The organism is Kitasatospora sp. NPDC048239, from assembly GCF_043202015.1.
In the GTDB taxonomy this organism is placed as follows: Bacteria; Actinomycetota; Actinomycetes; order Streptomycetales; family Streptomycetaceae; genus Kitasatospora.
In genome coordinates this window covers 596,339-654,009 of the sequence record NZ_JBICZP010000002.1, presented here as the reverse complement: position 1 = coordinate 654,009, position 57,671 = coordinate 596,339, and the positions used below count along the sequence as shown (strand labels likewise).

The following is a 57,671-nucleotide window of genomic DNA, read 5'->3' as shown; positions in this document are numbered from 1 at the left end:
TCACCGATCCTCGCGCGTGCACCCTCGCGGCCCCAAATCAGCGCGGTGCCCCGGCTCCTGCCCGGGTGCGCGAACCCGGCCCCGACACGGTGCGGGGCGGGGTGCCAGCGCCGTGTGTGCCCCGTGTGAGCGGACCGGGTCAGCCTCTGAGTGCCTGACAAGTCCAGCGGCGGCCGGCCGGATCCCACCGGACGGTCCCGATCCCGGGAGGGACACCACCATGAACAGCCCTGTCACGCATGACGTAGCGATCGTGGGCGCCGGCCCGGTCGGCCTGTTCCTCGCCTGCGAGCTCGGCCTCGCGGGCTGCTCCGTCCTGGTGCTGGAGCGGGAGCGGGAGCCCCGCTCCCCGTGGAAGGCGGAACCGCTCGGGATGCGGGGCCTGTCCGCCGCTTCGGTCGGGGCGTTCCACCGCCGCGGTCTGCTGCACCCGCTGCTGACGGCCTCGGGCGTCCGCGACGATCCCGGGGCGGACCTCACTGCGGACTCCGACGCGGACCAGCCGTCGCCCCCTCGCAGCGCGGGCCACTTCGCCGGCATGATGCTCGATCCGGCCAGGGTCGACCCCGCCGCCCTGCCGTTCCGGCTTCCCGGCCCGGCCGCGGAGGGCGTGATGACGAACCTCGAGGCGATCGAGACGGTGCTGACCGAGCGGGCGTCCAGGCTCGGCGTGGAGATCAGGCGCGGTGTCACGGTGTCGGCCGTCACCCAGGACGGCGACGGCGTGGTCGCGCGAGCCGGCGGGCAGGAGTACGCGGCGCGCTGGCTCGTCGGCTGCGACGGCGGACGCAGCACGGTGCGCCGGCTCGCGGGCTTCGACTTCGTCGGCACCGAGCCGCAGTTCACCGGCTACGCCGTGCTCGCGACCGTCGCCGATCCCGAGAAGCTGCGCCCCGGCTTCAACCTGACGCCGACGGGCATGTACCTCCGGACGCACCTGGCCGGGCACCTCGGCATGACGGATTTCGACGGCGGCGCGTTCGACCGCTCGCAGCCGCCGACCCGGGACCATCTCCAGGCGGTTCTGCGCCGGGTGTCGGGCACCGACGCGACCTTGAGCGACGTCCGTCTCGCCTCGACCTTCACCGATCGGGCGATGCAGGCGACGACCTACCGGCAGGGGCGGGTGCTGCTCGCGGGCGACGCCGCCCACATCCACTCCCCGCTCGGAGGCCAGGGGCTGAACCTCGGCCTCGGCGACGCCGTGAACCTGGGCTGGAAGCTCGCGGCGTCCTTGCACGGGTACGCGCCGAGCGGTCTTCTCGACACCTACACCCAGGAGCGCCATCCGATCGGCGCGGGCGTGCTCGACTGGTCGCGCGCCCAGGTGGCGGTCATGAGGCCGGGCCCGCATGCCCGGGCGATCCAGGGAGTGGTGCGGGACCTGCTCGGGACCGCGGACGGAACGACCTACGTGTTCGAGCGGACATCAGGATCGTCGGACCGCTACGACCTCGGCGGCGAACACCCGCTGACCGGCCGCAGCGCCCCGGACTTCCGTCTGGCGGACGGCACCCGCCTCGGTGACCTGATGCACGACGGACGGGGCGTCGTCCTCGACTTCAGCGTCGACCGGGCCCTGCACGGTTCGGCGACGGGCTGGGAGGGCCGGACGAAGTACGCGGCCGGGCCGGCGGTGGACGACCTCGGCCTGGGCGCCGTGCTCGTCCGGCCCGACGGCACGGTCGCCTGGGCGGGTGACCGCGACCCCGACCGTGCGGCGTTCGAGCGGGCCGCCCGCCGATGGTTCGGCAGTCCGGAGCTCTGAGGCCGCCGCCCCGTTCCCGATCGTCGGCGCGGCCGGTCGCAGGAGCCGGGGGCGGGCGGCCGGACCAACCCGGCCGCCCGCCCCCGGCGCGTTCAGCGCAGCAGCCCCGCGTCCATCCCCGCGGACTCGGCCGGCAGGGCCACCAGCCCCAGCTCGGCCGGGGAGGCCAGCCGCGGGTGGGCCGGCAGCACCCGGACGGTGTACCCGAACGGGCCGGTGCGGCAGAGCTCCAGCGAGCCCTCGTAGCGCGTCCGCCCGTCCAGGTCGGAGCCGCCGACCGGCTTGAGGGCCAGCAGACAGGCATCGGAGATGCCGTCCGACTCGTCCACCCGCCCGGACACCACCTGCACCTCGACGTCACCCGGATCCAGCGCCCCGAGCGCGACCTGCACCCGCAGCGCCAGCGAGCTGCCGAGCTCCTGCGCCTCGTCCGGGCACTCCGCCTCGACGTGCTCGACCCGGACGGCCGGCCAGGCCTCCCGGACCTTCGCCTTCCAGGCGGCCAGCTCCCGCGCCCCGGCGTGCGGGGCGGTGGCCGGCCCGCCCGCCTGGGCCTCGCCGGGCCCGGCCGCCGCCAGCTCCCGCTGGGCCAGCGCCGCCGGGGCGTACAGCCGCTCGACGTACTCGCGGACCATCCGCCCCGCCAGCACCTTGGGGCCGAGGGTGACCAGGGTGTGCCGGACCATGGCGATCCAGCGGTGCGGCAGGCCGTCCGCACCGCGGTCGTAGAACCGGGCCGCCACCTGGTGCTCGATCAGGTCGTACAGCGCGGCCGCCTCGATGTCGTCCCGGCGCTCGGCCTCCCGGCTGTCCGGGTCGAGGGGCCCGCCGGTGCCGTCGGCGGTGGGGATCGCCCAGCCGTTCTGGCCGTCGTACCACTCGTCCCACCAGCCGTCCAGGACGGACAGGTTGAGGCAGCCGTTGAGCGCGGCCTTCATCCCCGAGGTGCCGCAGGCCTCCAGCGGGCGCAGCGGGTTGTTCAGCCAGACGTCGCAGCCCGGGTAGAGGTGCTGGGCCATCGCCATGTCGTAGTCCGGCAGGAAGACGATCCGGTGCCGGACGGCCGGGTCGTCGGCGAAGGCGATCATCTGCTGGATCAGCCGTTTGCCGCCGTCGTCCGCCGGGTGGGCCTTGCCGGCGACCACGATCTGCACCGGCCTGGCCGGGTCCAGCAGCAGGGCGCGCAGCCGCTGCTGGTCGCGCAGCATCAGGGTGAGCCGCTTGTAGGAGGGCACCCGGCGGGCGAAGCCGATGGTGAGGACGTCCGGGTCGAGGACGGAGGAGACCCAGCCGAGCTCGGCGTCCCCGGCGCCGCGCTGGCGCCAGGAGGTGCGCAGCCGGCGGCGGGCCTCGTCGACCAGCTGGGCGCGCAGACTGCGGCGCAGCTCCCAGATCTCGGTGTTGCCGATCCGCTCCAGGCCGGTCCAGCGCTTGGCGTCGCCGGTGGTCATGGCGGACTCGGCGCGGTCGGTGCCGATCTCGGCGGCGCCCAGTCGGACGACGGCCGGGTCGATCCAGGTGGCGGCGTGGACGCCGTTGGTGACGGAGGTGATCGGGACGTCGGCGGCGTCGAAGCCGGGCCAGAGGCCGTTGAACATGGACCGGCTGACCTCGCCGTGCAGCGTGGAGACGCCGTTGGCGCGCTGGGCCAGCCGCAGGCCCATGGCGGCCATGTTGAACAGCTTGCCGTCCCCGCCGCGCCAGGTCTCGGCGCCGAGGGCGAGCACCTGCTCGACCGGGACGCCGGGCAGGGCCGCGTCGCCGCCGAAGTGCCGGGCGACCAGCTCGCGGTCGAAGCGGTCGATGCCGGCCGGCACGGGGGTGTGGGTGGTGAACAGGGTGCCGGCCCGGACGGACTCCAGGGCGGCGGCGAAGTCGAGGTCGCAGCCCCGGTCCGCGACCAGCTCGCGGATCCGCTCGACGCCGAGGAAGCCGGCGTGGCCCTCGTTGGTGTGGAAGACCTCGGGGGCGGGGTGGCCGGTGAGGCGGCAGTAGGTGCGCACCGCGCGGACGCCGCCGATGCCGAGCAGCATCTCCTGGAGCAGCCGGTGCTCGCTGCCGCCGCCGTAGAGGCGGTCGGTGACGTCCCGTTCGGCGGCCGAGTTGGCCTCGATGTCGGAGTCGAGCAGCAGCAGCGGGACGCGCCCGACCTGGGCCTTCCAGATGTGGGCGGCCAGGGTGCGGCCGGCGGGCAGCGCGAGATCGACCCGGCAGGGGGTGCCGTCACCCTCGCGGAGCAGGCTGACCGCGAGTTCGTCCGGGTCGAGCAGCGGGTAGCGCTCCTGCTGCCAGCCGTCCCGGTCGAGGGACTGCCGGAAGTAGCCGTGCCGGTAGAACAGCCCCACGCCGATGATCGGCACGCCGAGGTCGCTGGCGGCCTTGAGGTGGTCGCCGGCCAGGATGCCGAGCCCGCCGGAGTACTGCGGCAGCGCGGCGGCGATGCCGTACTCGGGCGAGAAGTACGCGACGGCCTCGGGCAGCGGCCCGGCTCCCGTCTGTTCGGCGCCCTGGTACCAGCGCGGGCCGGCCAGGTAGTCCCGCAGGTCGTCGGCGAGGTCGCCGAGTCTGCGCAGGAACCTCCGGTCGACGGCCAGCGCGGCGAGCCGGGCGGCCGGGACCTCGCCCAGCAGGCGCACCGGGTCCTCACCGGTGGCGGCCCAGACGTCCGGGTCCACGGACCGGAAGAGGTCCCTGGTCTCCGGGTGCCAGGACCAGCGCAGGTTGAGGGCCAGCTCGTGCAACGGCTGGAGTTGTTCGGGCAGGACGGTGCGGACGGTGAATCTGCGGATTGCCTTCACGGCGTGAAGCGTAGACCCGGCCACTGTCGTGATGGTGCGTCAAGTGGGCTATTGAGCCTCCGTTCGGCCTATTGATGAGATCGCATTCGGCGCATTGGACTGCACGGGGGGCGCGCGAGGCGCACTTTTCGGCGGAACGCGCTACCAATACGTGAACACTGCGGAACAGATCCATTTCCACCGACGGAGCCGCCCGGGACAAGACCCGAAACTACTGTCGTACCGCTGCAAAAGTCCGGTCGTCGATGCGACTATGAACCAAGGTCGTTGATGCTGTGGGGAGTGCGGCGACAGGTGGCGCCCCCCTTGAAGCAGCACGTCCGAATCCTTTTCGTGCTGATCGTTTCCCAACCTCCTTAGCCCATTCGGCGCTCACCGCGCACCTACGCGTGTCCTCGAACACGGCCCACTCGTTCACGGGTGGGTCGGGTCGCCCAGGGGCGTACCCCGAGAGGCGTGCGCCGGGACGCACACGGGCTCCCGGGCTCCCCGCCGCAGGCTCGGCGGGCGTCGGGCAGGTTGCCGGGGACGGTGGCGCGGGCAGGCTTCCGGTCGCACGTCCTCCCCACCCAGCAGTCCTCCCGGTACTCCCCTGGCCCGTCCGGCCCGCGGGAGCTGCCGCCGATCTCGGGCAGGAGTTTGGCATGCACGGCGACACGCGGGACCAGTCCACACCGGTGGCCGACGCCATCGACGCAGCGGTCGCGGAATCCGCCGGACGGATGGATTCTGACACTCGGACAGACGCGGCGATGCCGGGACCCCGGGGCGCCGGGGCCGTCCGTGCGGAGCACACCGAACCGGCCCGACAACCCGGGGCCGAGGAGAGCCGGACCGCGGCACCGCGCAAGCGCACCACCACCAGGCGCAGCGCGACCGCCACCACCACCCCGGAGGGCGGCGCCGCACCCCGCAGGGCGCCCGCCCGCCCGGCCGCCCGCAGCGCCGCCGAGGCCACCGCCGCAGCAACCCCCGCCGGCGGCCCCTCCGCCCACAAACCCGCCACCCGCAAACCTGCCGCCCGCAAGCCCGCCGCCCGCAAGACGACAGAGAGCGACACCGTGATCGGCCGCATCCCCGTCCTGGACGTCAGCCCACTCGTAGACGCCGGCCGCCGCCCGGCCAAGGCCGTGGTCGGCGAGACCTTCACGGTCACCGCCACCGTGTTCCGCGAGGGCCACGACGCGGTGAACGCCAACGTGGTCCTGCGCGATCCGCGCGGGCGCAGCGGCCCGTGGACGCCGATGCGCGAACTCTCCGAGGGCAGCGACCGCTGGGGCGCGTCCGTCACCCCGACCGGGCCCGGCCGCTGGTCCTACCTGGTGGAGGCCTGGAGCGACCCGCTCGCCACCTGGCGCAAGGTCGCCGCGGTCAAGCTGCCCGCCGGGATCGACACCGCGCTGGTCCTGGAGGAGGGCGCGCTGCTGCTGGAGCGGGCCGCGAACGGCGTGCCGAAGAAGGAGGGCCGGGCGCACGTGCTGGCCGCGGTGGACGCGCTGCGCGACACCGGCCTGCCGCCGCTGTCCCGGCTGGCCGCCGCGCTCGCCCCCGAGGTGCTGGACCTGCTGGCCCGCTACCCGCTGCGCGAGCTGGTCAGCGCCACCCGCCCGCTGCCGCTCCAGGTGGACCGGGAGCGGGCCCTCTACGGCTCCTGGTACGAGTTCTTCCCGCGCTCCGAGGGCGCGGTGGTGGACCCTTCGGGCGTCGAGCCGCCGCGCTCGGGCACCCTGCGCACCGCCGCCGAGCGGCTGCCCGCCGTCGCCGCGATGGGCTTCGACGTGGTCTACCTGCCACCGGTCCACCCGATCGGGCGGGCCTTCCGCAAGGGCCCGGACAACACCCTGACCGCCGGTCCGCACGACGTCGGCTCGCCCTGGGCGATCGGCTCGCCGGAGGGCGGCCACGACGCCGTCCACCCGGACCTCGGCACCATCGAGGACTTCGACCACTTCGTCGCCGAGGCCGGGGCGCTGCACCTGGAGGTGGCCCTGGACTTCGCGCTGCAGTGCTCCCCCGACCACCCCTGGGTGAACAAGCATCCGGAGTGGTTCAGCCACCGCGCCGACGGCACCATCGCCTACGCCGAGAACCCGCCGAAGAAGTACCAGGACATCTATCCGGTCAACTTCGATCAGGACATGGATGGAATCGTCAAGGAAACCCTGCGGATCCTTCGGTTCTGGATGGCCCACGGCGTACGGATCTTCCGGGTCGACAACCCGCACACCAAGCCGGTGCTGTTCTGGGAGAAGGTGCTCTCCGAGATCGCCCGCACCGACCCCGACGTGGTGTTCCTGGCGGAGGCGTTCACCCGGCCGGCCATGATGCACACCCTGGGGAAGATCGGTTTCCACCAGTCGTACACGTACTTCACCTGGCGCACCACCAAGCAGGAACTCACCGAGTACCTCACCGAGCTCTCCGGTGACGCGGCCTCGTACATGCGTCCCAACTTCTTCGCCAACACCCCGGACATCCTGCACGAGTACCTGCAGACCGGCGGCCGCGCCGCATTCGCCATCCGGGCCGTGCTGGCCGCCACCCTCTCCCCCAGCTACGGCGTCTACGCCGGCTACGAGCTGTACGAGGGCGAGCCGGCCCACCCGGGCTCCGAGGAGTACCTGCACTCGGAGAAGTACGAGCTGCGCCCGCGCGACTGGAGCCGTACCGACAGCCTCGCCCCGCTGCTCACCGTGCTGAACCGGCTGCGCCGCCGGCACCCCTGCCTGCAGCAGCTGCGCGGCCTGGCCTTCCACCCGACCGACAACGACCAGGTGCTCGCCTTCTCCAAGACCGCGACCACGCCCGAGGGCCTCACCGACCACGTCATCACCGTGGTGAACCTGGACCCGCACCACGCCCAGGAGGCCACCGTCACCCTCGACGGGGACGGGCCGTTCGCGGTGCACGACGAGCTCACCGGCGCCGCCTACACGTGGGGCCGGCACAACTACGTCCGGCTCGATCCCTCAGCCGAGCCGGCTCACCTCCTCACGGTTCGGAGGAACCCAGCGTGACAGTGAACGAGCCCGTCCCCGACACCTTCCCCGAGACCTCGAAGAAGAACCTGGACCCGGAGTGGTTCAAGCGTGCGGTCTTCTACGAGGTGCTGGTGCGGTCCTTCCAGGACAGCAACGGCGACGGGATCGGGGACCTCAAGGGGCTCACGTCCAAACTCGACTACCTGCAGTGGCTCGGCGTCGACTGCCTCTGGCTGCCGCCCTTCTTCGCCTCGCCGCTGCGCGACGGCGGGTACGACGTGGCCGACTACAAGTCGGTGCTGCCGGAGTTCGGCGACCTCGCCGACTTCATGGAGTTCGTGGACGCCGCGCACGCCCGCGGCATGCGCGTGGTCATCGACTTCGTCATGAACCACACCAGCGACCAGCACCCGTGGTTCCAGGCCTCCCGCGAGGACCCGGACGGCCCCTACGGCGACTTCTACATGTGGGCCGACGACGACAAGCAGTACCCGGACGCCCGGATCATCTTCGTCGACACCGAGACCTCCAACTGGACCTACGACCCGGTCCGCAAGCAGTACTTCTGGCACCGCTTCTTCTCCCACCAGCCGGACCTCAACTACGACAACCCCCGGGTCCAGGACGAGATGGTCGCCGGGCTGCGGTTCTGGCTCGACCTCGGCATCGACGGCTTCCGGCTGGACGCGGTGCCCTACCTGTTCGCCCGCGAGGGCACCAACTGCGAGAACCTGCCGGAGACCCACGAGTTCCTCCAGCGGGTCCGCAAGGAGATCGACGCGGACTACCCGGACACCGTGCTGCTCGCCGAGGCCAACCAGTGGCCGGAGGACGTGGTCGACTACTTCGGCGACTTCTCCTCCGGCGGCGACGAGTGCCACATGGCGTTCCACTTCCCGGTGATGCCGCGGATCTTCATGGCCGTCCGCCGGGAGTCCCGCTACCCGGTCTCGGAGATCCTCGCCAAGACCCCGAAGATCCCGCACGGCTGCCAGTGGGGCATCTTCCTGCGCAACCACGACGAGCTGACCCTGGAGATGGTCACCGACGAGGAGCGCGACTACATGTACGCGGAGTACGCCAAGGACCCCCGGATGCGCGCCAACGTGGGCATCCGCCGCCGGCTCGCCCCGCTGCTGGAGAACGACCACAACCAGATCGAACTGTTCACCGCCCTGCTGCTCTCCCTGCCCGGCTCCCCGGTGCTCTACTACGGGGACGAGATCGGCATGGGCGACAACATCTGGCTGGGCGACCGGGACGGTGTACGCACGCCGATGCAGTGGACCCCGGACCGCAACGCGGGTTTCTCCTCGGCCGACCCGGGCAGGCTCAGTCTGCCGCCCATCATGGACCCGGTGTACGGCTATCAGGTGACCAACGTCGAGGCTCAGCAGAGCAGTTCGAGCTCCCTGCTGCACTGGACGCGTCGCATGATCGAGATCCGCAAGCTCAATCCGGCGTTCGGCCTCGGCACGTACACCGAACTGCCCTCCAGCAACCCCGCGGTGCTGGCCTTCGTGCGGGAGCACGAGGGGGACCTGGTCATGTGCGTGAACAACTTCTCGCGGTTCGCGCAGCCGACCGAACTGGATCTGCGGCAGTACGGAGGGCGGTACCCGGTCGAGCTGATCGGCGGGGTGCGCTTCCCCTCGATCGGCGAGTGGCCGTACCTGCTCACCCTCGCCGGACACGGCTTCTACTGGTTCCAGCTCCGCCAACCCCCGCGGCTGAGCGGGACCAGGCGCTCGAAGTAACGATCCGTCAGAACCCGTCCGCACCAGACCCTCCGGGGGCGCGAGAGTTTCGACCCCGCGCCCCCGGAGGTCTCTGCACCACCGCGTACGGAGAACAGCCCAACGGCCACCCACACTAAGGCGTGACACCTGAGCACCGCTCGCGTGCCGTCGCCGCCGCGCCGCCGAAATCCGGAAGACTGACGGACCCGGCCAGACCCGTCGGGCAGTCCGCCCGCTTCCGGGGAAAGGGAGTCATGTCCGAAACCTCCCGTTCTCAAGCCCATGTACACCGCGACACCCCCGCCGGCGCCGCCGCGTCGGTGGGCACGCGCGGCACCGGGGCCCGGAGAACCGCCCTGGGGGTCAGCGAACTCGTCCAGGCGGCCCTGCCGCTGATCGCCGAGTGGCTCCCGACCCAGCGCTGGTACGCCGGAAAGGGCCGCGCCATCACCGGCCTGCACCCGGTGGTCGGCACCCCGCTCCAGGTCGGCGACCCCGCCCTGCTGCACCTGCTGCTGCGGGTCGAGCACGCCACCACCGCCGGCGCACCGCACGGGGACACCTACCAACTGCTGCTCGGCATCCGCTCACAGGGCCCGGCCGGCATCGAGCCGACCGCCGTGCTGGGCCGGCTCAGCCAGGGCCCGTACGACGGTGCGGCGCTCTACGACGCCGTCCACGATCCCGAGCTGACCGGACGGCTGCTGGAGCACCTGGCCACCGGCGACCGCTTCGGCTCGCTCTCGTTCCGCCGCACCCCCGGCTCCGGGCTGCCCGCCAACCTGCCCGGACGCGCCTCCACCGCCGAGCAGTCCAACAGCTCGGTCATCTACGGCACCTCCTACATCCTCAAGCTCTTCCGCCGCATCCACCCCGGCACCAACCCGGACCTGGAGCTCTCGCTCGCCCTCTCCCGGGCCGGCTCCACCCGCATCCCCCGGGTCGCCGCCTGGTTCGAGAGCCGGCTGGAGCGCGCCGAGCCGGCCACCCTCGGGCTGCTCCAGCGCTACCTGCCGGAGGCCGAGGACGGCTGGGAGCTGGCCCTGGACCAGGTCGGCCGGCTCAAGGGCGACCCGTCGCCCGGCAACTTCGCCATCGAGGCGCACCGGCTCGGGCGGGCCACCGCCGAGGTGCACCGGGTGCTCGCCCGCTCGATGCCGGTCGCCCGCCTCGACCACGCCCAGACCCGCCGGCTGGCCACCGCGATGGCCGACCGGCTCGACAGCGCGGTGGCCGCCGTCCCCGGCCTGCTGCGCTACCGGGCCGCGCTGCGCAGCGCCTTCCAGCAGCTCGCCGACGCGCACCCGGACGGCATGCCGGTCCAGCGCATCCACGGCGACCTGCACCTCGGCCAGGCGATGCGCACCCCGCACGGCTGGGTGCTGCTGGACTTCGAGGGGGAGCCCGCCAAGTCGGTCGCCGAGCGGCGCGAGCCGCAGACCGCCCTGCGCGACGTCGCCGCGATGCTGCGCTCCTTCGACTACGCCGCCGCCCACCTGCTGGCCGGGGGCCCGTCCGACCCGGAGCTGGCCCACCTCGCCGCCGCCTGGGCGCAGCGCAACCGCACCGCCTTCTGCGCCGGCTACACCGCCGGCGGCGGCACCGACCCGGCCGCCTCGCCGGAGCTGATGCGCGCCCTGGAGATCGACAAGGCGGTCTACGAGGTCGTGTACGAGGCCCGGCACCGGCCGAGCTGGCTGCCGATCCCGCTCGCCGCGATCAACCGCCTGGCCCTCACCGTCTGAGCTCCCCACCGCCCGACCCGTTCCGCCCTGCTCCGCGCCCGCCCGCTCCCGGAGAAAGCCCACCCCGCCGCCGACGTTCCCGCGGCCACCCCGATTCCGCAGGAGGACCCCGCCGTGACGCCGCTCGACCCGCCCGGCCGCACCACCCGCACCGTGCCCGCCACCTTCCTGTCGGGCACGGCCTCCCCTCCCCGCGAGCCCGTGGCGGCCCGGCGCTCCGAGCCGCGCCCCCCGGCGGCCGAGGCGCCGTACACCCCCGCCGCGGGCGGCGCGCTGCGACTGCCCGAGGCGCCGCTGCCGCCGGCCGAGGTGGACCGGCTGGTCGGCGGGCAGCACCACGACCCGCACGCCCTGCTCGGCGCGCACCCGGTGCACGGCGGCACCGCGATCCGGGTGCTGCGGCCGCTGGCCGAGCGGGTGGTGGTGGAGACCGCGCACGGCCCGGCCGAGCTCACCCACCAGCAGAACGGCCTGTTCACCGGCCTGCTGGCCGGTTCCGGGCTCTACCAGTCGGGCATGGCCGACTACCGGCTGCTGGTCAGCTACCCCGGTGGGGAGCCGATCGCCCAGTACGACGGCTACCGCACCCCGCCCACCCTCGGCGAGCTGGACCTGCACCTGATCTCCGAGGGGCGGCACGAGCAGCTCTGGCAGGCGCTCGGCTCGCACGTGCGCACCGTCGACGGGGTGTCCGGCACCGCCTTCGCGGTCTGGGCGCCGAACGCGGCCGGGGTCCGGCTGATCGGCGACTTCAACCACTGGGACGGCACCGGGCACCCGATGCGCTCGCTCGGCTCGTCCGGCGTCTGGGAGCTGTTCGTGCCGGGCCTGGCCGAGGGCACCCAGTACAAGTACGAGATCCGCACCCGCCAGGGGTGGGTGCTCGACAAGGCCGACCCGCTGGCCCGCGCCGCCCAGTGCCCGCCCGGCACCGCCTCGGTGGTCACCTCCTCCGCGTACCGCTGGCAGGACGGCGAGTGGATGGCGCGGCGGGCCCGTACCGCGCACCACCGGGCCCCGATGTCGGTGTACGAGCTGCACCTGCCGTCCTGGCGGCCGGACCTCACCGGCTACCGGGCGATCGCCGAGGAGCTCCCGCAGTACCTCAAGGACCTGAACTTCACCCATGTGGAGCTCATGCCGGTCATGGAGCACCCGTTCGGCGGCTCCTGGGGCTACCAGGTCTCCGGCTACTACGCCCCCACCGCGCGGCTCGGCGGCCCGGACGACTTCCGGTACCTGGTCGACACCCTGCACCGGCACGGCATCGGGGTGATCGTCGACTGGGTGCCCGCGCACTTCCCCAAGGACGACTTCGCGCTCGCCCGCTTCGACGGCGAGCCGCTGTACGAGCCGGCCGACCCGCTGCGCGCCGAGCACCCGGACTGGGGCACCCTGGAGTTCGACTACGGCCGCACCGAGGTGCGCAACTTCCTCGTCGCCAACGCGGTGTACTGGTGCGAGGAGTTCCACATCGACGGCCTGCGCGTGGACGCCGTCGCCTCGATGCTCTACCTCGACTACTCCCGCGAGGGCGGCGCCTGGACGCCCAACCAGCACGGCGGCCGGGAGAACCTCGACGCGGCGGCCTTCCTCCAGGAGATGAACGCCACCGTCTACCGCCGCTGCCCCGGCGTGGTCACCATCGCCGAGGAGTCCACCGCCTGGGACGGCGTCACCCGGCCCACCGACAGCGGCGGGCTCGGCTTCGGGCTGAAGTGGAACATGGGCTGGATGCACGACTCCCTGGTCTACATCTCCAAGGAGCCGGTGCACCGCAAGTACCACCACAACGAGATCACCTTCTCGATGGTGTACGCCTACTCGGAGAACTACATCCTGCCGATCTCGCACGACGAGGTGGTGCACGGCAAGCAGGCGCTGGTCTCCAAGATGCCCGGCGACTGGTGGCAGCAGCGCGCCAACCACCGCGCCTACCTGGGCTTCATGTGGGCCCACCCGGGCAAGCAACTCCTCTTCATGGGGCAGGAGTTCGCCCAGGGCGCGGAATGGGACCACGAGCAGGGCCCGCAGTGGTGGGTGCTCGACGAGCAGTGGCCGGCGGCGGCCGAGCACCTCGGGGTCCGCTCGCTGGTGCGCGACCTCAACCGCGTCTACCTCGACACCCCCGCCCTGTGGGAGCAGGACACCACCCCGGACGGCTTCCGCTGGCTCGACGGCGGCGCGGCCGAGGACAACCTGCTCTCCTTCGTCCGCTACGCGGCCGACGGCAGCCCGCTGGTCGCCGTCTGCAACTTCTCCCCCGTCGTGCGCCACGGCCACCGGGTCGGCCTGCCCGCCCTGGAAGGCCGCGAGCAGCTCTGGGAGGAGGTGCTGAACACCGACGACGCGGCCTTCGGCGGCAGCGGCACCGGCAACTCCCGCCCGGTCAAGGCCGAGGCCACCCCCTGGAACGACCAGCCCCGCAGCGCCGAACTCGTCCTCCCCCCACTCGCCACCATCTGGCTCCGCCCGGCCTGACGTCGGACCCCCCAGGGGCCGTCCGGAGCGACAACGCTCCGGACGGCCCCTGTTTGTTCGATTGTTCGAATGGGATGCGAACTACCGCACTAGAATCCCGAGCGATCCGAGACCCGATGTCAACAAGACCGGGTTCGGGGATAAGTGACGGTAGGTCATGTACGTATGAATATGACGGGATTACGAAGAAGCGGATCCTCGGCGATCGCGAGAGTCTGCACAGCGCTCCTCGCGGTCGCCCTGGTCCTGGGGGCGGCGGCTCCGGCGAACCCGGCCCCCACCTGGGACCTCGGCAACACCTCGCTCGCCGACGCCCGCAACCTCAACGCCAAGTCCAGTGGGGCCGTGCACAACCTCGGCCTCGACAAGTGCATGGACGACTACGCGTACAACATCCAGAACGGTGCGGCCGTGGTGTCGTACCGCTGCAACGGCGCAACCAACCAGAACTGGACATTCAACCCGAACCGCGAGTACTCGGGAGACCTCGGTTTCTCCGGTTCGCTCACGCTGGACAACTCCCCCGGAAAGTGCCTCGACATTCCCAACCCCAACGGCGACGGCACGGGTGTCACCAACGGGACGAAGCTCCAGATCTGGGACTGCAACGGCGGCCGGAACCAGCAGTGGCTGATGCAGTTCGCCACCAACGGCAGCACCCGGATCTACAACCCCATGAGCTACCGCTGCATCGACGTCCCGAACGCCGACACCACCGACGGCACCGCTCTCGCGCTCTTCACCTGCAACGGCACCCCCGCCCAGTGGTTCGCCCCGCCCGCGGGCGCCGTGCCCCCGTCCGGAGCGATATCCAACCCGGAGCTGGGCGGGAAGTGCGTGGACGACCCCTACAACAGCAGGACCGCCGGCACCCGGGTCCAGAGCACCCGCTGCAACGGGACGCCGGCTCAGCTCTGGTCGCTGAACCAGGACGGCTCGCTCACCCACGGAGGCCTCTGCCTCGACATCGTGGGCGGTGAGGGCGCCGTCGCCAACGGCACCCCGATCGAGCTCTGGCACTGCAACAGCGGCCTGAACCAGCAGTGGGTGGTCAGGTTCGACGCCGCCGGGCGCACCACGCTGCTCAACCCCGGCTCCGGACGCTGTCTCGACGTCCCCTGGGCCTCGACGGCCGACGGGACGAACCTGGAACTGGTGAACTGCAACGACAGCATCGCCCAGGTCTGGAACGCCCCCCGGCGCCCGCACCCGTCCGTCACCGGCCCGGTCGTCGCGGCGCCGGTGGTCTACCCGGCGGGCACCGGCGAGCTGTTCAAGCGGATCGACGCGATGAAGGACGCCGAGGCCAAGCGACAGGCCCGGGCCCACATGGCGACGGCGCTGCACGGCGGCGGCGCGCAGATGCGGACCGAGGCCGGCGCCGCGCTGGCGCGCAACGACGCGGACCTGAGTGCGGTCTGGGGCGTCTGGAACGACCGGAACTGGCCGACCGACCCGAGCGGCGCCCTGTCCAAGGACGTCGCCTCCGCCCTCGTCGCCGACCAGGCCCGGGGCCAGCGCGACGACGGGCGCCGGCGGTTCCTGGACGGCTTCTCGATGTACGACGCACAGCCCGACCTCGACGGCAGCGTGATCAACTACATGTCGTCCGACTCCACCTTCTGGCGCGCCCTGCACGCCACCGGGTTCACTCTGCCGATGCCGCAGGCCGACCAGGCGGCGAAGGACAGGGTGACCGCGATCGCCAAGGAGAACGGCGCCCGCAACCCGTCCGAGGCCTGGCTCTGGGACACCTACATCTACCCGACCACGCACGGGTCGGCCGACGACGTCCGCCGCTTCATCCAGTACAACGGCTATCCGACGACGGCACCGACCACGGGGACGCCCGAGTTCCGGATCGAGGTCGAGGCGATCAAGGCCCGCTGGGCCAGTGGTGATCCGACCAACCCGTTCGACCCGAAGTACGTCCTGATGGACGCCGAGGAGACCGCCTGGGCGGAGTACCAGGCGGAGCTCAACTCCCAGGCCCAGCAGCGCGCCGACATCACCACGGCGGAGACCCAGGCGCTTGAGGCGCTGAAGACCGGCTCGGAGGCGATGAACGACGCGCTGAGCTACGCCTGGTACGCCGACCGCCTGCTCTGGGCCCAGCAGTACCGGGCGACCCCGGACTGGCACGCGGACGTCGACCGGATCCCGCACGACCTCGGCGTGATCAAGGCCAAGGTGGCCGGGCTGGCCGAGGCCGCGAAGATGGCCGCCGGACAGGCCCAGGACGCGGCCGGCCGGGTCCAGGCCGCGCAGGAGGCCGCGGCGGCGGTCGCCAAGGCCGGCGGCACCCCGGAAGGCCGCGGGCTGACGTACGCGCTGCAGTCCGCCCAGGTGACCAAGGCCTCGGCTTCGGCCACCACCGCCGTCGCCAACGCCATCCAGACGGCGCTGGCCACCACCGACGCGACCCTCGCGGACAGTGCGACGCTGCTCGCCACCGCCAAGGCCCAGGCCCACGCCGCCCGCGCGCAGTTCCTCCGCGAGCTGGCCCAGGGAGACGCGCGGCTCGCCGCCTCGCTCGCCACCGAGAGCCAGAACCGGGCGAACGCGGCAGCCGAGGCGGCGCAGCAGGCCGCCACGGCGAAGGCCAAGGCCAAGGCGGCGGAGGCTGCTGCCTCCAACGCTGCTGCTGCCGCGCACGAGAGTGCCGCGACGGCGGCCAAGGAGCGGCAGAACGCGGCCACGGCAAAGGTCGCCGCCGACGCCCAGCGGGCCAAGGCCCAGCAGGCGGAGGCCAAGGCCCAGCAACAGGCAGCCACAGCCGTCAAACTGCGCAACGACGCCCAAGGTTCGGCGACGACCGCCGCAGCCAACGACAAGGCGGCCCAGCAGGCCGAAGCCACTGCAGCCGCTGCCCGCTCGACGGCCGACGGCGACGCGGCAGCAGGGAACCAGGCCGCTGCCAAGGCCGACGCCGCAGCGGCCGAAGCAGCCGCTGCTGTCGGCACGTCCAACGCCGAAGCCGCACGGGCGGCGGCCGACCGAGCCGCAGCCGACTACAAGGGGGCACGGAACGCGGCCTACCAGTCCGACGTCAACGCGGGCATAGCGGAGATCGACGCGCAGAAGGCCCGCACCGCGGCCAACGCTTCCTCCTCCGCCGCTGCACGTGCCAAGGCAGCGGCGGACCAGACAGACGCCGACACCGCCACAACCGCAGCAGCGGCACTGGACGCCCACGCGGCAGCTGCGGAGGCGATCGAGGCCTCGAACCAGGCCTCGATCAACTCCCAAGCCGCCCAGACCGCCGCCGACCAGGCCGCCCAGACCGCGGCCGACGCACAAACCAATGCCGCGGCGGCCCGATCCGAGGCTGACGGCGCGGTCGCCGAAAGCGCGGTCGCCGCAGGCAAGGCGGCAGCAGCGTCCGAAGCGGCCCAGCAGGCCTCGGCGGCGGCCGCCACGGTCGCCGCACCGGCCGACAAGGCGATCGACATGGCCTCTCCGTACGCCAGCAACGACTCGGCGGCCGGCCTGGCCACCCTGGCCTCCCAGGCTGCCAAGACCATGGCACAGCAACAGGCAGCGGTGGCCACGGCACGGGCGGCTCAAGCGGCCGAGGCTGCGCTGGCGGCCCAGCAGGCAGCCGACAAGGCGGACGGGGAGGCCAAACTCGCAGCTCAGGCCGCCGCCGACGCCGCCAAGTCCTCCGCGGCTGCGGCCAAGTCGGCCGCGGACGCCATGAAGTCAGCGGCTTCCGCAACTGCGGATTCGGCGGCCGCGGTCCAGGCCGCAACCCACAGCGACCAGCTGGTGCTTCAGGCGAAGGCCGATCAGAGTGCGGCTCATCAGTCCGCGAAGGATGCCAGCTCCGACGCGGCCGCGGCCGCCCAGTCGGCCACCGCGGCCGAGAAGAACGCGGCCGGAGCCCGGAAGGCCGCAACCACGGCCGGGTCGGCCGCAGCCGACGCGCAGCAGGCGGCCAATACGGCCAATGCCTCGGCCACTTCGGCCGAGAACGCGGTCGAGCGGGCGAAGCAGCAGGTTGCCGCCGCGCAGGAGGCCGTCAACCGGGCCGGGTACGAACCGGCCGGCGCCCAGGGGTGGTGCTCCCCCGGCTCGAACACGGTATGCGCCGGTTCGACGCAGACCGCCACGTCCACCGGCACGCCGGGTAGCCGTTCCTGCGTGTCCGAACAGGAGCAGTACGGCTGCGACATGACGGCGAAGCTTGCCCCGGACTGGACACAGGCGTTCTACCGCGCCTTCCCCAAGGAGAAGTTCGGCGACTGTCTCACCGCCGATTTCGGTAACGTGGACTGCCAGCCCGCCATGTTCTTGCAATCTGCTGTCATCGCTGCGGCCAAAGCCCAGGTCGACCCGCGAATGGTTCTCTCGATCGCCCTGGTCGAGAGCCGGAAGGAACGGGACAAGGTGCGCGCCAGCGGGCTCCCGTACTACCTGTCCTATGAGCTCGCCGTGATCTACACGTCCGCCATGGGCATCTGCCCCGGACACGCCAACGACGGTACCTGCACACTCGGCATCACCAACATCAAACCGGTCACCTGGAACTACCTGGCCGAGACCTACCCCAATAAGTTCCGGCCCGACGGCTGGGGCGAGGTCGGCTTGAGCACCGACAAGGCGATGGAGGCCGCGGCGTACTACGTCAAGTACCTGGAGGCCACGGAGATCCCGAAGCTACCCGAAGCCAGTCGGCAGAAGTACACGCCTTACCAGCTCCTTTATGGCTTCTACAACGGAGGGATCGACCCCACCAGCAAGTCGTATAAGGCGTTCTACGACCCGACGGGCCACTACGGATCCTTCGGCACGGACGTGACCGGGGCCATCGGAGCCTGGGAACCGTTCTGGGACCAGTCCAACCAACTCATCTGTGGCAGTGGAATTCTGACCTGTAATTTCTCCTGACCAAGTGGGGCCACCCGGACAGCATCCGGGTGGCCCCACTCGCCCTACAACCCTCAAGGCGTCAACTGTGCTGACGATCCTCCAGCTCCTGATTCTGACCGCGCCGTTGTTCTGCTGGTGCCTGCTCGTACGCACCAGAGCCGTGGGTGTGACCGTCGGCGCCGCGCTCCTCGCCCTCGCGACGGTGACGACCGCCGTCCACATGTCCTGGATATCCACCCGGGCCGAGGCGGAGGTCCTGGTCGGCTACGGACCGGCGGCCGCGCTCCTGGTAGTGGCCGGATCACTCGCCGAACGCTGGTGGCGCGGGCCCCAAACCGACCCGCAACGGCGACAACGGTCCGTCAGGGTGATGGTCGGGCTCGGCGCCTACCTCGTCGGGGTGGTCGGGCCGGCCACTCTGGTCTATCTGGGGTTCGTTCTCGGGACGGAGTTCTACCCGTCCGCCGATGCGCTACCCGTGCCGGCGCAGCTGACCGTCACCCGCAGCACCGCCGACGGGACGTGCGCCACCGACGCCTGCATTCGGTACATGACGGTGCGCGGGCCGGACGGCATGGCGGCGGGCGAGGTCGCCGTGCGGTTGCGAGCCGCCCTCGCCGAGGACGGCTGGCGGACCGCCGCGGACGGGTCGCTGTGGCGGCGCAACGGCTGGCTGGTCGACACCCGGCCCCTGCACGCCTACCTGGAGGAGGCCCCGGACGGCGTCCGGATCGAACTGGCAGGGCTGGCGTTCGAACCGGAGCCACCGCCCCGCTGACCGGGGCCCTGCGGGACGTCCGGCCCTTGCCCCGGGCGGCGGCGTCTGCTCGCGGACGGGTGTTCGTGGTGCGAAGGTATGGTCGAGGTGACCACTCTCTGAGACGACGGGACGGAGACACCCACGTGGCGCGCAGCGTGTACGTGACCGGTATCGACCGGGGGGACGGCCGGCAGGCGGTCGAACTCGGGGTCATGGAACTGCTCACCCGCCAGGTGGACCGGGTCGGGGTGTTCCGCCCGCTGGTGCACGCCCACGCGCCCGGCGAGCCCGGCTCCGACCACGTGGTCGAGCTGCTGCGCGGCCGCTACCGGCTCGACCTCCCCTCCGCCGAGCTGTACGGGCTCACCTACGAGGAGGCCGCCGCGCTGCAGGCCGCCCAGGGGCAGGACGAGCTCGTCTCCACCCTGGTCGACCGGTTCCGCGCGCTGGAGCGGCGCTGCCAGGCCGTGCTGGTGCTGGGCACCGACTTCGCCGACACCAACATCCCGGACGAGCTGGCCTTCAACGCCAGGCTGGCCAACGAGTTCGGCGCCGCCGTCCTGCCAGTGGTCGGCGGCCGCTCCGAGGACCCGCTGACCGTGATCGCCGAGGTCCGCAACGCCCACCGCGCGTACACCGACCTCGGCTGCGAGACCCTGGCGATGGTCGCCAACCGGGTCGTGCCCGGCAACAAGCAGCGGATCCAGCGCACGCTCACCGAGAAGCTGCCGATCCCCGCCTACGTCATCCCCGAGGAGCCGGCGCTGGCCGCGCCGACCGTCGCCCAGCTGGTCGAGGCCACCGGCGCCGAGGTGCTGCTCGGTGACGCGGCGGGCCTGGCCCGGGACATCCGCGGTTTCGTCTTCGGCGGCGCCATGCTGCCGACCTTCCTGGACGCGCTGACCGAGGGCGCCCTGGTGGTCACCCCCGGGGACCGCGCCGACCTGGTGATCGGCTCGCTGGCCGCGCACGCCGCCGGCGCCCCGCCGATCGCCGGCGTGCTGCTGACGCTCGGCCAGCACCCCGGGCCGAACGTGATGGCGCTGGCCGCCCGGCTCGCCCCCGGCACCCCGGTCGCCGTCGTCCCCGAGGGCAGCTGGCCCACCGCCGCCGCCCTCACCCACCTGGAGGGCCGGCTCTCCGCGGCCAGCCCCCGGAAGGCCGAGATCGCCCTCGGACTGTTCGAACTGCACGTCGACACCGCCGAGTTGACCAACCGGATCGAGGTCGGCCGGTCCGAGCGGGTCACCCCGATGATGTTCGAACACGCGCTGCTGGAGCGCGCCCGCTCGGACCGCCGGCACGTGGTGCTGCCCGAGGGCACCGAGGAGCGGGTGCTGCGGGCCGCCGAGGTCCTGCTGCGCCGCAACATCTGCGACCTCACCCTGCTCGGCGAGGTGGACGCCGTCCGCCGCCGGATCGCGGGGCTCGGCCTCGACCTGCCCGGCGAGAACCCGGCCGCCGACCGCGCCCGGGTCCGGATCGTCGACCCGGCCACCAGCCCGCTGCGCCGCCAGTTCGCCGAGCTGTACGCCAGGATGCGCGCCCACAAGGGCATGACCGTCGAACTGGCGCTGGACGTCGTCACCGACGTCAGCTACTTCGGCACCCTGATGGTCCAGGAGGGCATCGCCGACGGCATGGTCTCCGGCGCGGTGCACTCCACCGCCGCCACCATCCGGCCCGCCTTCGAGGTGATCAAGACCTCGCCGGGCGCCGCGATCGTCTCCTCGGTCTTCTTCATGTGCCTGGCCGACAAGGTCCTGGTCTACGGCGACTGCGCGGTCAACCCCGACCCGGACGCCCAGCAGCTCGCCGACATCGCGATCCAGTCGGCCGCCACCGCCGCCCAGTTCGGCGTCGAGCCGCGGGTCGCGATGCTCTCCTACTCCACCGGCACCTCGGGCTCCGGCGCCGACGTGGACAAGGTCCGCAAGGCCACCGAGCTGGTCCGCGCGCTGCGCCCGGACATCCTGGTCGAGGGCCCGATCCAGTACGACGCCGCGGTGGACGCCCATGTCGCGGCCACCAAGCTGCCGGGCTCGCCGGTGGCCGGCCGGGCGACCGTGCTGATCTTCCCGGACCTCAACACCGGCAACAACACCTACAAGGCGGTCCAGCGCTCGGCCGGCGCGGTCGCGGTCGGCCCGGTCCTGCAGGGCCTGCGCAAGCCCGTCAACGACCTCTCGCGCGGCGCGCTGGTCGAGGACATCGTCAACACGGTCGCGATCACGGCCATCCAGTCCCAGCGGCAGGCCGAAGGAGCCGACAAGTGAGTGAAGGTACCCGCGTCCTGGTGCTGAACGCCGGCTCCTCGTCGGTCAAGTACCAGCTGATCGACATGCTGGACGGCACCCGGCTCGCCGCCGGGCTGGTCGAGCGGATCGGCGAGGCCGGCGGCCGGCTGGTGCACACCCCGCGCAGCGCGGAGAAGCGGGAGTCCGCCCAGGTCTTCCCCGACCACGGCGCCGCCCTGAAGGCCGTCGCCGAGGAGCTCGCCGCCGACGGCGTCGGGCTGGACTCCCCCGAGCTGGCCGCGATCGGGCACCGGGTGGTGCACGGCGGGCTGCGGTTCACCGAGCCGACCGTGGTCACCGACGAGGTGCTCCGGGAGATCCGCCGGCTGATCCCGGTCGCCCCGCTGCACAACCCGGCGAACATCACCGGCATCGAGGTGGCCCGCGCACTGCGCCCGGACCTTCCCCAGGTGGCCGTCTTCGACACCGCCTTCCACGCCTCGATGCCGGAGTACGCGGCCCGGTACGCGGTGGACCAGGCCGTCGCGGACCGGCACCGGGTCCGCCGCTACGGCTTCCACGGCACCTCCCACCAGTACGTCTCGCGGGCCACCGCCCGGCTGCTCGGCAAGGACCCGGCCGAGGTGAACGTGATCGTGCTGCACCTGGGCAACGGCGCCTCCGCCTCGGCGGTCGCCGGCGGGCGCTGCGTGGACACCTCGATGGGCCTGACCCCGCTGGAGGGCCTGGTGATGGGCACTCGTTCGGGTGATATCGACGCGGGCGTGGTGTTCCACCTGCACCGGGTCGGCGGCCTGTCCATCGACGAGATCGACGACCTGCTCAACCGCCGCAGCGGCCTGCTGGGCCTGTGCGGCGACAACGACATGCGCGAGATCATGCGGCGGGCCCAGGAGGGGGACGCGGACGCCCGGCTGGCGTTCGACGCCTACATCCACCGGCTGCGCAAGTACATCGGGGGCTACTACGCGGTGCTCGGCCGGGTGGACGCGATCGCGTTCACGGCCGGTGTCGGCGAGAACGCGGCGCCGGTGCGCGCCGCCGCGACGTCCGGGCTGGAGGGGCTGGGCATCGCGGTGGACCCCGAGCTGAACTCGGTCCGCTCCGGTGAGCCGCGGATCATCTCACCGGCCATCCTTCCCTCGGGAGGCACCGCCCGGGTCGCCGTCGCCGTCGTCCCCACCGACGAGGAACTGGAGATCGCACGGCAGGCATTCGCCCTGGTGCACCGGGGCCCGGAGGACTGACAGACCGTCGTCTCGACCCTCGGAATCCTTCGTTGGCGATTCCTCACGATTCGTGCCGAATGCACCTATAACACGAACGGATAGACTGATCCATATGCGCCGAGCGAAAATTGTCTGCACCCTGGGTCCTGCCACGGACTCCTACGAACAGCTGAAGGCCATCGTCGAGGCGGGCATGAACGTCGCCCGACTGAACATGAGCCACGGCACCCACGCGGACCACGAGGAGCGGTACCGCAAGGTCCGCCAGGTCTCGGAGGACACCGGCAAGGCCATCGGCGTCCTGGCCGACCTCCAGGGTCCCAAGATCCGTCTGGCGACCTTCGCCAACGGCCCGGTGACCGTCGACAACGGCGACGAGTTCACCATCACCACCGAGGACGTCCCCGGTGACCAGCACATCTGCGGAACCACCTACAAGGGCCTGCCCGGCGATGTCAAGGCCGGCGACCCGATCCTGATCAACGACGGCGTCATCGCCCTGGAGGTCGTCAGCGTCGACGGCCCGCGGGTGAGGACCGTGGTCATCGAGGGCGGCGTGCTCTCGAACAACAAGGGCATCAACCTGCCCGGCGCGGCCGTGAACGTGCCCGCGCTGTCCGAGAAGGACAAGGACGACCTGCGCTTCGCCCTGGAGCTGGGCGTCGACATGGTCGCCCTCTCCTTCGTCCGCAACGCGGCCGACATCAAGGACGTCCACGAGGTCATGGACCAGGTCGGCATCCGGGTGCCGGTCATCGCCAAGATCGAGAAGCCCCAGGCCGTCGAGGCCATGGAGGAGATCGTCCTCGCCTTCGACGCCATCATGGTGGCCCGTGGCGACCTCGCCGTGGAGTACCCGCTGGAGCGGGTGCCGCTGGTGCAGAAGCGCCTGATCACGCTGGCCCGCCGGAACGCCAAGCCGGTCATCGTCGCCACCCAGATGATGGAGTCGATGATCCACGCCTCGCGGCCGACCCGCGCCGAGGTGTCCGACGTCGCCAACGCCATCCTGGACGGCACCGACGCGGTCATGCTGTCCGCCGAGTCCAGCGTCGGCAAGTACCCGGTCGAGACGGTCCGCACCATGAGCCGGATCGCCGAGAAGGCCGAGGAGGAGCTGCTCTCGCAGGGCCTCCAGCCGCTGAACCCGGGCCGCAAGCCGCGCACCCAGGGCGGCTCGATCGCCCGCGCCGCCTGCGAGCTGGGCGACTTCCTCAACGGCAAGGCTCTGGTCGCGTTCACCAAGTCCGGTGACACCGCCCGCCGTCTGTCCCGCTACCGCTCGCCGATCCCCGTGGTGGCGTTCACCCCGGACTCCGCGACCCGCAACCAGCTCTCGCTGAGCTGGGGCGTCGAGGCGTACGTGACCGAGCAGGTCGGTTCCACCGACGAGATGGTCGCCCAGGTCGACGGCGAGCTGCTGCGGATCGGAGAGCTGAACGAGGGCGACACCGTCATCGTCACGGCCGGCTCCCCGCCCGGTGTCCCCGGCAACACCAACATGGTCCAGGTGCACCACCTGGGCACCCGGAGCGAGTAGGGCCGGTAGGCCCGGCAAGAGCCCGGTACGAACGCCCGTGGGGCGGCCCCTCCGCAGTGGAGGGGCCGCCCCACGGGCGTTGTCGCTACTTGCTGCCGTCGCTACTTGTTGCCGGGGTAGGGCAGGTCGTCGTTGTAGAGCCGCATGCCGGGGATCTTCAGGGTGCCGCCGAACTGGCCGGCCTGGATCGCGGTGACGCCCTTCAGCTCCAGGTCCAGCGGGATCGGGATGGAGCCGATCAGGTCGTACAGCCAGCGCGGCAGGGTGTCCGGGGTGAGGGTGATCTCGCCCAGGTCGATCGGGATCGGCAGGCCGAGCACCTTCGAGAGGTGGCCGGAGAGCCGCTCGACGTACATCGTGACCGGGCCCTTGCGCATCGTCGAGGTCGAGCCCGGGGCCCCCTTGACGTGGAAGGTCTTGCCGTTCCCCTCCAGGGTCGACATGTCGAGGTTGTCGATGTCGACCGTGGAGACCACGAACTTCAGCACCCGCTTGGTGCCGGTGGGCGTCTTCACGTCGTACACGCCGTGGAAGGCCGCGCCGTACAGCGCGAGGCGGCTGGTCAGCAGCGTCCAGTTCTGCTCCGGCACGACGTGCTCGCCGACCGCCGCGCCCGCCGTCAGGCCGCGGGCGTCCACGGCGCAGTTCGGGTTGGCCGAGGGCGAGCCGGACGGCGTGCCCGAGGGCGTGGCGGCGGCCTTCGCGGAGGGCTTGGCCGAGGCGCCCGCCGACGGCGCCGTCTTCGGGCTCGCCTTGGGGCTCGCCTTGGCGGCGCCCGAGGCCTGTGCCCCGGGCTGGGGCTGGGTGCCGGCCGGGGCCTGGGTGCCGGGCTGGGCCGACGCGCCGGGCTGCGGACCGGACTGGGCCGCGGGCGGCTGCTGGGCGGTCGTCCCGCCTCCGCCCGACGGGGCCGGGGCCTGCGCGGACGCGCCGCCCGCCGCGGGCTGCACCGGGGCCGCCGCGCGGGCGTCCGGGGTGCTCGCACCGGCCGACGGCGAGGCGCCGGCGCTCGCCGACGGGCTGGGCGAGGCGTTCGGGTTGAGCAGCTTGCCGACGCCGCCGAGCAGGTCGTCGATCAGCCCGCTCTGGACGGCCCCGGTGCCGCCGCCCTGGTACACGGCGCTGACCGCGCCGGTGGTGGCGGGAGCGGTGGCCGCGGTCCGGGCGGGCGTGGGCGCGGCGGTCGGGGCCTGCGTCGGCGCCTGGGTCGGCGCGGCGGTCGGGGCCTGCGTCGGCGCCTGGGTCGGGGCGGCGGTGGGCGCCTGGGTGGGCGCCGCCGTCGGGGCCTGGGTGGGAACGGCCGTCGGACCGGTCGTCGGAGCGGTCGTCGGGACGGCGGTGGGACCGTCGGCCGGCGGGGTCAGCTCGCTCTTGGGAACGGGCGTCTCCTCCACCGGCGAGACGTCCGGGACGGACTCCGGCGCGGTGGCGCACGGCTTGCCGGCCGAGGTCTCGGCGATGGCCGAGCCGGGCGTGTAGGCGGCGGCCATCAGCAGCGCCGTGGGCACCGCGGCCATCGCCAGCGCGCGGCCTCTCAGCCGGACCCGGACGGGCGTCCTGGGCGCCGCGTGCCGGGCGGTGCGCTGCTCGGGCAGGGCCGGGCGGTCCTGCCGCTCGTCCGAGCCGGTCACCGTGCCTCCTTCTGGTCCCCGGACTGCTGCTGCGGGACGGTGCCCCCGGCGGCCGGGTCCGTGGCGGGGTGGGCGGGCTCGCCCTGGCCGGGGACGACCGGCAGCGGCGCGGTGGCGGGCTCGGTCGCGACGGCGGCGGCGGCAGTGGCGACGGTCGCGGGCTCGGTGGCCACCGACTGCGCGGTGCCCGTCTCGGCGGCCTTCGGCTCGGGCAGCGGCGCCCAGGCGACCATCAGGCCGCCGCCGATCAGGCCCGGCAGCAGCGCCATCCCGAAGCCGGCCAGGTTGGAGACCGGGATCGAGACCAGGGTGAGCAGGGTGGTGGCGACGCCGGAGAAGACCCGGACGGCCGGCTGGAACCAGGCGGTGAGGCCGAGCACGATCAGCAGGACGCCGATGATCAGCGATCCGGCGCCGGCCGTGGTCGCCATGGTCACCGTCATGCCGCTCAACGAGAGCTTGGCGTACGGGAAGTACATGACCGGGACGCCGGCCATCATGGCCAGCAGGCCCCCGTAGAAGGGACGGGACCGACGGAAGTTACGGAACACCCGACGCACCCACTGCGCGGGGTTCTCGTGCTCGGCGGGCCGCAGCCCGGCAAGGGCGCTGGACACGATGCAGCTCCTCGATGTCGTGAACGAGGGGGAAAAACGGGACGAGGAGGACCAGGGACGGCGCGCGCACCGCCCCCGGCCCCCCGGGTGCCGTGGTCGGTGACGGGCCGGACGGCCCGTCACCGGTCAACGGCCTAGTAGCACTCGTGGCCGCCGTCGGTGTGCAGCTGGAGCTTCAGGCCGTTCAGCTTGAAGGTGCCGGCCGAGGTGGCCCAGGCGGTCTGCTGCACGTGGTACAGGTCGGCCGTGTCGGCCGCCTGGGCGAAGCCGACGCCGCCGGAGGGCTTGCCGGAGCCGAGCGGCGACTTCCAGTTGGCGGTCGCGTCGCTCTTGACCGTCGAGGCGTCCTGGCCGATGTTGATGTTGCCGAACTCGGCGTCCGCGTTCAGCGAGTCCAGGTCGATCAGCAGGTTCTTGGCGCTGACCTGCTTGTCCTTGTCATCGGTGTTGCCGGCCTCCAGGCGGAGGGTGATCTTCGGCAGCTTCCAGGGCAGGCCCGGGATGATGTTGGGGTCCGTCACCACGGACTGGCAGAGGTTCTTGATCCGGGCCGTGTCGAACGCCGAGACGGCGATCGGGTGCGGCACGCCGCCGGCCTCGGCGTCGATCGAGCCGAACTGAACGAACTTGGTGCCGTGCAGTTCCTCGGCGGTGACCTTGAACTGCTGGCCGGAGACGCTGAACGACGCGGCGAGCGCGTTGTTCGCCAGGCTGACGCCCACCGCGGCGGTGGCCGCGAGGCTGGGCACCATCACCAGGGCGAAGCGCTTCCAACGGGTCTTGCCGTGGGTCTGGGACATACGAGTCCTCCTTCTAGGACGTACATCTCCGGCTCCCCGGCGGTGCGTCCCGCACCGGTGGGGGCCTGGGATGGGAGAGAGCTACGTCCTCGGTAGCGGAGAGCGCCTTGGGCGTCGTCGGACGCGGGAGCGGCCGGTATTCGGCTGCACTCCCGTCCCGGCACCGGCCACCCTTGCGGGGCGGCGGGCAGGACCGACGACATCGGCGATCACCCCCGAGCGACAACCAGCGACCGCGCGGGCCGCGCGGCCGGTTGAAGGACAGGAACCGCCGTGGGACCGCGGATACCCCCCTGCCCTCCCTGCCGACGGCCAGGGCCGGCGGCTCACCCGGTGGGGATCCCTCGCTCCGCTTCGCCGACGGGCTGTCGGCGGGGCTGGAGTCTCGGGACCGGGCGTCGCCGATCGTGCTTGAATCCCGGGCGAAGCACAAGGGGTTCATTACTGACGGGTAATCCAACAACAGATGCCGACGATCATGGAATCGGCCACTCACACACCCTGAGTGATGTCTTGAAGAAATCGTGACGGCGAAATCCCCCGGAAACGCCAGCGAAACACCCGTGGGTGGTCACATAAAGTGACCACCCACGGGTGTTGTCAAGATTTGGTAAACCTCTGCTCCGATGACCGGATTGTCGCCAAATCGTCAGCGACACCGCAGGTCATCAACCGTGCCGGAACGGACTCCGGCAGGCGGCCTCAGAACAGCACGCGGGCCAGTGCGCCACGCGCCGCCGTCACCCGCGGATCCTCGGGGCCGATCACCTCGAAAAGCTCCAACAGCCGTACCCGCGCGGCGTCCCGGTCCTCGCCGAAGGTCCGCCCGACGGTGTCCACCAGCCGGCCGAAGGCGTCCTCGACGTGACCGCCGACCAGGTCCAGATCGGCCGCCTCCAGCTGGGCGGCGACGTTCTTCGGGTCGGCCGCGGCCGCGGCGCGCACGGCCTGCGGGTCCAGCGCCTCCACCCGGCTCAGCAGCTGCGCCTGGGCCAGGCCCAGCTTGGCCTCGGTGTTGCCCGGCTGATCGGCCAGCACGTTCCGGTAGGCCTGGACGGCACCGCCCAGGTCCCCGCGGTCCAGCGCCTCGTGCGCCGCCGCCAGGGCCGGGTCCTCGGGCACGTACGGACCGGCCTCGCCCGCCTCCCCGGCGGGCGCCCCGGCGCCGCCGACGATGCCGAAGCGCTGCTCGGCGACCAGGATCAGCTGGTCCAGCACCTTGCGGACGTTGGCCTCGCTCTCGGCGCCCTGGAACAGCGGCACCAGCTGGCCGGCCACCACGGCCATCACGGCCGGGATGCCCTGGATGCCGAACTGCTGCGAGATCAGCGGGTTGGCCTCGACGTCGATCTTGGCGAGCACGATCCGGCCGGCGTACTCCTCGGCCAGGTGCTCCAGGATCGGGCTGAGCTGCTTGCAGGGCCCGCACCACTCGGCCCAGAAGTCGATGACCACCGGCACTTCGGTGGAGCGCTGGACGACCTCGGCCTCGAAGGTGTCCTCGGTGACGTCGATGACGAGCGGGTAGGCCGCCTCGACCGGGGCCACTCCGGCCGCTTCGGCGGCGGCCGCCTGGCGGGCCCGCTCGGCCTTGGCCTGCTCGGCCTTCTGGGCAGCCTCGCCGGCTGCCTTCACTGCGGCGAGGTCGACCGCACCGCGCAGGGCGGAGCTGTTGGGACGCGAATTCCGTGGCTGCATGGCACTATCCTCCCCCGTCTGCGCTGTCGGCGGGCACCAACCACCGGGAAAGTCGCTCCGCGGGGCCGCGCGCGCCTGGTTCCCGGGCGGGAGCCCCTCCCCCGATAGCCCGAACCGTTCGGCACGGATCCCCACCCGCGCCTGCGCCGCCCCCGTCCCACGGGTTGCGACGCCTGGTTGTCACTGCTTTCGCTACAGGTCGTAGCGTAACTGGACCCGGGCCCCCCGCCGCAACCCCCCGAGGCCATCCCGGGACGTGAGCTGCCCCACTTTCCCGCCCGGCCAGGCTGACCGGGACGCCGAACAGTCGCTACGGTTACCAGCCCCACCCAAGTTACTTACCGGTAGAACGCAAGGAGGCCCCGGTGTCGGCCGCCCAACCCCCCACGACCGCGCCGAGCCGGGACGCGGAGAGCACCGCGACCCGCGCCAAGGGGCGCCCGCGCAGCGCCGCCGCCGACCGCGCGATCCTGGACGCCACCCGGGAGACCCTGGCCGAGCTCGGCTGGGGCGGCCTGACCATGGGCCACGTCGCCACCCGCGCCAAGGTCGCCAAGACCACCCTGTACCGCCGCTGGCCCTCCAAGAACGAGCTGGTGGTCGACGCCGTCGCCAGCCTCTTCGACGAGCTGGTGATGCCGGACCTCGGCAGCCTGCGCGCCGACATCGAGGCCGTGGTGGCCCAGTTCGCCGACCTGCTGGCCCGCCCGGAGACCCAGGCCGCGCTGCTCGCGCTGTTCGCCGAGGGCACCCGCGACCCGCAGCTGCGCCGGCGGATCCGGGAGGCGATCGTCGACCCGCAGAAGCACCTGGTCCGCCAGGGCCGGGCCGCCGCCCAGACCCGCGGCGAACTCGCCCCGGACGCCGACGAGGCGACCGCCGACGAGGAGATCGACATCATCTTCGACACCATCGCCGGGACGGTCGAGCACCGGGTGCTGGTCAGCGGCGAGCCGATCACCGCCGACTGGACGCGGCGCTTCACCAACCTGCTGCTCGGGCCCTTCCCCAGCCTCTCGGCGGGCTGAGCGCACGCCGAACCGCCCCGCACGGTCCTCGTGCGGGGCGGTCCGGAGAAGCCCGGAGCGGACCTAGAACATTGCGGTCTCCCGGTAGATCCCCCACTCCTCGCGCAGCAGGTTGCAGATCTCGCCGAGCGTGGCCTCGGCCCGCACGGCGTCCAGCATCGGGGGGATCATCGACTCGCCCGAGCGCGCCGCCGCCAGCATCGCGTCCAGCCCGGCCCGCACCGCCGCCTCGTCCCGGGCCGCCCTGCGCTCGCCCAGCACCCGCACCTGCTCGCGCTCGACCTCGTGGCTGACGCGCAGGATCTCCAACTCGGGGGTGACGCTGCGCGGGTGGCAGTTGACGCCGACGACCCGCTTCTCGCCCTTCTCCACGCCCTGCTGGTACTGGAAGGCCGCCTCGGCGATCTCCCCGGTGAACCAGCCCTCCTCGATCCCGCGCAGGATGCCGGAGGTGATCGGCCCGATCGCGTGGTCCTCGCGGCCCTTGTCCAGACGGCTCTTGTCCAGGATCTGCTGGAAGATCGCCTCGGCCTGCTCCTCGATCCGGTCGGTGAGCGCCTCGACGTACCAGGAGCCGCCCAGCGGGTCGGCCACATTGGCCACGCCGGTCTCCTCCATCAGCACCTGCTGGGTGCGCAGGGCGATCTCGGCGGCCTGCTCCGAGGGCAGCGCCAGGGTCTCGTCCAGGGCGTTGGTGTGCAGCGAGTTGGTGCCGCCGAGGACGGCCGACAGCGCCTCCACCGCGGTGCGCACCACGTTGTTGTACGGCTGCTGCGCCGTCAGCGAGACGCCGGCGGTCTGGGTGTGGAAGCGCAGCCACTGCGCCTTGTCGGTCTTGGCGCCGAAGCGCTCGCGCATCCAGCGGGCCCAGATCCGGCGGGCGGCCCGGAACTTCGCGATCTCCTCGAAGAAGTCCAGGTGCGCGTCGAAGAAGAAGGACAGGCCGGGCGCGAAGACGTCCACGTCCAGGCCCCGGGAGAGGCCCAGCTCGACGTAGGCGAAGCCGTCCGCCAGGGTGTACGCCAGCTCCTGCGCGGCCGTCGCCCCGGCCTCGCGGATGTGGTAGCCGGAGACGGAGAGCGGCTTGTACGCGGGGATGCCCTCGGCGCAGTAGGCCATCAGGTCGCCGATCAGGCGCAGGTGCGGCTCGGGGGCGAAGAGCCACTCCTTCTGGGCGATGTACTCCTTGAAGATGTCCGTCTGGAGGGTGCCGTTCAGCACCGCCGGGTCGACGCCCTGGCGCTCGGCGGCGACCAGGTACATGCAGAAGATCGGCACGGCCGGGCCGCTGATCGTCATCGAGGTGGTGACCTCGCCGAGCGGGATGCCCTTGAACAGCACCTCCATGTCGGCGGCCGAGTCGATGGCCACACCGCAGTGGCCGACCTCGCCGAGCGACTTGCCGTCGTCCGAGTCGTAGCCCATCAGGGTCGGCATGTCGAAGGCGACCGAGAGGCCGCCGCCGCCCGAGTCCAGGATCATCCGGTAGCGCTCGTTGGTCTGCTCGGCGTTGCCGAAGCCGGCGAACTGGCGGATGGTCCAGGTCCGCCCCCGGTAGCCGGTGGCGTGCAGACCGCGGGTGTACGGGTACTCGCCCGGCCAGCCGATCCGCTCGAAGCCCTCGACGGCCTGCCCGGGGGCCGGTCCGTAGACCGGCTCGACCGTGTCGCCGGAGAGGGTGGTGAAGTCCGCGTCCCGCTTGCGGGCGCTGTCGTACCGCTGCTGCCAGCGCTGCCGGCCGCGCTCGATCTCCTCGGCGTCCATGGCTCCGAACTCCGCTCCGTACGGCCGCCACGGCACCGGGGCGACACAGTTGTTAGGACGTCCTACTAATTTACTCGGACGTCCTAGTAATTGTCGATGGCGACAGGCCGGAAGCGGGTGAACAGCGGTGGAACGACACGAAAGGCGCCCCTCCCGTCGGGAGGAGCGCCTCTGCGGCCGTGCGGGTCAGACGCCGGCCGACTGACGGGCGCCGGCGGCGGGCAGCTGCTCGGCGGCCTCGCGCACCACGCGCCGCTCGGCGACGAAGGACGCGAACGGGATGCAGCCGGCGGCGAGGGTGAAGACCAGCCGGCCCAGCGGCCACTTGAGCTTCTGGCCGAGCAGGAAGGTCACCACGAAGTACCCGATGTAGAGGTAGCCGTGCAGCATCGCCACGTAGGTGGTGACGTCCTCGGCCGTGTCGAAGCCGTACTTCGCGACCATGAAGCCGCAGAACACCAGCAGCGCGACACCGGTCGCGATCGCCAGGGCCCGGTACCAGCCCAGCAGGGGGGTCGCCTTCATACTCACATCGCCTCGCTTGGCAGGATCGGCAGGTACGTCCGGATCTGCGCACCGCTCCGAACGAGGGTAGCCGCCTTCACGGCCGCCGCCGCGCAGGCCCCCGGGGCGGCGGCTACGGCGCCTCGCCGGCCTCCGGCTCGGTGAAGTCCCCCGCCGCCACGCGCAGCGGCCTCAGCAGGTCGAACACCTGGCGGCACTGCTCGGGGCCGTACTCCTCCAGCCCGAACTCCATCGCCATCAGGTCCCGGGTGGCCCCCTCGACCACCTCGCGGCCCCGGTCGGTGATGGCCGCGAGCACGCCCCGGCCGTCCAGCGGGTTGGGGTGGCGGGCGACCAGGCCGGCCCGCTCCAGGCGGTCGACGGTGTTGGTGACGCTGGTCGGGTGGACCATCAGACGCTCGCCGACCTTGGAGAGCGACAGCTCGCCGGTCCGGCTGAAGGTGAGCAGCACCAGCGCCTCGTAGCGGGCGAAGGTCAGCCCGTACGGCTTGAGCACCGCGTCCACCCTGGCGAGCAGGATCTGGTGCGCGCGCATGATCGAGGTGATCGCCGCCATGGAGGGGACCGCGCCCCAACGGCGGGTCCACAGCTCGTCGGCGCGATCGATCGGGTCGAAGTCGAGTGCGAGGGGCTTGGCCACCTCCTTACCGTACCGGCGCATGGGTCGCGTGCTACCAGTCGTCCTGATGGTGGACAAGCGCGACACGTGGCGGGATCACGCCAGCCGGATCGCCAGGTACGTACCAGCTCGTTACGCGGGTGTGAACCCCCGCCAACCGACCCCCGACCGGCGGCCGTTGGTCCCCGAACCGGGCGCCCGGCCCATGATCAGGCCTCGGTTCGGGCGGTAACCCGCTGCAAGAGCAGGTGTTTTGAGGGCATTTGTCGGCCTGTTCACAATCCACCGGTCTGGCGAGACCTGGCCAATAGGTGAACCAGACCTGTCATTTCACACGTTGGATTGTCATGCTTTCGCCCAGCCCCGTACCGGCGGTCACCACCCCACTCACGGTGACCTGCCAATCGACCGCACGGAGCAGCACGCCAGCGCCCGTTCCCGCCCCTCAAGGTGCCAACCCCGGCACCACGGGATGCGGCGCAACCGCGCACCCGCGGTTTTCCGGAAGGACCTGTACGTGAAGCGCAAGCTCGCAGCCGTCGCCGTACTCTCCGCCACCGCCCTCCTCACCGGCGTCGTCCAGGTGAGCACCGCCGCCCAGGCCGCCCCCACCCCCGCCGCCGACGCCCAGGCCGCCCAGCAGCGCGCCGCCGTCGTCGCGCTGGCGAACGGTCAGGCCGGCCCGCTGGCCCAGGCCCTCGCCCTGGGCGGCCAGGAGCAGCTGGTCGCCAAGGACGCCGTGATCGACGCCGACGGCACCCGGCACCTGCGCTTCGAGCGCACCTACGCCGGCCTGCCCGTCCTCGGCGGCGACCTGGTCGTGCACCAGGCCGCCGACGGCGCGGTGGAGTCGGTCGACAAGGCCGTCACCGAGCAGATCGCCCTGCCGAGCCTGAGCCCGAAGCTCTCCGCCGACAAGGCCGCCGCCCAGGCCGCCGGCGCGGTGCAGGCCACCGTCGGCATAGCCGCCGACAAGGACGAGTCGCCGCTGCAGAAGGTCCACCAGACCGGCGCCGCCAAGCTGGTCGTCTGGGCCGCCGACGGCAACCCGCGGCTGGCGTACCAGACGGTCGTCGAGGGCGTCCGGGCCGACGGCACCCCGAGCAGCCAGCAGCTGGTCACCGACGCCGCCAGCGGCGAGGTGCTCTCCACCCACGAGCAGGTGCAGACCGCGACCGGCTCCGGCAAGGGCGTCTTCGTCGGCACCGTCCCGCTGACCACCTCCACCGCCAGCGGCGGCTACTCCCTGAAGGACGCCTCCCGCGGCGGCCAGTCCACCGTCGACTTCAAGAACCGGACCTCCGGCTCGGGCACCCTGTACACCGACGCGGACAACGCCTGGGGCAACGGCCTCGCCTCCAACACCCAGTCCGCCGCCGTGGACGCCCAGTACGGCGCGGCCGCCACCTGGGACTTCTACAAGAACACCTTCGGCCGCAACGGCATCAAGAACAACGGCGTCGGCGCCACCAGCCGCGTCCACTACGGCAAGAACTACGTCAACGCCTTCTGGAGCGACGCCTGCTTCTGCATGTCGTACGGTGACGGCGCGAGCAACTCCCACCCGCTGACCGAGATCGACGTGGCCGGCCACGAGATGACCCACGGCGTCACCTCGGCCACCGCCAACCTGAACTACTCGGGCGAGTCCGGCGGCCTCAACGAGGCCACCTCGGACATCTTCGGCACCATGGTCGAGTTCTACGCCAACCTCGCCACCGACACGCCGGACTACCTGATCGGCGAGGAGATCGACCTCAACGGCGACGGCACCCCGCTGCGCTACATGGACAAGCCCTCCAAGGACGGCGGCTCGGCCGACTCCTGGTCCTCCTCGGTCGGCGGCCTGGACGTCCACTACTCCTCCGGCGTCGGCAACCACTTCTTCTACCTGCTGGCCGAGGGCAGCGGCGCCAAGACCATCAACGGCGTCAGCTACAACAGCCCGACCTCCAACGGCTCCACCGTCACCGGGATCGGCCGGGACAAGGCCGCGGCGATCTGGTACCGCGCGCTGACCGTGTACTTCACCTCCACCACCAACTACAAGGCCGCCCGCACCGGCACCCTGAAGGCGGCGGCGGACCTGTACGGCTCCACCAGCACCGAGTACCAGGCGGTTGCGGCCGCGTGGAGCGGCGTCAACGTCAACTGACGCCACGGCAGCGGTACGGACGCCCGGGACCCTCGGCGGAGGGGGCCCGGGCGTCCGCGCGTCCGCCCCCGCCGGCTCGTAGCAGCGCCTCCGGGGGGCGGCAAGGGGCCCCGCGGTGGCGGGATCCCGCCATCACCGCAAACCCCCCGATAACGGTCAGCGGCCGCAGCCGAACCAGCAGTCCCAGCGCACTGGCGAGACCTGGCCAATAGGCGCGGGCGCCCTGTCCTCAGCCCCCACGAATTGTCATGCTTCTGTCCAAAGCCCCGTTCGGCGGCCGTCACCCCCACCCCCGACGGCTCGCCGAGGACCGCACGGGAGCAGCACGTCAACGCCCGTACCGCCCCACGGCGCCAACCCCGGCGCCCCGGTATGCGGCGTGACCGCGCACACGCGGTTTCGTGGAAGGAACCCCGTACGTGAAGCGAAAGCTGACAGCCGGAGCCGTACTCTCCGCCGCCGCCCTGCTGGCCGGCGCCATCCAGGTCGCCGCCGCCCCCGCCCAGGCCTCCGCCCCCTCGGTGGCGCAGCAGCGCGACGCGCTGATCGCCCTGGCGGACGGCCAGGCCGCCCCGGTGGCCGCGGCGCTCGGGCTCGGCGGCCAGGAGCGACTGGTCGTCAAGGACGCGGTGGTGGACGCCAACGGCGACCGCCACCTGCGCTACGAGCGGACCTTCGGCGGCCTGCCGGTCCTCGGCGGCGACCTGATCGTGCACCAGCGGGCCGGCGGCGCGATCGCCTCGGTGGACCGCGCCTTCGACGGGCGGCTGGCGCTGCCCGGCCTGACCCCGAAGCTCTCCGCCGACCAGGCCGCCGCCCAGGCGACCGGCGCGGTCCGGGCCACCATCGGCATCGCGGCCGACAAGGACGAGTCGGCGATCAGCCGGGTCGACGGCGCCGGCGCGGCCACCCTGGTGGTCTGGGCCGCCGACGGCAACCCGCGACTGGCGTACCAGACGGTGGTCCAGGGCCAGCGGGCCGACGGCACGCCGAGCAGCCAGCGGATGGTCACCGACGCGGCCACCGGCGCAGTGCTCTCCACCCACGAGGAGGTCCAGACCGCGACCGGCAGCGGCAAGGGCGTCCACGTCGGCTCGGTCACCCTGACCACCACCCAGAGCGGGTCGACCTACCAGCTCAAGGACGCCTCCCGGGGCAACCAGTCGACCGGCAACGCCGCCGCCGGGAACGCGGTGTTCACCGACGCGGACAACGTCTGGGGCAACGGTCTCGCCTCCAACGCCCAGTCCGCCGCCGTGGACGCCCAGTACGGCGCCGGCGCGACCTGGGACTTCTACAAGAACACCTTCGGCCGCAACGGCATCAAGAACAACGGTGTCGGGGCGACCAGCCGGGTCCACTACGGCACCAACTACGTCAACGCGTTCTGGAGCGACGCCTGCTTCTGCATGACCTACGGCGACGGCGCGGGCAACACCCACCCGCTGACCGCGATCGACGTGGCCGGCCACGAGATGACCCACGGCGTCACGGCGGCCACCGCCGGGCTGGTCTACTCGGGCGAGTCCGGCGGCCTCAACGAGGCCACCTCGGACATCTTCGGCACCATGGTCGAGTGGTACGCCAACCTGCCGGGCGACGTGCCGGACTACTGGATCGGCGAGAAGCTCAACCTCAACGGCAACGGCACCCCGCTGCGCTACATGGACAAGCCCTCCAAGGACGGCGCGTCCAAGGACTCCTGGTACTCCGGGGTCGGCAACGTGGACGTGCACTACTCCTCGGGCGTGGCCAACCACTTCTTCTACCTGCTGGCCGAGGGCAGCGGCGCCAAGACCATCAACGGCGTCAGCTACAACAGCCCGACCTCCAACGGCTCGACCATCGTCGGCATCGGCCGGAACAAGGCCGCGGCGATCTGGTACCGCGCGCTGACCGTGTACTTCACCTCCACCACCAACTACAAGGCCGCCCGCACCGCGACCCTGAAGGCGGCGGCGGACCTGTACGGCCTGAACGGCACCGAGTACAACACGGTGGCCGCGGCCTGGAGCGCGGTGAACGTGTAGCGCTCCCCGGAAACACCGACAGGCTGTCGCGGCCCACGGGAGAGGAGGCCGCGGCAGCCTGTCGGCCTGCCGCCGGGCGGGTCAGGCCGCGGCGGGCTTGGGCGCCGGCGCGAGCTCGCCGCGCTCCTCCCTGGCCAGGGTCCGCTCGGCGAAGAAGCCGCCGGTGGGCAGCACCGAGAGGACGAACAGCAGGATGCCGCGCTTGGCGTCCCACTTCTGCGTCTGCCAGGCCATGATCCAGAACACCACGTACAGGACGAACAGGACCCCGTGGATCATGCCCATCGCCGGTACGGCGTTGAAGCTGGTGGTGCGCTTGAGGACCGAGCACACCAGCAGCAGGAGGAAGGAGAGGCCCTCGGGGCCCGAGACCAGGCGCAGGCGGTGGACGGCACTGCTGTTCACGATGGGTACCTCGATGCGGGGTCGGAGATCGCTTGTGAACCGGCTCACAAGCATCCCCGCCATTATCACCGAGCACATGTCCGGACCATCGGCCGGGGCCCCCGGCGTGCCCGATGTCACAGCCCTGCAGCAGATCGCCGCCGACCGCCGCGGCCCGTCGGCCCGCGCCCCTATCCTGCTGCCGCGCGGCCCGGGCGGTCCGGGCGCCGTCCGCATCGCACCACGGGGGTACGACCGATGTTCAAGCCGGACTGGGACCGAAGGACCTGCGCCAGGCGCGGCCACATCACCTACGCGCCGACCGAGCCCGACCTGGGCCGCCGCCTGCACGCCGCCACCGCGCTCGGCGACGCCTGGCGCTGCCTGCGCTGCGGGGACTTCGCGCTCGGCGCCCCGCACGGCTCCGGACCGGCGCAGGACGCTCCGCTGGTGCCCCGCGGCAAGGCCCTGCGGGACCTCTTCATCCTGCGCTTCCTGGCGGTCGAGCGGCTGCTGCGCGGGCTGCTGATCGTCGTGGTGGCCTGGGGCGTCTGGAAGTTCTCCAACAGCCAGGACGCGGTGCGCCGGGTCTTCGACGAGAACCTGACGGTCTTCAAGCCGGTGACCGAGCACTTCCACTGGGATCTGGAGCACTCCCCGATCGTCGACACCATCCGCAGGACCTTCGACTACAAGCACAGCACCCTGATGATCGTCGCCGCGGCGCTCCTGGTGTACGCGCTGATCGAGATCGTCGAGGCGGTCGGGCTCTGGCGCGGCCGGCGCTGGGCCGAGTACCTGACCGTGGTGGCCACCGCGGCCTTCCTGCCGCTGGAGGTGTACGAGCTGACCGAGCACATCAGCGCGGTCAAGATCGGCACGCTGGCGCTGAACATCGTCGCGGTGCTCTGGATCCTGCTCTCCAAGCGGCTCTTCGGCCTGCGCGGCGGCGTGGTGGCCTTCGAGGCGGAGCGCCACTCGGCCTCGCTGCTGGAGGTCGAGCTCGCCGCCGGGGCGGTGCCGCCGGGGGCCCGCACCCCGGTCTGATCCGAGCCGTTTTGTCGCAGACCGGTACCAGAACGCCGACACCCCCTCCCCCGCGCCCGCCGAATCCCGCTACATTGCGGCGGTGGCACAGTTTCGACTCCAGGGGTCCAAGACGCTCGCCGTCGACATGACGGGCGATGGCGTGAAAGCCAGAAACGGCTCAATGGTCGCGTACACCGGCCAGATGAACTTCAAGAAGCTCACCGGCGGCGGCGACGGTCTGCGCGGCATGGTGACCCGCCGACTGACCGGTGAGCAGATGACGGTCATGGAGGTGAAGGGGCAGGGCACCTGCTACTTCGCCGACCGGGCCACCGAGATCAACCTGGTCCGGTTGAACGGCGAGACGCTGTACGTCGAGTCGGACAACCTGCTCTGCACCGAGGGCACGCTGAAGACCGGCACCACGTTCACCGGGCTCAACGGCATCTCCTCCGGCAACGGCCTGTTCACCACCAAGGTCGAGGGCCACGGCTGGGCGGCCGTCACCTCCAAGGGTCCCGCGATCATCCTGCGGGTCTCCCAGGGGATGCCGCTGCGGGTCGACCCGGGGGCGTACGTGGCGCACACCGGCAACCTGAACCGCAGCCTGAAGTCGGGCGCGGGCTGGTCCACCTTCATCGGCGAGGGCGGCGGCGAGGCCGTCCAGGTGGAGTTCGCCGGCGAGGGCCTGGTCTACGTGCAGCCGTCCGAGAAGCTCACCGTCGGGGGCGACGTCTGATGCCGTTCACCAGGATCAACAACAAGATGATCGAGGCCCGGGTCGTCCCCGGGCAGCGGCTCTTCAGCCAGCGCGGCGCGATGCTCGCGTACACCGGCGAGGTCCGCTTCACCCCGAACGTGATGGGCGGGCAGGGCGGGGTCATGTCGATGATCGGACGCCGGGTGGCCAACGAGGACACCCCGCTGATGACCGTCGAGGGCCAGGGCACCGTGATGTTCGGCCACGGCGGCCACCACGTCCACGTGATCGAGCTGGCGGGCGACACCCTGTGCGTCGAGGCCGACCGGCTGCTGGCCTTCGAGGGCTCGCTGCAGCAGTCCACCATGTTCATGGGCTCGCAGGGCGGCGTGATGGGCATGGTCCGCGGCCAGGTCACCGGCCAGGGCCTGTTCACCACCAAGCTGGACGGCCACGGCTCGGTCGCGGTGATGGCGCACGGCGGCGTCTTCGAGCTGCCGATCACCCCGCACCAGCCGGTGCACGTCGACCCCCAGGCCTACGTCGCACACCGCGGCCAGGTCCAGAACAAGCTGTCCACCGCGCTGGGGTGGCGCGACATGATCGGCCGCGGTTCCGGCGAGGGCTTCCAGCTGGAGCTGTCCGGGAACGGCACGGTGTTCGTGCAGGCGAGCGAGGAGAAGCTCTGATGTCCTACCCGCCGCAGCCCCCGTACGGGCAGCCGAGCGACCCGTACGGACAGCAGTCGCCGTACAACCAGCCGACCCAGCCCGGGTTCCCGGCCGCCCCGCCGCCCGGCTACGGGCAGCAGCCCGGGCAGCAGCCGTACCCGCAGCAGGGCGGCTACCCGCCCCCGCCGCCGCAGGGCTACCCGCCGGCGCCCCCGCAGAACTACGCCCAGGAGCAGTTCGGCGGCGCCCAGGCCCCGCTGCCCAAGGCGCAGGACGGCTCCGGCCCGGTGGTGCACGACGCGCACAGCCTGCCCGTCAACGACAACGTCAACCCGTACGCCTTCTCGGTCGACCTGAACGGGTCGTACTTCCTGCAGAAGGGCAAGATGATCGCCTACTACGGCGACATCTCCTTCAAGGGCGTCGGCGCCGGGGCGATCGACCGGATGCTCGGACAGCACTTCAACTCGCCGATGCACGCGGCGGACTGGGTGGTCGCCGAGGGCCGCGGCAAGCTGCTGCTGGCCGACCGGGCCTTCGACCTCAACTCCTACGACCTGGAGGAGGGGAACCTGACCGTCCGGTCGGGAAACCTCCTCGCCTACGAGCCGACGCTGCGGCTCAAGCAGTCGATCATCCCGGGCTTCCTCACCCTGATCGGCTCCGGCAAGTTCGTGGCCGCCTCCAACGGCCCGGTGCACTTCGTCGAGCCCCCGATCCGGGTGGACCCGCAGGCGCTGGTCGGCTGGGCGGACTGCCCCGCGCCGTGCCACCACTACGACCACGACTACATGCACGGCGTGATCGGCGGGATCCGCCGGCTGACCGGTCTCGGCGGGGCCTCCGGCGAGGAGCACCAGTTCGAGTTCATCGGCGCCGGCCAGGTGCTGCTGCAGTCCAGCGAGGTGCTGATGGCCGAGCGCGCGGTCGGCCAGGTGCACGCCGAGGCGGGCGTGCCGATGGGCGGCGTGCCCTCGCAGCACGCGGCCGGCCACGGCGGCCAGCTGCCGAACGTGAACGTCCCCGGTCTCGGTAACCTGGGCGACCTCGGACGGCGTTTCGGTCTGTAAACTTGTACAAGATTTAACTAAATAGTATGCTGTGCGCATGGACACGCACACGCTCGACGCCGACGACGTCTCCTCCTCGCGTCCCGAGGAGGAGACCCCCTGGCTCACCGCCAGGGAGCAGCGGCTGTGGCGCGCCCATCTGGAGGTCGCCAAACTGCTGGACTACCAGCTCGGCCGCGAACTCCAGCCGCACAACCTCGCGATCAACGACTACGAGATCCTGGTCGTGCTCTCCGAGGCGCCCGAGCGCCGGATGCGGATGACCGACCTGGCCACCGCGACGCTCCAGTCCAAGAGCCGGCTCTCGCACCAGATCACCCGGATGGAGACGGCCGGGCTGGTGCTGCGCCAGGAGTGCCCGGGCGACCGCCGCGGCCTCTACGCCCACCTCACCGAGCAGGGCTGGGCGACCATGCAGAAGGTCGCCCCGGACCACGTCCGCAGCGTCCGGGCGCACTTCATCGACCGCTTCAGCGCAGAGCAGCTGGACGCGATGTACGAGGCGCTGGCGCCGATCGCCGAGCACCTGCGCGGCCTGCGCGGCCGGTCCTGAAGCCGGTCCTGAGACCGTCCGGACGCGATGAGGGCCGCTCCCCGTGCGGGGAGCGGCCCTCATCGCGTCCGGTCAGCCCCGGGTGAGCCCGGAGACCAGCTCGTCCGCGGCGCCGTACGGGTCCAGCCCGCCGGCCACCACCCGCTCGGCCAGGCTCGCCAGGTGGCGGTCGCCGTGCAGGTCGCCGATCCGGGCGCGCAGGGTGGCCAGCGCGATCGCCTCGATCTCGTCGGCGGCCCGGCGCCGGCGGCGCACCGCCAGCTCGCCGCTCTCCTCCAGCCAGGCGCGGTGCTTCTCCAGCGCCTCGACCACCTCGTCCACGCCCTCGCCGCGGGCCGCGACGGTCTTCACGATCGGCGGCCGCCACGCCCCCGGCTCGCGGGCCTCGCCGAGGCCGAGCATGTGGTTCAGCTCGCGGGCGGTGGCGTCGGCGCCGTCCCGGTCGGCCTTGTTGACCACGAAGACGTCGCCGATCTCCAGGATCCCGGCCTTGGCGGCCTGGATGCCGTCGCCCATCCCGGGGGCGAGCAGCACCACGGTGGTGTCCGCCTGCGCGGCGACCTCCACCTCGGACTGGCCCACGCCGACCGTCTCGACCAGGATCACCTCGCAGCCGGCCCCGTCCAGCACCCGCAGCGCCTGCGGGGCCGTCCAGGAGAGCCCGCCGAGGTGGCCGCGGGTGGCCATCGAGCGGATGAACACCTCGCGGTCGGTGGCGTGCTCCTGCATCCGGACCCGGTCGCCGAGCAGCGCGCCGCCGGAGAACGGCGAGGACGGGTCGACGGCCAGCACCCCGACCCGCTTGCCGAGCCGGCGGTAGGCGGAGACCAGCGCCGAGGTCGAGGTGGACTTGCCCACGCCGGGCGAGCCGGTCAGCCCGACCGTGTAGGCCTGTCCGGTGTACGGGGCGAGCGCCGCCATCGCCTCGCGCAGCTGCGGGGCGGCGTTCTCGACCAGGGAGATCAACCGGGCCACGGCCCGCGGGCGGCCCTCGCGAGCCTGCTCGACCAGCGTCGCGACATCGATCATCAGCAGCTCCTAGCGCCGAAGGGCTGCGGACCGCCGGTGGCGGTCCGCAGCCCGAAGGTATGTCAGATGATCAGGCCTGCGGAACGCGGACGATCAGCGCATCGCCCTGGCCGCCGCCACCGCACAGCGCGGCCGCCCCGACGCCGCCGCCGCGGCGCTGGAGCTCCAGCGCCAGGTGCAGCACCACGCGGGCGCCCGACATGCCGATCGGGTGGCCGAGCGCGATCGCGCCGCCGTTGACGTTGACGATGTCGGCGTTGACGCCGAGGTCCTTCATCGACTGGTGGGCGACGGCCGCGAACGCCTCGTTGATCTCGATCAGGTCGAGGTCGGCGACCTCCAGGCCCTCCTTGGCCAGCGCGTGCTTGATCGCGTTGGACGGCTGCGACTGCAGGGAGTTGTCCGGGCCGGCCACGTTGCCGTGCGCGCCGATCTCGGCGATCCAGGTCAGGCCCAGCTCCTCGGCCTTGGCCCTGCTCATCACGACCACGGCGGCGGCGCCGTCGGAGATCTGCGAGGAGGTGCCGGCGGTGATCGTGCCGTCCTTGGTGAAGGCCGGGCGCAGCTTGGCCAGGCCCTCGACGGTGGTGTCCGCGCGGATGCCCTCGTCCTGGCTGAAGACGACCGGCTCGCCCCGGCGCTGCGGGATCTCCACCGGGACGATCTCGGCCTCGAACACGCCGTTCTGCTGCGCCTTGGCGGCCCGCTGGTGCGAGGCGGCGGCGATCTCGTCCTGGGCCTCGCGCGGGATGCCCAGCCGGGCGTTGTGCTTCTCGGTGGACTCGCCCATCGGGATGTTCTCGTAGGCGTCGGTGAGGCCGTCGTACGCCATGGCGTCCAGCAGCTCGATCGCGCCGTACTTGTAGCCCTCGCGGGACTTCGGCAGCAGGTGCGGGGCGTTGGTCATGGACTCCTGGCCGCCGGCCACCACGATGTCGAACTCGCCGGCCCGGATCAGCTGGTCGGCCAGCGCGATCGCGTCGAGGCCGGAGAGGCACACCTTGTTGATGGTGAGCGCCGGGACGTTCAGCGGGATGCCGGCCTTGACGGCCGCCTGGCGGGCCGGGATCTGGCCGGCGCCGGCCTGCAGCACCTGGCCCATGATCACGTACTGGACCTGGTCACCCGTGACACCGGCCCGCTCCAGGGCCGCCTTGATCGCGAAGCCGCCGAGCTCGGCACCGGTGAAGCCCTTGAGTGAACCGAGCAGGCGCCCCATCGGGGTCCTTGCACCGGCAACGATCACAGAGGTGGTGTTGGTCATGGGACGGGCCCCTTCGCACGTCGTGGCCAGGTGAGGATGCCGCTCAATGTACTGACCTGTTACCCGCCCGTCACCGGAGCGACGGTGTGATCGAGCGCACTGGCACTGTCCAGTCAACACCGTGTCAGGACGATCCGGGTGAACCCCGGCCGTGTGAGCAGGCTCGCACCAGGGAGACTGGCGCGCTCCGGCCGCATGCGCTGCACTGTTGCCGTCCGCTGCCCGCTCGCACCCGGAGGTCACCGTGCTGACCCGTATCGACCACATCGGCATCGCCTGCTTCGACCTCGACAAGACGGTCGAGTTCTACCGCGCCACCTACGGCTTCGAGGTGTTCCACAGCGAGGTCAACGAGGAGCAGGGGGTGCGCGAGGCCATGCTCAAGATCAACGACACCGGCGACGGCGGCGCCTCCTACCTCCAGCTGCTGGAGCCCACCCGGCCGGACTCCACCGTCGCAAAGTGGCTGGACAAGAACGGCGAGGGCGTCCACCACATCGCCTTCGGGACCGCCGACGTGGACGGCGACTCCGAGGCCATCCGCGGCAAGGGCGTCCGGGTCCTCTACGAGCAGCCGCGGATCGGCTCGATGGGCTCGCGGATCACCTTCCTGCACCCCAAGGACTGCGGCGGCGTCCTGACCGAGCTGGTCACCTCCGCCGAGCCCGGCGAGCACTGACCGCCCTCCCCCCGGGGCGCGGGTGCCGTCCCCGGACGGCACCCGCCGAGGCGTCCGGCTCGTCATGACCCGTCAGTAATGTCGCCCCGCGCCCGGAAAACACCTACGCGGCCATTCCCCCGCCGGGCGCTCCCACTACAATGCCCAGGTGCGCGAAGACTCCGGGGGACGGAGACGACGGGCACGGCCGATGACAGGCCTGTCCGCCCTCCGGTGGTCGGCCCGTCGCAGGGGAGTCCATTACGCGGGCACGGCTGAACAGTCGCAGTTCGGATCTGTCACCATTCTCCACAAGGCAAGAGTTCGCCCAGGAGTCCACCCGGACGGGGGAACGCGGAACCACCGCGCTCCCGTACCCAGGACTCCGACGACCGTGGCGGGCCTCCCCAGACTTGTTGGGGGTGTCCACCGGCCGCGGATGCAAGGACCAGTCGGACGCGGGCCCCGGACCACGGGAGCCCGGGAACGGCCGGGTCGAGGACGCGACCAGGAGATGGATGGGACCGCGGAGTGCGGGGCTACGACCGCTACGAGGTTGACGATCACCTCTCCCAGTTCGAGGCCGAGATGGATCGGACTCGGAAGGAGCGGGACAAGTCAGTCGAGCATGCCGAGGACCTCGCCTATCAGGTGGAGGTGCTCCGGGCCAAGCTGCACGAATCCCGTCGCATGCTCGCCCAGCCGCGCGCCTTCGACGCCGTTTCCGGCCAGGCCGAGCAGATGCTCCGCACCGCCGAGATGCAGGCCCAGCAGCTGCGCGCCGACGCCGAGCGACAGCTTCGCGACTCCCAGGCGGCCACCCAGCGGCTGATGGCCGAGGCCGCCGAGCGCACCGCCCGCCTGGAGGCCGAGCTCACCGCGCGCCGCCGCCAGCTGGAGGAGGAGCTCGTCGAGCTCCGCCGCAGCGCCGAGCAGCACGTCAACGAGAACGTCAACTGGGCCGAGCAGACCAGGGCCGGTACCGAGCAGGAGGCCCAGCGCCTGCTCCAGGAGGCCCGCGCCGAGGCCGACCGGTTGATGGCCGCCGCCCGCGCGGAGGCCTCCGCCCTCTCCGACCACGCCCGTGCCCAGACCGCGGCCGATGTCGACGCCGCCCGCGGCGAGGCCCAGGCCGCCGCCGAGGCCGCCCTCCAGCGCGCCCAGAGCGACGCCGAGCGCCTGCTGCGGGCCGCCTCCGAGCAGGCCCAGCAGGCCAGCGCGCAGGCCGCCGCCGACGTCAACGCCGCCCGCGGCGAGGCCCGACAGCAGCTGGCCGGCGCGCACGCCGCCGCCGAGCAGCAGCTCACCGCCGCCCATGCTGAGATCGGCCGGCTCAAGGAGCAGGCCGCCGCCGAGCAGGCCCGCGCCGAGGAGGCCCTCGGCCACGCCCAGGCCGAGATAGAGCGGCTGCGCGGCGAGGCGATCGCCGAGGCCGAGCGCACCCGCCGGGAGGCCACCGAGCTGCGCGCCCAGGCCGAGGTCGCCGCCGAGCAGCTGCAGGCCGACGCCGAGGCCGCCGCCGAGCGCAAGGTCGCCGACGGCGAGGCCGCCAGCGAGCAGCGCTCGCAGACCGCCCGGGCCGAGGTCGCCCGGATGGTCGCCCACGCCACCAAGGAGGCCGAGGCCCTCAAGGCCGAGGCCGCCACCAAGCAGGCCGAGGCCGAGGCGGCCAGGGCCGCCGCCGCCGAGGAGAGCGAGCGGCTGCGCGCCACCGCCGAGTCGGTGGCCGGCCAGCTGCGCGCGGAGGCCGAGGCGGCCATCGCCGAGCTGCGGGCCCAGGCCGAACGGGACGTCGCCGAGCTGCGCGCCCAGGCCGAGTCCGCCGCCGAGCAGCTGCGCGGGGAGGCCCACGAGGAGGGCCGGGCAGCCGGCGCCAAGGACGCCACCGTCCACCTCGCCAAGGCCGCCAAGACCGCCGAGGAGGTGCTCGCCCGGGCCGACCAGGACGCCGAGACCACCCGCGGCGAGGCCGCCGCCGAGGCGGAGCGGATCCGCTCCGAGGCCGCCGCCGAGGCCGAGCGCCTGCGCGAGCAGGCCCAGGCCGCCGTCGAGCAGGCCCAGAACGCCGCCCTGGACGACGCGGCCGGCATCCGCGAGCGGATGCAGCAGATGCAGGACGAGGCCGCCCGGCTGCGCGCCGAGGCGGAGGAGCTGCGCGCCCAGGCCGCCGCCGAGGCCGACCGGGTGCGCGGCGAGGCCCGCCGCCAGGCCGTCGTGCAGATCGAGGAGTCGGCGAAGAGCGCCGAGGAGCTGCTCACCAGGGCCAAGGCCGACGCGGACGAGCTGCGGGCGGGCGCCGCCGGCGAGATCGAGCGGCTGCGCGCCCAGACCAAGGAGCAGGCCGCCGAGACCCAGGGGCGGGCCGAGCAGACCCTCACCCGGGCCCGCGCCGAGGCCGGGAAGATCACCGCCACCGCCGAGCAGCAGGGCCAGGACGCCCTCGCCGCCGCCAAGGCCGCGGCCGCCGAGAACCGGGCCGCCGCCGAGCGGGAGACCGCCGAGCTGCGCCGCGAGGCCGCCGACTTCGACCAGCGGGTGCGCGCCGAGGCCGGCGCCGCCGCCGAGGCGGTGCGCTCCGACGCACAGGCGCAGGCCGCGGCCGTCCGCGACGCCGCGGTGGCCGCCGCCGAGCGGCTGCGGACCGAGACCGACGCCGAGCTGGCCCGGGTGCGCGGTGAGGCCGAGGCCGCCGCGAACGCGCTGCGCGAGGAGAGCCGGCGCGAGCACGAGGAGGCCGCCGCCGGGCTGCTTCGCGAGCGCGAGGAGAGCGCCGAACAGCTGGCCGCCGCTCGGACCGCCCGTGAGCAGGCCGAGCAGGCCGCGGCGGAGCTCACCGAGCGCACGGCCGCCGAGACGACCGCCCTGCGCGAGGCCGCCGACGCCCACGCCGACCGCGTCCGCACCGAGGCCGAGCAGACCGCCGCCGAACTCACCGAGCGCACCACCGCCGAGACCGCCGCCCGCTGGGAGTCCGTCGAGGCCGCCGCGGCGGAGCTCACCGAGCGCACGGCCGCCGAGACGACCGCCCTGCGCGAGGCCGCCGACGCCCACGCCGACCGCGTCCGCACCGAGGCCGAGCAGACCGCCGCCGAACTCACCGAGCGCACCACCGCCGAGACGACCCGGCTGCACGCCGAGGCCGAGCAGGCGCTGGAGGCCGCCCGGACCGCCGCCGAGGAGCGGCAGACCGAGTCCCGGCAGGCCGCCCGGGCGCTGCGCGAGAAGGCCGAGGCCGAGCTGGCCTTCGCCAACGAGCAGGCCGCGACCGTCCGCGCCGAGGCCGGCCGGGAGCTGTCCGAGGCCCGGGCCACCGCCGACTCCGTGCGCGCCGAGGCCGACACGGTGCTGGAGCAGGCCCGCACCGAGGCGGACGCGGTGCTGGAACAGGCCCGCACCGACGCCGACGAGCTGACCGACGCCGCCCGCGCCGCCGGGGCCGCGCTGGTCTCCACCGCCGAGGACGACGCCGCCGAGGTCCGCCAGTCGGTGGCCGGGATGCACGAGGCCGCCTCCCAGCAGATCGCCGCTCTCAAGGCCACCGCCGAACGCGAGGCCGCCGAGCTCCGCGAGCAGGCCGAGCAGGACGCCGCCGAGCTTCGCGACACCGCCGAGCGCGAGAGCGCCGAACTGCGCGCCCTGGCCGACCGCGAGACCACCGAGCAGCGCGACACCGCCGACCGGGAGACCGCCGAGCAGCGCGCCCTGGCCGACCGGGAGACCGCCGACCTGCGGGCCAGGACCGCCGCCGAGGTCGCCGCGCTGCGCGAGCAGACCGACCTGGAGCTCACCGCCGAGCGCGAGGCCGCCGAGGCCGAACTGGGCCGCCGGCGCGCCGAGGCGCAGGCCTACGACGAGCGGCTGCGGGCCGGCGCCGAGGACGAGCTCCGGGCCGCCCAGGAGTCCGCCGAACGGCTGCGCGCCGAGGCCGAGGCACTGGCCGCCCGGACGGTGGCCGCCGCCGACGAGCGGGCCGCCGCCGCGATCGCCGAGGCCGAGGACTTCGCCGCCTCGCTGCGGGCCGAGGCCGAGGAGTACGCGCTGGCCACCCGGACCCTCGCGGACGACTACGACACCGCGACCCACGCCCGCGCCGACGCCTTCGACGCCGACACCCGCGAGGCCGCCGAGCAGTTCGACCGGGCCACCCGCGAGAAGGCCAACTCCGTTCTGGAGAAGGCCTTCGCGGACGCCGAGGCGCTCGGCGAGGACGCCCAGACCACCGCGCTGGCCACCACCGCCGCCGCCGAGGAGCAGGCGGACGCGATGGTCGCGGCCGCCCGCAAGGAGGCCGACCGGCTGGTCGCGGCCGGCGAGGCCGCCGGCCAGGCCGAGGTCGAGAAGGGCCGGGCCGACGCCGACGCGCTGCTCTCCGAGGCCCGCCGGGACGCCACCGCGATCCGCGAGCGCGCCGAGGAGCTGCGCGAGCGCACCGACGCCGAGGTGGAGGCGCTGCACGAGCGGGCCCGCAAGGAGAACGCGCAGGCCATGAAGTCGGCCGGCGAGCGGGTGGACGCGCTGGTGACGGCCGCCCAGGAGCAGCTGACCGAGGCCGAGGAGCAGGCGGTGGCCGCCGTCGCCGAGGCCGAGGAGCGCGCGGCGGCGCTGGTCGCGGCCGCCGAGGACCGTGCCAACGAACTGACCTCGGAGGCGTCCGCCGAGGCCAGCAAGGTCCGGATCTCCGCCGTCCGCAAGGCGGAGGGCCTGCTCAAGGAGGCGGAGACCAAGCTCGCCGACTCCACCGACCGCGCCGAGGCCCTGATCATCAAGGCCGAGGCCAAGCTGAAGTCCGCCCAGGACGACGCCGAGGAGCGGCTCGAATCCGCCTCGGCCGAGGCGGAGAAGCGGCTGCGGGGCGCCGACGAGGCCGCCGACGAGCAGATCGAGCTGGCGAAGTCGGAGGCCGAGCGGCTGCTCGCCGAGGCCCGCACCGAGGCCAAGCGGGTCACCGACGAGGGCCGCCGCGAACTGGACGAACTGGTGCGCCGCCGCAAGGACATCAACACCGAGATCTCCAGGGTGCAGGACGTGCTGTCCGCCCTGGAGGCCTTCGAGGCGCCGTCACCGGCCGCACCGGCCAACGGGGGAAGCAACACCAAGAAGGACGGGGGTGCCAAGGCCGGTGCCGGAGTTGGCTCACCCCGGTCGGGTGGCAATCGCTCCGGTGGCGCACCACCCGATTGAGCGGACATTCTCCGCGATGCATCGGCATTTCGCCGACGACACTCCGGTACCGTGTCAGGATTCCCTCAACCACCTCAGCGGTTTGACGACAGGAAGCCCAGAACCCCATGAGCGACAGTCACTCCCCTCACGGCTTCGACCTGGTGCGCCGTGGGTACGAGCGTGCCCAGGTCGACGAGCGGATCACCAAGCTGGTGGCCGACCGTGACAGTGCCTTGACCCGGATCAGCGCGCTGGAGAAGCGCATCGAGGAACTCCACCTGGAGACCCAGACCGCTCAGGCGGCGGTCACCGAGGCGGAGCCCTCCTACGCCGGTCTCGGCGCCCGGGTCGAGAAGATCCTGCGGCTGGCCGAGGAGGAGGCCAAGGACCTGCGCGACGAGGCGCACCGCGCCGCCGAGCAGCACCGCGAGCTCGCCGAGGCCGCCGCCCAGCAGGTCCGCACCGAGGCCGAGAACTACGCCAAGGACCGCAAGGCCAAGGCCGAGGACGAGGGTCTGCGGATCGTCGACAAGGCCAAGAGCGACAGCGCCCAGCTGCGCGCCGAGGCCAACAAGGACGCCCAGAACAAGCGTGAGGAGGCGGACGCCCTCTTCGAGGAGACCCGCACCAAGGCCGCCCAGGCCGCGCTGGAGTTCGAGACCAACCTGGCCAAGCGCCGGGAGCAGTCCGAGCGGGACCTGGCCGCCCGTCAGGCCAAGGCCGAGAAGCGCCTGGCCGAGATCGAGCACCGGGCCGAGCAGCTGCGCCTGGAGGCCGAGAAGCTGCGCACCGACGCCGAGCGCCGCGCCCGTCAGACCGTCGAGACGGCCCAGCGCCAGTCCGAGGACATCGTGGCCGACGCCAACGCCAAGGCCGACCGCATCCGCAGCGAGTCCGAGCGCGAGCTGGCGGCGCTCACCAACCGCCGCGACAGCATCAACGCCCAGCTGACCAACGTCCGCGAGATGCTGGCGACGCTGACCGGCGCGGCCGTGGCCGCCGCCTCGCTGCCGAACGACGACACCATGGGCGTGCCCGCCCAGCAGTCGCGCTGACGCCGCCGCCACGGGCCCCCACCCTCCGGGGTGGGGGCCCGTGGTGCTGCTCCGTCAGGGGCCGCCGACCGGCCGGGCCCGGCTCACCGGGGGTAGGCCCCGTCCGGCCGCTGGTGGCCGCAGCTCAGCTGGTTCCCGTCGTCGTCCGAGACGGTGCCGAACCACGAGGTGCACCAGACCGAGACCGAGTCCGGCCAGTACTGCACCTCGAAGGGGTGCCCCGAGCCGTAGTCCCCGTACGAGGTGACGATGAAGGTCTCGCCCGGCCGCATCCAGTAGTCCTCGCCGAGCGGCTCCAGGGTCAGCTCGACCAGCTCCTCGCTGCGGTTGGTGACCGGCATCCGACCGGTCACCTGCAGCGCCGAGAAGTCCCAGCCGGCCGCGTCCTCCGTCATCCCGCCACCCTCGCCAGCAGTCCGCGCACGGCGGCGTTGAACTCCTCCGGGGCCTCCAGCGCGCTCAGGTGGCCCACCCCGGGGACGACGGTCAGCTCGGCCGCCGGCTGCGCCCGGACCATCCGCTCGGCCTCCGAGACCGGCGTCAGGGCGTCCTCGGAGCCCACCACGACGGCCACCGGCACCCGCACCCCGGCCAGCACCTCCAGGGTGTCCTGCCGGGCCGCCATCGCCCGCTGTGCCCAGGCGACGGACGCCGGAGGGGCCGCGGCGATCATCCCCTGGACGCGGTCGAGCAGGTGCCCGGAGTCCGGTCCGAGCTGACCGGCCGCCATCCGCTCGTCGAGCAGCAGCCGGACGCTGTCCCGGGCGAGCACCGCGGTGGCGATCCGCTCCCGGTTGGCCCGGGCCTGGTCCGCGTCCGCGGTGGCCTTGGTGTTCGCCAGCAGCAGGCCGGCCAGCCGCTGCGGGTGGCGGCGGGCGAAGGCCAGCGCCACGTACCCGCCCATCGACAGTCCGCCGAGCACCGCCCGGTCGATCCCGGCCGCGTCCAGCAGCAGCGCGATGTCGTCGGCGACCGCGTCCAGCGAGGGCTCGTCCGCACCCAGCTCGGTGCCGCCGAAGCCGCGCAGGTCGGGGGCGAGCACCCGGGCCTCGTCACCGGTCAGACCGGGCAGCCCGTCGAGTTGGGCGCTCCACATCGAGGCGTTGAGCGGAAAGGCGTGCAACAGCACGAGGGGCATTCCGGTACCGCTCTCGCGGACCGACAGTGCGGAGGGGAGCTGGGTCATGGCCCCACCGTAGTTCGGCACGCCCGGCGGGCGCACTCAGCGGGCCGCCATGTCCGCTTTGTCATAGCCTGACGGAGAGTAAGGGAGTCCGAATGATCGAGTTGCACGACCTGACAAAACGTTACGGCAAGACCCTCGCCGTGGACCGGCTGAGCTTCCAGGTGCCGCAGGGCGTGGTCACCGGCTTCCTCGGCCCCAACGGTGCGGGCAAGTCCACCACCATGCGCATGATCCTCGATCTCGACCGGCCCACCGGCGGCCGCGTCACCATCGACGGCAAGCGGTACGGACAGCTCAGCGAGCCGCTCAAGTACATCGGGGCGCTGCTGGAGGCCAAGGCCGTCCACCCCGGCCGCACCGCCCGCGACCACCTGCTCTGGCTCGCCCAGAGCAACCGCATCCCCACCCGGCGGGTGGACGAGGTGCTCGCCCTGGTCGGGCTCACCCCGGTGGCCCGCAAGCGCGCCCGGGGCTTCTCGCTCGGCATGGGCCAGCGCCTCGGCATCGCCTCCGCGCTGCTCGGCGACCCGGAGATCGTGATGTTCGACGAGCCGGTCAACGGACTGGACCCGGAGGGCATCCTCTGGATCCGCAACCTGATGAAGCGCCTCGCGGGCGAGGGCCGGACGGTCTTCGTCTCCTCCCACCTGATGAGCGAGATGGCCGTCACCGCCGACCACCTGGTCGTCATCGGCCGCGGCCGGCTGCTCTCGGACCTGCCGATGGCCGAGTTCATCCGGCGCAACTCCCGCTCCGCCGTCCGGCTGCGCACCCCCCAGCCGGAGCTGCTGCTGGACGCGCTGGCCGGCGCCGGGCTGCGGTCCGAACCAGGTCCGGACGGCTCCCTGGAGGTGGTCGACGGCGACCTCGCCCGACTCGGCGAGCTCGCCGCCGGCCACGGCGTCGTGCTGCACGAGCTCAGCCCCCAGCAGGCCTCGCTGGAGGAGGCGTTCATGCAGATGACGGCCGACTCGGTGGAGTACCACGCCGGCGACGGCGAGGGCCGCGACGCGGCCGGGGCCCCCGGCACCTGGGGCGCCGGCTGGCAGGACGCGGCAGTGAAGCAGCCGGCGACGGTCCGGCAGGAGGAGAACTGAGATGGCGTCCTTCCCCGCGGTCCTGCGCTCCGAGTGGACCAAGATCCGCAGTGTCCGCTCGACGGTCTGGACGCTCGCGCTGGCCTTCGTGATCACCCTCGGCGTCGGCGCGCTGCTGTCCCTGCTCACCAACAACAACTTCAGCGAGTTCCGGGGCGACGAGGACACCCCCTTCGACGCCACCGGCACCGCCTTCTCCGGCATCATCCTCGGCGAACTGGCCATCATCGTCTTCGGCGTGCTGGCCGTCGGCAACGAGTACAGCAGCGGGATGATCCGGGTCACCCTGGCCGCCGTGCCGCAGCGCGGCACCCTGCTGGCCGGCAAGGCCGTGGTGCTCGGCGCACTGGCCCTGGCGGTCTCCCTGGTCACCGCGTTCATCACGTTCTTCGTCGGCCAGGCGCTGCTCGGCGACCACTCCACCGGCCTGGGCGACCCGAACGTGCTGCGCGCGGTGTTCGGCGCGGCGCTGTACCTGACGATGCTCTGCCTGTTCTCGGCCGGCGTCACCGCGATGCTGCACAACCAGACCCTGGCGCTGGGTGTGCTGGTGCCGTTCTTCTTCCTGCTCTCGCCGATCCTCTCGGCGGTGCCGAAGGTCAAGACGCTGGCCCACTACTTCCCCGACTACGCGGGCTCCCGGATGCTGCTGGTGTACGAGCAGCACGGCCAGCCCTACGGACCGTGGACCGGCTTCACCATCTGCCTGGCCTGGACCCTCGCCGCACTGGTGGGCGGCGCGCTGGTGCTGAAGAACCGCGACGCCTGACCGGTCCGCGCCGGAGCGCGGCCGTGGCGCCGCTCAGTAGCGGGGGGCGCCGCGGCCGCGCTGGATGTTGGAGGCCCGCCGCTCCCGGGCGCCCCAGCAGGCCCGGTGCCAGTGCCGGCGGTCGTCCACCCCGGCGCCGTGCATCGGCCAGGCCACCACGTGCCCGACGCCCGGCGGGATCTCCTGGTCGCAGCCCGGGCAGCGGTAGTGACGGCCGGCCGTCCCGGCCACCGTCTGGACCACCCACTCCTCGCCCTGGTAGTTCTCGGTGCGGCGCAGCGAGCCCCCGAGCGGGGGTGCCGGCTCCGCGGCCTCGTGGTCGGCTGCGATCTTGATCCGGTTGCGGCGCGGCACGGCTGGCTACCTTTCTGCGGGGGCGCGGAACCATCCCAGCCTACGGCCGGAATCCGATCTCCCGGGCCTCTATCACGGCATCGCCCGGAGCTCCGGTGTTTCCCGTGATATCCACCCGATCTTCTGGGAAATTGGTGGTTCGGCGTGCCATTGGCACATGACATCGGTTACTCACGAGGGGACAGGCGGGGCCCGCAGACCCTGCGCGCACCCGAGGAGGCCCATCGATGACCAAGACCAGTGCCCGCGCCGAGGCCCGACGACCCGTCGGGGTGCGTCCGCCCGCCCCCGGCCCGGTGCCGCACGCCCCGGTGACCGCCACCCCCGGCACCCCGTTGCCCGTACCCGAGCGGGCGGCCGCGCTGCCCGCCGACACCGCTCCCGTCCGGGTCGGCGCCTTCCTGCTCTCGGCGCAGTTCCCCGGACAGACCCACGGCGAGGCGCTGGACCGCACCGTGCGGGCCGCCGTCGAGGCCGAGCGCGCCGGGCTGGACTCCGTCTGGCTGGCCGAACACCACTTCGTCCCCTACGGGGTCTGCCCGAACGCCGCCACGCTCGCCGCGCTGCTGCTCGGCCGGACTCGTCGGATCGGCGTCGGAACGGCCGTCAGCGTGCTGTCCACCGCCCACCCGGTGACGCTCGGCGAGCAGGCCGCGCTGCTGCACCTCACCTCCGACGGGCGGTTCACGCTCGGCGTCGGACGCGGCGGGCCGTGGATCGACCTGGCCGTCTTCGGCGGCGGCGTGGACGCGTTCGAGCAGGGGTTCCCGGAGCGGCTGGACCTGCTGCTGCGCTGGCTGCGCGGCTCCCGGGTGGGCGGGGACGGGCCGCAGTTCGACTTCCCCGAGGTGGCCGTGGTGCCCCGGGCGTCCGAACCGGCCCGCCGCCCCGAGCTCGGCTCCTGGCTGGGTCTCGGCGACCAGGGCGCGCTGCCGCGGTTCCCTCGCCAGCGCAAGGACGCCGACGCCGCGGACGGGGAACTCACGCCCGCCGGGCGCCCGGTGGCGGGCCCGCCGGTGGTGGTCGCCTGCACCTCCCCCGGCGGGGTCCGGCTCGCCGCCGAGCGCGGCCTGCCGATGCTGCTCGGGATGCACTCCGGGGACGAGGACAAGCTGCGAATGCTGGAGCTGTACCGGGCCGCCTGGCTGGCCGCCGGGCGCAGCGAGGAGCAGCTGCGCCGGGTGAACCGGCAGCACGTGGCGGCCGGTGTGGCCCAGGTCGACGACCGGACCTCGGCCGCCCGGGCCACCCTGCTGCGCTCGATGCCGGGCTGGTTCGAGTACGGGCTCGGCGCGCACCGCACGGTGGACGGCCGGGAGCGCAAGATGCGCGACCCGCACGAGTACACCGAACTGCTCTGCGACCTGCACGCGGTGGGCACGCCGAAGCAGTGCGCCGACCGCCTGCTGGCGACCGCCGAGCGGACCGGCATCCGCCGTTTCGCCCTGCTCGCCGAGGGCAGCGGTGATCGCGAGGCGACGCTGCAGAACATCGCCCGGCTCGGCTCCGAGGTCCTGCCGCAGCTGGGCTGACACCTGTGGAGGCCGCCGTCGCCGCGCCGGAACGGTTCTGCGACGGCCCGGGCCGCCCCTCCCCCTCGACGTCCCGATCGGGCGACGTCTCGGCGGGGGCGGGGCGGCCCGGTGGCGTCCTGCGATCCGACCGGCCTGGCGGCCGGTCAGCAGTCCCGCAGTTCGTCGGACTGGTTGAGCAGCTGCTCCCGGACGGACGTGAAGCGCTGCAAACGCGCCTCGTTGGCGTCCGACGGCAGGAACACCGCCACCCGGTGACAGTTCTGGAAAGCCAGCCGGACGCCGAAGTGGCGCTGCAGGGCGCCCCGGATCGCGTCGCTGGCGAGGGCCCGGAGGAGCTGGCCGCGGGCCTGCTCGCTGGGCGGCGGTACCTGGTTGTCGGCGAAGTCGGTGCCGTCGACCTTCGCCTGGGCGACCAGCGAGCTGATCAGCTCCCAGGCGTACGGCAGGGAGACGCGGACGCAGTCGACGAATTCCCGCTCGTCGACCTCGCCCCGCTCGGCCTTCTCCAGCAGGGCCGGTGAGACGTCGAGCGACATGGATTCTCCTCTCGCGGTCCACCCGCGCGGCGCCCGGGTGGTTCTGCGTTGTCCAAGCTGAGGGTGAGGGTGGGCGATCGCGCGTGGTGTCCGGAACGCCGTCGGACGGCTGTTTCCGGCACCGTGCGGAGGCGGTTGGGCACAGGGCGTCAACCGCTCACAACAGCGTGGCAGCCATCCGTGGACGAGGCCGGTGGTTCCTTCGGATTGCTCCGGAAATACGACTCACTGCACCAGAATGGCCTGATCCCGTCGGATCGTTCATCTGCCGTCTCCATCCCCGTTGACAGCGGCCCCGCAATCGTGCCGTCACACACGGTAGCTACCTATGGGTGTGGGCGCCAGAGCGTGGCGGGCAATCGTCGAACCGCCGAACATCCATGTTCGTCGGGTTCGCGGTTTCTTCACCCGGCCGTCGCGGAATCGCATCAACTGGCCCCGGTGGGCTAGCGTGGTCGACCGTGCGTCTCGTAATTGCCCGCTGCTCAGTCGACTATGCCGGTCGGCTCTCCGCCCATCTGCCCTCCGCCACCAGGCTCATCCTGGTCAAGGCCGACGGCAGCGTCAGCATCCACGCCGACGACCGCGCCTACAAGCCGCTCAACTGGATGTCCCCGCCGTGCGTCCTCAAGGAGGCCGACGGGGTCTGGACGGTGGAGAACAAGGCCGGCGAGAAGCTCATCATCACGCTGGAGGAGGTGCTGCATGACTCCTCCCACGAACTCGGGGTGGACCCGGGTCTGATCAAGGACGGCGTCGAAGCCCACCTCCAGGAGCTGCTCGCGGACCGGATGGAGGTGCTCGGCGCAGGCTGGTCGCTGATCCGCCGCGAGTACCCGACCGCGATCGGCCCGGTCGACATCCTGTGCCGCGACTCGGACGGCGCGACCGTCGCCATCGAGATCAAGCGGCGCGGCGAGATCGACGGCGTCGAGCAGCTCACCCGCTACCTGGAGCTGCTCAACCGCGACCCGCTGCTCGCCCCGGTGAAGGGCGTCTTCGCCGCGCAGGAGATCAAGCCCCAGGCCCGCGTCCTGGCCACCGACCGGGGCATCGGCTGCGTGGTGCTGGACTACGACGAGCTGCGCGGCATCGACGACGACAAGCTCAAGCTGTTCTGACCGGTCCCCGACCGCGTCAGGACGGCGATCCGGACGCGGTCGGGCTGCCCGTGCCCGACGGCGTCGTGCTGGGCGTGGAGCTGGGGCTGCTGGAGGGCGGGGTGCTCGCCGTGGACGGCGAGGGCGACGGCGAGGTGCCGGTACCGCCGGCGGCCGCGCCGCCACCCGTCGTCCCACCGTTGCCGCCGGTCCCACCGGCCCCGCCGTTGCCGCCGCCTCCCGAACCACCGGGCGGCGGCGGGTTGCCGCCCGCCCCGCCACCCGCCGCACCGCCGCCGACCGCGCCGCCGGCCGGAGGCGGCGACTGGCCCGGATCCGGGGACTGCGGGGTGCTCGCCGTGGCGGTCGGCGACTTGCCGGGCTTCTTCGACGGCGAGGCCGAGGGCGAGTGCGACGGTCCGCCGCTGCTCGCCGAGGCCTCCGGGCTCGACTGCTCCTCGGCCGGGGCGGCCGGGTCCT

General features: G+C 72.6%; 41 protein-coding genes (1 of these 41 cut by a window edge). 25 read left to right on the top strand and 16 right to left on the bottom strand.

Features of this window, described 5'->3' with window-relative positions:
- The first annotated feature begins 220 nt into the window (after positions 1-220).
- Complete coding sequence (locus tag ACGFZP_RS06965; RefSeq protein ID WP_392929363.1) at positions 221-1,768, top strand: FAD-dependent oxidoreductase; 1,548 nt, start codon at positions 221-223, stop codon at positions 1,766-1,768.
- Between the two features lie 92 nt (positions 1,769-1,860).
- Here the strand turns inward: ACGFZP_RS06965 and glgP are convergent, their stop codons facing one another.
- Positions 1,861-4,566 (bottom strand): alpha-glucan family phosphorylase, encoded by a 2,706-nt coding sequence (gene glgP / locus ACGFZP_RS06960; protein WP_392929361.1) that lies wholly within the window; start codon positions 4,564-4,566, stop codon positions 1,861-1,863.
- Between the two features lie 1,061 nt (positions 4,567-5,627).
- On the opposite strand from glgP, the gene ACGFZP_RS06955 reads away from it, so the two are divergent.
- The 9 genes from ACGFZP_RS06955 (at position 5,628) to pyk (ending at position 24,171) form a co-directional block, all read left to right on the top strand.
- A complete protein-coding gene (locus ACGFZP_RS06955) occupies positions 5,628-7,583 on the top strand; it encodes an alpha-1,4-glucan--maltose-1-phosphate maltosyltransferase (protein WP_392929678.1) in 1,956 nt (651 codons plus the stop codon).
- Positions 7,580-9,304, top strand: coding sequence for a maltose alpha-D-glucosyltransferase (gene treS / locus ACGFZP_RS06950; protein ID WP_392929359.1), 1,725 nt, complete (start codon positions 7,580-7,582; stop codon positions 9,302-9,304). The genes ACGFZP_RS06955 and treS overlap by 4 nt, the downstream gene beginning before the upstream one ends.
- A 236-nt stretch (positions 9,305-9,540) precedes the next feature.
- Entirely contained in the window at positions 9,541-11,031 is a 1,491-nt protein-coding gene (locus tag ACGFZP_RS06945) for a phosphotransferase (RefSeq protein WP_392929356.1), read from the top strand.
- Positions 11,032-11,145: 114 nt separating this feature from the next.
- Positions 11,146-13,512, top strand: a complete 2,367-nt coding sequence (gene glgB / locus ACGFZP_RS06940; RefSeq protein ID WP_392929354.1) for a 1,4-alpha-glucan branching protein GlgB — start codon at positions 11,146-11,148, stop codon at positions 13,510-13,512.
- 171 nt (positions 13,513-13,683) lie between these two features.
- Positions 13,684-18,402, top strand: coding sequence for a ricin-type beta-trefoil lectin domain protein (locus ACGFZP_RS06935; RefSeq protein ID WP_392929351.1), 4,719 nt, complete (start codon positions 13,684-13,686; stop codon positions 18,400-18,402).
- Positions 18,403-18,469: 67 nt separating this feature from the next.
- A complete protein-coding gene (locus ACGFZP_RS06930; protein WP_392929349.1) occupies positions 18,470-19,162 on the top strand; it encodes a hypothetical protein in 693 nt (230 codons plus the stop codon).
- A 125-nt stretch (positions 19,163-19,287) separates the two neighbouring features.
- On the top strand, positions 19,288-21,420 hold the full coding sequence (gene pta / locus ACGFZP_RS06925) for a phosphate acetyltransferase (protein WP_392929346.1): 2,133 nt from the start codon (positions 19,288-19,290) through the stop codon (positions 21,418-21,420).
- Positions 21,417-22,649: an acetate kinase gene (locus ACGFZP_RS06920; RefSeq protein WP_392929344.1), complete on the top strand. Its 1,233-nt coding sequence runs from the start codon at positions 21,417-21,419 to the stop codon at positions 22,647-22,649. The genes pta and ACGFZP_RS06920 overlap by 4 nt, the downstream gene beginning before the upstream one ends.
- A 94-nt stretch (positions 22,650-22,743) precedes the next feature.
- A complete protein-coding gene (pyk, locus tag ACGFZP_RS06915) occupies positions 22,744-24,171 on the top strand; it encodes a pyruvate kinase (RefSeq protein ID WP_387945256.1) in 1,428 nt (475 codons plus the stop codon).
- A gap of 101 nt (positions 24,172-24,272) precedes the next feature.
- On the opposite strand, the gene ACGFZP_RS06910 is transcribed toward pyk, so the two are convergent.
- The 4 genes from ACGFZP_RS06910 to ACGFZP_RS06895 form a co-directional block, all read right to left on the bottom strand.
- Positions 24,273-25,802, bottom strand: a complete 1,530-nt coding sequence (locus ACGFZP_RS06910; RefSeq protein WP_392929342.1) for a hypothetical protein — start codon at positions 25,800-25,802, stop codon at positions 24,273-24,275.
- Positions 25,799-26,419, bottom strand: a complete 621-nt coding sequence (locus ACGFZP_RS06905) for a DUF6114 domain-containing protein (RefSeq protein WP_392929340.1) — start codon at positions 26,417-26,419, stop codon at positions 25,799-25,801. Before ACGFZP_RS06905 ends, ACGFZP_RS06910 begins: the two co-directional genes overlap by 4 nt.
- 134 nt (positions 26,420-26,553) lie before the next feature.
- Positions 26,554-27,219, bottom strand: a complete 666-nt coding sequence (locus ACGFZP_RS06900) for a DUF6230 family protein (RefSeq protein WP_392929338.1) — start codon at positions 27,217-27,219, stop codon at positions 26,554-26,556.
- Positions 27,220-27,921: 702 nt separating this feature from the next.
- Positions 27,922-28,917 carry a tetratricopeptide repeat protein gene (locus ACGFZP_RS06895; protein WP_392929336.1) on the bottom strand — a complete coding sequence of 332 codons (996 nt, stop codon included), beginning with the start codon at positions 28,915-28,917 and terminating at the stop codon, positions 27,922-27,924.
- 365 nt (positions 28,918-29,282) lie between these two features.
- Between ACGFZP_RS06895 and ACGFZP_RS06890 the strand changes: the two genes are divergently transcribed.
- Positions 29,283-29,945, top strand: coding sequence for a TetR/AcrR family transcriptional regulator (locus tag ACGFZP_RS06890; protein WP_392929334.1), 663 nt, complete (start codon positions 29,283-29,285; stop codon positions 29,943-29,945).
- 63 nt (positions 29,946-30,008) lie between these two features.
- On the opposite strand, the gene ACGFZP_RS06885 is transcribed toward ACGFZP_RS06890, so the two are convergent.
- The 3 genes from ACGFZP_RS06885 to ACGFZP_RS06875 all read right to left on the bottom strand — a co-directional run bounded on the left by ACGFZP_RS06885 (position 30,009) and on the right by ACGFZP_RS06875 (position 32,874).
- Positions 30,009-31,709: a methylmalonyl-CoA mutase gene (locus ACGFZP_RS06885; protein WP_392929332.1), complete on the bottom strand. Its 1,701-nt coding sequence runs from the start codon at positions 31,707-31,709 to the stop codon at positions 30,009-30,011.
- 186 nt (positions 31,710-31,895) lie between these two features.
- On the bottom strand, positions 31,896-32,234 hold the full coding sequence (locus ACGFZP_RS06880; RefSeq protein ID WP_392929329.1) for a DUF3817 domain-containing protein: 339 nt from the start codon (positions 32,232-32,234) through the stop codon (positions 31,896-31,898).
- Positions 32,235-32,346: 112 nt separating this feature from the next.
- Complete coding sequence (locus tag ACGFZP_RS06875; RefSeq protein ID WP_392929327.1) at positions 32,347-32,874, bottom strand: MarR family winged helix-turn-helix transcriptional regulator; 528 nt, start codon at positions 32,872-32,874, stop codon at positions 32,347-32,349.
- A gap of 496 nt (positions 32,875-33,370) precedes the next feature.
- On the opposite strand from ACGFZP_RS06875, the gene ACGFZP_RS06870 reads away from it, so the two are divergent.
- Both ACGFZP_RS06870 and ACGFZP_RS06865 read left to right on the top strand, forming a co-directional pair.
- Positions 33,371-35,008, top strand: a complete 1,638-nt coding sequence (locus ACGFZP_RS06870; RefSeq protein ID WP_392929325.1) for a M4 family metallopeptidase — start codon at positions 33,371-33,373, stop codon at positions 35,006-35,008.
- 419 nt (positions 35,009-35,427) lie between these two features.
- Positions 35,428-37,038, top strand: coding sequence for a M4 family metallopeptidase (locus ACGFZP_RS06865; protein ID WP_392929323.1), 1,611 nt, complete (start codon positions 35,428-35,430; stop codon positions 37,036-37,038).
- Between the two features lie 81 nt (positions 37,039-37,119).
- Here ACGFZP_RS06865 and ACGFZP_RS06860 read toward each other — a convergent pair whose 3' ends face one another.
- A complete protein-coding gene (locus tag ACGFZP_RS06860; RefSeq protein WP_392929321.1) occupies positions 37,120-37,497 on the bottom strand; it encodes a DUF3817 domain-containing protein in 378 nt (125 codons plus the stop codon).
- A gap of 183 nt (positions 37,498-37,680) precedes the next feature.
- Here ACGFZP_RS06860 and ACGFZP_RS06855 point away from each other — a divergent pair, with 183 nt between their 5' ends.
- From ACGFZP_RS06855 to ACGFZP_RS06835, 5 genes are all read left to right on the top strand, one after another.
- The gene (locus tag ACGFZP_RS06855; RefSeq protein WP_392929320.1) at positions 37,681-38,469 is read left to right on the top strand and encodes a DUF2127 domain-containing protein; all 789 of its coding nucleotides are present in this window, start codon (positions 37,681-37,683) and stop codon (positions 38,467-38,469) included.
- Between the two features lie 82 nt (positions 38,470-38,551).
- Positions 38,552-39,190 (top strand): AIM24 family protein, encoded by a 639-nt coding sequence (locus tag ACGFZP_RS06850; protein WP_392929318.1) that lies wholly within the window; start codon positions 38,552-38,554, stop codon positions 39,188-39,190.
- On the top strand, positions 39,190-39,840 hold the full coding sequence (locus tag ACGFZP_RS06845) for an AIM24 family protein (protein ID WP_392929317.1): 651 nt from the start codon (positions 39,190-39,192) through the stop codon (positions 39,838-39,840). Before ACGFZP_RS06850 ends, ACGFZP_RS06845 begins: the two co-directional genes overlap by 1 nt.
- 239 nt (positions 39,841-40,079) lie before the next feature.
- A complete protein-coding gene (locus ACGFZP_RS06840) occupies positions 40,080-40,892 on the top strand; it encodes an AIM24 family protein (RefSeq protein ID WP_392929676.1) in 813 nt (270 codons plus the stop codon).
- A gap of 37 nt (positions 40,893-40,929) precedes the next feature.
- Positions 40,930-41,445, top strand: a complete 516-nt coding sequence (locus tag ACGFZP_RS06835) for a MarR family winged helix-turn-helix transcriptional regulator (protein WP_392929316.1) — start codon at positions 40,930-40,932, stop codon at positions 41,443-41,445.
- Between the two features lie 72 nt (positions 41,446-41,517).
- On the opposite strand, the gene meaB is transcribed toward ACGFZP_RS06835, so the two are convergent.
- Positions 41,518-42,474, bottom strand: a complete 957-nt coding sequence (gene meaB / locus ACGFZP_RS06830) for a methylmalonyl Co-A mutase-associated GTPase MeaB (protein WP_392929314.1) — start codon at positions 42,472-42,474, stop codon at positions 41,518-41,520.
- A 70-nt stretch (positions 42,475-42,544) separates the two neighbouring features.
- On the bottom strand, positions 42,545-43,738 hold the full coding sequence (locus tag ACGFZP_RS06825) for an acetyl-CoA C-acetyltransferase (RefSeq protein WP_392929312.1): 1,194 nt from the start codon (positions 43,736-43,738) through the stop codon (positions 42,545-42,547).
- Between the two features lie 244 nt (positions 43,739-43,982).
- On the opposite strand from ACGFZP_RS06825, the gene mce reads away from it, so the two are divergent.
- The 3 genes from mce (at position 43,983) to ACGFZP_RS06810 (ending at position 50,614) form a co-directional block, all read left to right on the top strand.
- Positions 43,983-44,417: a methylmalonyl-CoA epimerase gene (mce, locus tag ACGFZP_RS06820; RefSeq protein WP_392929674.1), complete on the top strand. Its 435-nt coding sequence runs from the start codon at positions 43,983-43,985 to the stop codon at positions 44,415-44,417.
- Positions 44,418-44,927: 510 nt separating this feature from the next.
- Positions 44,928-49,577, top strand: a complete 4,650-nt coding sequence (locus tag ACGFZP_RS06815) for a hypothetical protein (RefSeq protein WP_392929311.1) — start codon at positions 44,928-44,930, stop codon at positions 49,575-49,577.
- Positions 49,578-49,684: 107 nt separating this feature from the next.
- Complete coding sequence (locus ACGFZP_RS06810) at positions 49,685-50,614, top strand: cellulose-binding protein (protein ID WP_218201876.1); 930 nt, start codon at positions 49,685-49,687, stop codon at positions 50,612-50,614.
- An 83-nt stretch (positions 50,615-50,697) separates the two neighbouring features.
- Here the strand turns inward: ACGFZP_RS06810 and ACGFZP_RS06805 are convergent, their stop codons facing one another.
- Positions 50,698-51,009 carry a hypothetical protein gene (locus ACGFZP_RS06805; protein WP_392929309.1) on the bottom strand — a complete coding sequence of 104 codons (312 nt, stop codon included), beginning with the start codon at positions 51,007-51,009 and terminating at the stop codon, positions 50,698-50,700.
- Complete coding sequence (locus tag ACGFZP_RS06800; protein WP_392929307.1) at positions 51,006-51,800, bottom strand: alpha/beta fold hydrolase; 795 nt, start codon at positions 51,798-51,800, stop codon at positions 51,006-51,008. The genes ACGFZP_RS06805 and ACGFZP_RS06800 overlap by 4 nt, the downstream gene beginning before the upstream one ends.
- Positions 51,801-51,892: 92 nt before the next feature.
- Here ACGFZP_RS06800 and ACGFZP_RS06795 point away from each other — a divergent pair, with 92 nt between their 5' ends.
- Positions 51,893-52,897: an ATP-binding cassette domain-containing protein gene (locus ACGFZP_RS06795; protein WP_392929305.1), complete on the top strand. Its 1,005-nt coding sequence runs from the start codon at positions 51,893-51,895 to the stop codon at positions 52,895-52,897.
- A 1-nt stretch (position 52,898) separates the two neighbouring features.
- Positions 52,899-53,666 carry an ABC transporter permease subunit gene (locus tag ACGFZP_RS06790; RefSeq protein WP_387945216.1) on the top strand — a complete coding sequence of 256 codons (768 nt, stop codon included), beginning with the start codon at positions 52,899-52,901 and terminating at the stop codon, positions 53,664-53,666.
- A gap of 33 nt (positions 53,667-53,699) precedes the next feature.
- Here the strand turns inward: ACGFZP_RS06790 and ACGFZP_RS06785 are convergent, their stop codons facing one another.
- Positions 53,700-54,020, bottom strand: coding sequence for an ATP/GTP-binding protein (locus ACGFZP_RS06785; protein ID WP_387945214.1), 321 nt, complete (start codon positions 54,018-54,020; stop codon positions 53,700-53,702).
- Between the two features lie 227 nt (positions 54,021-54,247).
- On the opposite strand from ACGFZP_RS06785, the gene ACGFZP_RS06780 reads away from it, so the two are divergent.
- Entirely contained in the window at positions 54,248-55,552 is a 1,305-nt protein-coding gene (locus tag ACGFZP_RS06780) for an LLM class flavin-dependent oxidoreductase (RefSeq protein ID WP_392929303.1), read from the top strand.
- A 146-nt stretch (positions 55,553-55,698) separates the two neighbouring features.
- Here ACGFZP_RS06780 and ACGFZP_RS06775 read toward each other — a convergent pair whose 3' ends face one another.
- The gene (locus tag ACGFZP_RS06775) at positions 55,699-56,091 is read right to left on the bottom strand and encodes an SCO5389 family protein (protein ID WP_392929302.1); all 393 of its coding nucleotides are present in this window, start codon (positions 56,089-56,091) and stop codon (positions 55,699-55,701) included.
- Between the two features lie 461 nt (positions 56,092-56,552).
- On the opposite strand from ACGFZP_RS06775, the gene nucS reads away from it, so the two are divergent.
- Positions 56,553-57,212, top strand: a complete 660-nt coding sequence (nucS, locus tag ACGFZP_RS06770) for an endonuclease NucS (protein ID WP_392929300.1) — start codon at positions 56,553-56,555, stop codon at positions 57,210-57,212.
- A gap of 16 nt (positions 57,213-57,228) precedes the next feature.
- Here nucS and ACGFZP_RS06765 read toward each other — a convergent pair whose 3' ends face one another.
- A protein-coding gene (locus ACGFZP_RS06765; RefSeq protein ID WP_392929298.1) for an ATP-binding protein crosses the window boundary here: on the bottom strand, positions 57,229-57,671 show its final stretch. Its footprint extends 1,951 nt past the window's final position; only the last 443 of its 2,394 coding nucleotides appear in the window; the start codon falls outside the window, past its right edge; its stop codon occupies positions 57,229-57,231.

Coding starts and splice junctions, on each gene's coding strand:
- ACGFZP_RS06965 (WP_392929363.1), top strand. CDS start 221: ATGAACAGCCCTGTCACGCATGACGTAGCGATCGTGGGCGCCGGCCCG.
- ACGFZP_RS06945 (WP_392929356.1), top strand. CDS start 9,541: ATGTCCGAAACCTCCCGTTCTCAAGCCCATGTACACCGCGACACCCCC.
- ACGFZP_RS06935 (WP_392929351.1), top strand. CDS start 13,684: ATGACGGGATTACGAAGAAGCGGATCCTCGGCGATCGCGAGAGTCTGC.
- pyk (WP_387945256.1), top strand. CDS start 22,744: ATGCGCCGAGCGAAAATTGTCTGCACCCTGGGTCCTGCCACGGACTCC.
- ACGFZP_RS06900 (WP_392929338.1), bottom strand. CDS start 27,219: ATGTCCCAGACCCACGGCAAGACCCGTTGGAAGCGCTTCGCCCTGGTG.
- ACGFZP_RS06895 (WP_392929336.1), bottom strand. CDS start 28,917: ATGCAGCCACGGAATTCGCGTCCCAACAGCTCCGCCCTGCGCGGTGCG.
- ACGFZP_RS06885 (WP_392929332.1), bottom strand. CDS start 31,709: ATGGACGCCGAGGAGATCGAGCGCGGCCGGCAGCGCTGGCAGCAGCGG.
- ACGFZP_RS06880 (WP_392929329.1), bottom strand. CDS start 32,234: ATGAAGGCGACCCCCCTGCTGGGCTGGTACCGGGCCCTGGCGATCGCG.
- ACGFZP_RS06860 (WP_392929321.1), bottom strand. CDS start 37,497: ATGCTTGTGAGCCGGTTCACAAGCGATCTCCGACCCCGCATCGAGGTA.
- ACGFZP_RS06855 (WP_392929320.1), top strand. CDS start 37,681: ATGTTCAAGCCGGACTGGGACCGAAGGACCTGCGCCAGGCGCGGCCAC.
- ACGFZP_RS06845 (WP_392929317.1), top strand. CDS start 39,190: ATGCCGTTCACCAGGATCAACAACAAGATGATCGAGGCCCGGGTCGTC.
- ACGFZP_RS06835 (WP_392929316.1), top strand. CDS start 40,930: ATGGACACGCACACGCTCGACGCCGACGACGTCTCCTCCTCGCGTCCC.
- meaB (WP_392929314.1), bottom strand. CDS start 42,474: ATGATCGATGTCGCGACGCTGGTCGAGCAGGCTCGCGAGGGCCGCCCG.
- ACGFZP_RS06825 (WP_392929312.1), bottom strand. CDS start 43,738: ATGACCAACACCACCTCTGTGATCGTTGCCGGTGCAAGGACCCCGATG.
- ACGFZP_RS06810 (WP_218201876.1), top strand. CDS start 49,685: ATGAGCGACAGTCACTCCCCTCACGGCTTCGACCTGGTGCGCCGTGGG.
- ACGFZP_RS06805 (WP_392929309.1), bottom strand. CDS start 51,009: ATGACGGAGGACGCGGCCGGCTGGGACTTCTCGGCGCTGCAGGTGACC.
- ACGFZP_RS06800 (WP_392929307.1), bottom strand. CDS start 51,800: ATGACCCAGCTCCCCTCCGCACTGTCGGTCCGCGAGAGCGGTACCGGA.
- ACGFZP_RS06795 (WP_392929305.1), top strand. CDS start 51,893: ATGATCGAGTTGCACGACCTGACAAAACGTTACGGCAAGACCCTCGCC.
- ACGFZP_RS06790 (WP_387945216.1), top strand. CDS start 52,899: ATGGCGTCCTTCCCCGCGGTCCTGCGCTCCGAGTGGACCAAGATCCGC.
- ACGFZP_RS06780 (WP_392929303.1), top strand. CDS start 54,248: ATGACCAAGACCAGTGCCCGCGCCGAGGCCCGACGACCCGTCGGGGTG.
- ACGFZP_RS06775 (WP_392929302.1), bottom strand. CDS start 56,091: ATGTCGCTCGACGTCTCACCGGCCCTGCTGGAGAAGGCCGAGCGGGGC.